At 69.2% G+C, this 42,019-nt stretch carries 34 protein-coding genes and 7 pseudogenes; 23 read left to right on the forward strand and 18 right to left on the reverse strand.

Features of this window, described 5'->3' with window-relative positions; all coding sequences use genetic code 11:
• Window positions 1–67: 67 nt before the first annotated feature.
• Window positions 68–796, reverse strand: a complete 729-nt coding sequence (locus tag ACFRIC_RS41575) for a LuxR C-terminal-related transcriptional regulator (protein WP_382797238.1) — start codon at window positions 794–796, stop codon at window positions 68–70.
• Window positions 797–1,145: 349 nt separating this feature from the next.
• Here ACFRIC_RS41575 and dhaL point away from each other — a divergent pair, with 349 nt between their 5' ends.
• Window positions 1,146–1,826, forward strand: a complete 681-nt coding sequence (dhaL, locus tag ACFRIC_RS41580) for a dihydroxyacetone kinase subunit DhaL (RefSeq protein ID WP_382797239.1) — start codon at window positions 1,146–1,148, stop codon at window positions 1,824–1,826.
• 189 nt (window positions 1,827–2,015) lie between these two features.
• On the opposite strand, the gene aroH is transcribed toward dhaL, so the two are convergent.
• Window positions 2,016–2,477 carry a chorismate mutase gene (aroH, locus tag ACFRIC_RS41585; RefSeq protein ID WP_382797240.1) on the reverse strand — a complete coding sequence of 154 codons (462 nt, stop codon included), beginning with the start codon at window positions 2,475–2,477 and terminating at the stop codon, window positions 2,016–2,018.
• A gap of 151 nt (window positions 2,478–2,628) precedes the next feature.
• On the opposite strand from aroH, the pseudogene ACFRIC_RS41590 reads away from it, so the two are divergent.
• The 5 genes and pseudogenes from ACFRIC_RS41590 to ACFRIC_RS41610 all read left to right on the forward strand — a co-directional run bounded on the left by ACFRIC_RS41590 (window position 2,629) and on the right by ACFRIC_RS41610 (window position 7,660).
• Window positions 2,629–3,868: pseudogene (locus tag ACFRIC_RS41590) on the forward strand (RNA-guided endonuclease InsQ/TnpB family protein).
• A gap of 148 nt (window positions 3,869–4,016) precedes the next feature.
• On the forward strand, window positions 4,017–5,420 hold the full coding sequence (gene leuC / locus ACFRIC_RS41595) for a 3-isopropylmalate dehydratase large subunit (RefSeq protein ID WP_382797241.1): 1,404 nt from the start codon (window positions 4,017–4,019) through the stop codon (window positions 5,418–5,420).
• Between the two features lie 14 nt (window positions 5,421–5,434).
• Entirely contained in the window at window positions 5,435–6,034 is a 600-nt protein-coding gene (gene leuD, locus ACFRIC_RS41600; protein WP_382797270.1) for a 3-isopropylmalate dehydratase small subunit, read from the forward strand.
• Entirely contained in the window at window positions 6,031–6,651 is a 621-nt protein-coding gene (locus ACFRIC_RS41605) for a cysteine hydrolase family protein (RefSeq protein WP_382797242.1), read from the forward strand. Before leuD ends, ACFRIC_RS41605 begins: the two co-directional genes overlap by 4 nt.
• A gap of 4 nt (window positions 6,652–6,655) precedes the next feature.
• Window positions 6,656–7,660 carry a TauD/TfdA family dioxygenase gene (locus ACFRIC_RS41610; protein ID WP_382797243.1) on the forward strand — a complete coding sequence of 335 codons (1,005 nt, stop codon included), beginning with the start codon at window positions 6,656–6,658 and terminating at the stop codon, window positions 7,658–7,660.
• 340 nt (window positions 7,661–8,000) lie between these two features.
• Here ACFRIC_RS41610 and ACFRIC_RS41615 read toward each other — a convergent pair.
• Window positions 8,001–9,237: pseudogene (locus ACFRIC_RS41615) on the reverse strand (IS701 family transposase).
• A gap of 181 nt (window positions 9,238–9,418) precedes the next feature.
• Here ACFRIC_RS41615 and ACFRIC_RS41620 point away from each other — a divergent pair.
• On the forward strand, window positions 9,419–9,643 hold the full coding sequence (locus tag ACFRIC_RS41620; RefSeq protein ID WP_382797244.1) for a hypothetical protein: 225 nt from the start codon (window positions 9,419–9,421) through the stop codon (window positions 9,641–9,643).
• A 216-nt stretch (window positions 9,644–9,859) separates the two neighbouring features.
• On the opposite strand, the gene ACFRIC_RS41625 is transcribed toward ACFRIC_RS41620, so the two are convergent.
• The 4 genes from ACFRIC_RS41625 to ACFRIC_RS41640 form a co-directional block, all read right to left on the reverse strand.
• Window positions 9,860–10,672, reverse strand: a complete 813-nt coding sequence (locus ACFRIC_RS41625) for a hypothetical protein (protein WP_382797245.1) — start codon at window positions 10,670–10,672, stop codon at window positions 9,860–9,862.
• A gap of 172 nt (window positions 10,673–10,844) precedes the next feature.
• Window positions 10,845–11,195 carry a hypothetical protein gene (locus ACFRIC_RS41630; protein ID WP_382797246.1) on the reverse strand — a complete coding sequence of 117 codons (351 nt, stop codon included), beginning with the start codon at window positions 11,193–11,195 and terminating at the stop codon, window positions 10,845–10,847.
• Window positions 11,196–11,410: 215 nt separating this feature from the next.
• Entirely contained in the window at window positions 11,411–12,190 is a 780-nt protein-coding gene (locus ACFRIC_RS41635) for an IclR family transcriptional regulator (protein ID WP_382797247.1), read from the reverse strand.
• 527 nt (window positions 12,191–12,717) lie between these two features.
• Window positions 12,718–14,184 carry an MFS transporter gene (locus ACFRIC_RS41640; protein WP_382797248.1) on the reverse strand — a complete coding sequence of 489 codons (1,467 nt, stop codon included), beginning with the start codon at window positions 14,182–14,184 and terminating at the stop codon, window positions 12,718–12,720.
• A 64-nt stretch (window positions 14,185–14,248) separates the two neighbouring features.
• Here ACFRIC_RS41640 and ACFRIC_RS41645 point away from each other — a divergent pair, with 64 nt between their 5' ends.
• The 5 genes and pseudogenes from ACFRIC_RS41645 to ACFRIC_RS41665 all read left to right on the forward strand — a co-directional run bounded on the left by ACFRIC_RS41645 (window position 14,249) and on the right by ACFRIC_RS41665 (window position 18,767).
• Complete coding sequence (locus tag ACFRIC_RS41645; RefSeq protein ID WP_382797249.1) at window positions 14,249–15,031, forward strand: ArsR/SmtB family transcription factor; 783 nt, start codon at window positions 14,249–14,251, stop codon at window positions 15,029–15,031.
• Window positions 15,032–15,339: 308 nt separating this feature from the next.
• Window positions 15,340–15,741, forward strand: a complete 402-nt coding sequence (locus ACFRIC_RS41650) for a cupin domain-containing protein (protein ID WP_382797250.1) — start codon at window positions 15,340–15,342, stop codon at window positions 15,739–15,741.
• Window positions 15,742–15,747: 6 nt separating this feature from the next.
• Window positions 15,748–17,085 (forward strand): class II 3-deoxy-7-phosphoheptulonate synthase, encoded by a 1,338-nt coding sequence (locus tag ACFRIC_RS41655; protein WP_382797251.1) that lies wholly within the window; start codon window positions 15,748–15,750, stop codon window positions 17,083–17,085.
• A pseudogene (gene aroC, locus ACFRIC_RS41660) lies at window positions 17,085–18,268 on the forward strand (chorismate synthase). The gene ACFRIC_RS41655 and the pseudogene aroC overlap by 1 nt, the downstream one beginning before the upstream one ends.
• 265 nt (window positions 18,269–18,533) lie before the next feature.
• Window positions 18,534–18,767, forward strand: coding sequence for a hypothetical protein (locus ACFRIC_RS41665; protein WP_382797252.1), 234 nt, complete (start codon window positions 18,534–18,536; stop codon window positions 18,765–18,767).
• A gap of 19 nt (window positions 18,768–18,786) precedes the next feature.
• Here ACFRIC_RS41665 and ACFRIC_RS41670 read toward each other — a convergent pair whose 3' ends face one another.
• Window positions 18,787–19,563: a polysaccharide deacetylase family protein gene (locus tag ACFRIC_RS41670; protein WP_382797253.1), complete on the reverse strand. Its 777-nt coding sequence runs from the start codon at window positions 19,561–19,563 to the stop codon at window positions 18,787–18,789.
• An 86-nt stretch (window positions 19,564–19,649) separates the two neighbouring features.
• Here ACFRIC_RS41670 and ACFRIC_RS41675 point away from each other — a divergent pair, with 86 nt between their 5' ends.
• Together ACFRIC_RS41675 and ACFRIC_RS41680 are read left to right on the forward strand one after the other, a co-directional pair.
• Window positions 19,650–20,213, forward strand: a complete 564-nt coding sequence (locus ACFRIC_RS41675; protein ID WP_382797254.1) for a hypothetical protein — start codon at window positions 19,650–19,652, stop codon at window positions 20,211–20,213.
• Window positions 20,214–20,245: 32 nt separating this feature from the next.
• Window positions 20,246–20,809, forward strand: coding sequence for an NUDIX hydrolase (locus tag ACFRIC_RS41680; protein ID WP_382797255.1), 564 nt, complete (start codon window positions 20,246–20,248; stop codon window positions 20,807–20,809).
• Between the two features lie 781 nt (window positions 20,810–21,590).
• Here the strand turns inward: ACFRIC_RS41680 and ACFRIC_RS41685 are convergent.
• The 3 genes and pseudogenes from ACFRIC_RS41685 to ACFRIC_RS41695 all read right to left on the reverse strand — a co-directional run.
• Window positions 21,591–21,804, reverse strand: a pseudogene (locus ACFRIC_RS41685) (transposase family protein); the annotation flags it as partial.
• A 73-nt stretch (window positions 21,805–21,877) separates the two neighbouring features.
• Entirely contained in the window at window positions 21,878–22,273 is a 396-nt protein-coding gene (locus tag ACFRIC_RS41690) for a DUF6234 family protein (RefSeq protein ID WP_382797256.1), read from the reverse strand.
• 243 nt (window positions 22,274–22,516) lie between these two features.
• The gene (locus ACFRIC_RS41695) at window positions 22,517–22,774 is read right to left on the reverse strand and encodes a hypothetical protein (RefSeq protein ID WP_382797257.1); all 258 of its coding nucleotides are present in this window, start codon (window positions 22,772–22,774) and stop codon (window positions 22,517–22,519) included.
• Between the two features lie 244 nt (window positions 22,775–23,018).
• Between ACFRIC_RS41695 and ACFRIC_RS41700 the strand changes: the two are divergent.
• A pseudogene (locus ACFRIC_RS41700) lies at window positions 23,019–23,428 on the forward strand (lamin tail domain-containing protein).
• 917 nt (window positions 23,429–24,345) lie between these two features.
• Here the strand turns inward: ACFRIC_RS41700 and ACFRIC_RS41705 are convergent.
• The 3 genes from ACFRIC_RS41705 to ACFRIC_RS41715 all read right to left on the reverse strand — a co-directional run bounded on the left by ACFRIC_RS41705 (window position 24,346) and on the right by ACFRIC_RS41715 (window position 25,897).
• Entirely contained in the window at window positions 24,346–24,834 is a 489-nt protein-coding gene (locus ACFRIC_RS41705) for an ANTAR domain-containing protein (RefSeq protein WP_382797258.1), read from the reverse strand.
• Window positions 24,835–24,845: 11 nt separating this feature from the next.
• Entirely contained in the window at window positions 24,846–25,283 is a 438-nt protein-coding gene (locus ACFRIC_RS41710) for a DUF2267 domain-containing protein (RefSeq protein ID WP_382797259.1), read from the reverse strand.
• Between the two features lie 185 nt (window positions 25,284–25,468).
• A complete protein-coding gene (locus tag ACFRIC_RS41715; protein WP_382797260.1) occupies window positions 25,469–25,897 on the reverse strand; it encodes an Hsp20/alpha crystallin family protein in 429 nt (142 codons plus the stop codon).
• Window positions 25,898–26,015: 118 nt separating this feature from the next.
• Between ACFRIC_RS41715 and ACFRIC_RS41720 the strand changes: the two genes are divergently transcribed.
• A complete protein-coding gene (locus tag ACFRIC_RS41720) occupies window positions 26,016–26,663 on the forward strand; it encodes a type III effector protein (RefSeq protein WP_382797271.1) in 648 nt (215 codons plus the stop codon).
• 1,719 nt (window positions 26,664–28,382) lie between these two features.
• Window positions 28,383–29,987 carry a phospholipase D family protein gene (locus tag ACFRIC_RS41725; RefSeq protein WP_382797261.1) on the forward strand — a complete coding sequence of 535 codons (1,605 nt, stop codon included), beginning with the start codon at window positions 28,383–28,385 and terminating at the stop codon, window positions 29,985–29,987.
• A gap of 121 nt (window positions 29,988–30,108) precedes the next feature.
• Here the strand turns inward: ACFRIC_RS41725 and ACFRIC_RS41730 are convergent.
• The 3 genes and pseudogenes from ACFRIC_RS41730 to ACFRIC_RS41740 all read right to left on the reverse strand — a co-directional run.
• A pseudogene (locus ACFRIC_RS41730) lies at window positions 30,109–30,327 on the reverse strand (hypothetical protein); the annotation flags it as partial.
• A gap of 138 nt (window positions 30,328–30,465) precedes the next feature.
• A pseudogene (locus ACFRIC_RS41735) lies at window positions 30,466–30,615 on the reverse strand (IS110 family transposase); the annotation flags it as partial.
• A 132-nt stretch (window positions 30,616–30,747) separates the two neighbouring features.
• Window positions 30,748–31,428 carry a TetR/AcrR family transcriptional regulator gene (locus tag ACFRIC_RS41740; protein ID WP_382797262.1) on the reverse strand — a complete coding sequence of 227 codons (681 nt, stop codon included), beginning with the start codon at window positions 31,426–31,428 and terminating at the stop codon, window positions 30,748–30,750.
• A gap of 156 nt (window positions 31,429–31,584) precedes the next feature.
• Between ACFRIC_RS41740 and ACFRIC_RS41745 the strand changes: the two genes are divergently transcribed.
• The 6 genes from ACFRIC_RS41745 to ACFRIC_RS41770 all read left to right on the forward strand — a co-directional run bounded on the left by ACFRIC_RS41745 (window position 31,585) and on the right by ACFRIC_RS41770 (window position 39,819).
• Window positions 31,585–32,538 carry a fumarylacetoacetate hydrolase family protein gene (locus ACFRIC_RS41745; protein ID WP_382797263.1) on the forward strand — a complete coding sequence of 318 codons (954 nt, stop codon included), beginning with the start codon at window positions 31,585–31,587 and terminating at the stop codon, window positions 32,536–32,538.
• 94 nt (window positions 32,539–32,632) lie between these two features.
• Entirely contained in the window at window positions 32,633–34,624 is a 1,992-nt protein-coding gene (locus ACFRIC_RS41750) for an acyl-CoA synthetase (RefSeq protein WP_382797264.1), read from the forward strand.
• Window positions 34,621–34,971 carry a DoxX family protein gene (locus ACFRIC_RS41755; protein ID WP_382797265.1) on the forward strand — a complete coding sequence of 117 codons (351 nt, stop codon included), beginning with the start codon at window positions 34,621–34,623 and terminating at the stop codon, window positions 34,969–34,971. The genes ACFRIC_RS41750 and ACFRIC_RS41755 overlap by 4 nt, the downstream gene beginning before the upstream one ends.
• A gap of 459 nt (window positions 34,972–35,430) precedes the next feature.
• Complete coding sequence (locus ACFRIC_RS41760; RefSeq protein WP_382797266.1) at window positions 35,431–36,579, forward strand: VOC family protein; 1,149 nt, start codon at window positions 35,431–35,433, stop codon at window positions 36,577–36,579.
• Window positions 36,576–38,243, forward strand: coding sequence for a bifunctional 3-(3-hydroxy-phenyl)propionate/3-hydroxycinnamic acid hydroxylase (locus tag ACFRIC_RS41765; protein ID WP_382797267.1), 1,668 nt, complete (start codon window positions 36,576–36,578; stop codon window positions 38,241–38,243). Before ACFRIC_RS41760 ends, ACFRIC_RS41765 begins: the two co-directional genes overlap by 4 nt.
• A 613-nt stretch (window positions 38,244–38,856) precedes the next feature.
• Window positions 38,857–39,819: a diacylglycerol/lipid kinase family protein gene (locus ACFRIC_RS41770; protein ID WP_382797268.1), complete on the forward strand. Its 963-nt coding sequence runs from the start codon at window positions 38,857–38,859 to the stop codon at window positions 39,817–39,819.
• 528 nt (window positions 39,820–40,347) lie between these two features.
• On the opposite strand, the gene ACFRIC_RS41775 is transcribed toward ACFRIC_RS41770, so the two are convergent.
• On the reverse strand, window positions 40,348–41,187 hold the full coding sequence (locus tag ACFRIC_RS41775) for an RNA polymerase sigma factor SigF (RefSeq protein WP_382797269.1): 840 nt from the start codon (window positions 41,185–41,187) through the stop codon (window positions 40,348–40,350).
• Window positions 41,188–42,019: the final 832 nt, after the last annotated feature.

The following is a 42,019-nucleotide window of genomic DNA, read 5'->3' on the forward strand; positions in this document are numbered from 1 at the left end:
CCCCGACCCGGGGCGGCCGGCCTCCCGGCGTTTCGTCTTTCGGCGTGGGCTTCGCCCGGGCCGTCTCTCAGGCCACCTCGGCCGGGTGACAGGGGGCGGCGGGCGCGGGGTCCCCCTCCACGTTCCAGGACCGCTGGAAGAGCAGCACGGCCTCCAGCCGGTTACGGGCCCCGAGCTTGGTCAGCGTGTGGGAGACATGGCTCTTGACGGTGGCCGGCGACACCCTGAGCCGCACCGCCGTCTCGGCCGTCGACATGCCCTCCGCGAGGTTGCGCATCACTTCCTGTTCCCGGGAGGTGAGCGTGTGCAGGAGGTTCCTGGAGCCGGCGGCGGGAGCGGGCGCGGCGGCCGTCTGACGGGCGTAGAGGGCGCGCAGCTCGGGGGAGAGCACCGTGTGGCCGGACGCCACCGCGCGGATGGCCGCGGCGACCTTGGCGACCTTGATGTTCTTCACCAGACAGCCCGTGGCGCCGGCCGCGAAGAACGCGTCGAGGCGCCGCCGGGTCCAGCCGGTGCCGACGACCAGCACCCGCACCTTGCGCAGGTCCAGTTGGCGGATCAGACCGGCGGCGTCCTCGCGCGGGGCGACCGCCAGGACGGCCACGTCCACGAGGTCGAGCGGCCACTGGCGCAGCGGCTGCTGCTGGTTCACGCCCCCCACCACCTCGAGGTGGGGCGAAGCGCCCAGGACGCGGGTCAGGACGTGGCGGGAGATGGGGTCGTGATCCGCGACCAGCACGCGGGCTGGGCCGTCCTCGGCGTGTTCCGCGCCGAAGAGATCACGTTCCAGAGACATGCGGTACGCCCTTCGTCAAATTGTTCGATCCCTGCATTCGAAGCCTATTTTCCTGAACGCTATTCATCAATGCTGAACATCGTTTTGGCGAGTTTTAGGCGCTCGCGAGCGGAAGCCGACCGCCGCGTGGAAGCGAAGCCCTCAGTTTCCAAGGCAGGAGCTTGATCCACCCTTGTTCTGATGTTTGTTGACGCTCGACAGAGTCCGCATCTACGGTCTAGCTCTTGCGGGGAAGCCCGGCCCTGTCGCCCGAACGCACAGAGGCTGGTCGGGGGTCTTCCCGTCGGAGGCCGCCCGACAGCGCCGTCGGGTGTCGGCCTCCGCGTGCCGCTGCAGCGGAGGGGAAAGCATGCAGGACAACGTGCTGGCCAGAGCATGGCTCCGGTCGTTCGCACGGGCGGTCGAGGAGGGCGAGGCCAGGCTCACCGCTCTCGATTCGGCCATCGGAGACGGAGACCACGGCGTCAACATGCGCCGGGGGACCTCTCACGTCTGTCGCATGCTGCTGCGGGACGAGACACCGGCCACCGTGGGCCAACTGCTCGGCGAGGCCGGGGTGTTGCTCCGTACCCATGTGGGCGGGGCTTCCGGGGTGCTGTACGGCAGCACCTTCCAGGCGATGGGCGCCGCGCTGCCGGCCCACCGGGAGGCGGCGGCCCACTTCGGCGAGGCGCTGGACGCGGGACTCGCGGCCATCGTCCGATTAGGGGCGGCGGCCCCGGGCGACAAGACCATGGTCGACGCCTTCGCGCCCGCCGTGACGGCCTTCCACGAGGCCTGCGCGCGGGGCGGAACCGCGCAAGCGGCGGTGACGGCCGCCGCCGAGGCCGCCGAAGCCGGTGCCCGCTCCACGATCCCGATGCAGGCGCGCAAGGGCCGCGCCTCGTATCTCGGTTATCGCAGCATCGGTCATCTGGACCCGGGGGCCGCCTCCACCGAGATGCTTTTCAGAGCACTCGCCCAGGAGATCACGGGCGGCCCGCAGCCGGCGGCGGCCTGCGCACGGCACGGGTGCCTGCCCGGCGTGTGAACCAGGCTCCCCCCACCCGCCCACCACGAGAGCGCCCACCATCGGCCGCCCATCACTGGCCGACCCGTCACCGGCCGACCACCGACCCATCACTGGCCGACCACCGACCCACCATCGGCGGCCCACCACCAGCCGCCCACCACCATCGGCCGACCCCGGCCGGCCGCCACCGCACCGCCCGCTGCCCGCTCAGAGCGCTTCGGACGTATCGGCGGGCGGCCCGGCCAGATCGGGGCGCAGCGCGGCCGCACCGTGCAAGTACACGTGCGCGGCCGCCTCCCGGGGCCGGGTGGAGTGGGTGTGGACCAGCACACGGACCGTGCGCGGACTGCCGCCCGGTACGTCGATCTCGCTCGCGCACATCAGCGCCACGTCCACGAACCCCAACTCCCGTGCGGCACGCGCCGGATAGGCGGCCGTCAGGTCGGGACTGGAGGTGAACCAGATGCTGATCAGGTCCGCCGCATCGAGCGCGTTGCGCACGACCAGCTCACGGAGCAGCTCGCCGGTCGCCTCCACGATCCGGTGCGGATCGTTCGAGGCCACCTGCGTGGCACCGCGCAGGGCCAGCACCCGGGACACGGGCGGGACCTGCGCCGGGCCGGACCGCCCGGGGGCGGGATACGCGTCTGCTTCACGGTGTCCGTTCATCAGGTCTCCTTAGTGGATGCCCCGGCCTTCAGGCCGGGGAGGAAACGAAGCTCCTGTGGAGCAGGGCAGGGCAGGGCAGGGCAGGGCAGGGAAGGCCGGTTCGCCCCTTGGGCGGAGCGGCGTTGTCAGTGGCGGCCGTTAGGTTGGGCCCGTGTATCTGCGGTATTCCTTCCGGCTTGAGCCGACGCCGGGTCAGCGCATCGCGCTGGCCCGTACGTTCGGCTGTGCCCGGGTGGTCTACAACGATGCGCTGGCTGCGAGGAAGGCCGCCTACCGGGCGGACAGGTCGCGGATCGCGACGGGTGCTCTGGCGAAGCGGGTGATCACCGAGGCGAAGAGGACGCCCGAGCGGGCTTGGCTCGCCGAGGTGTCGGTGGACGCCTTGCAGTCCTCTCTTCGTGATCTCGATACGGCGTACGCGAACTTCTTCGCGTCGGTGGCGGGGAAGCGGCCAGGGCGCCGTATGGGGCTTCCGGCCTTCAAGTCGAAGAAGGACAGCCGGCAGGCCGTCCGTTTCTCCAGGAACGGGTTCCGGCTGCGGGACAACAAGCGGCTGAACCTCGCGAAGATCGGGGACGTCCGGGTCCGCTGGTCCCGGGAGCTGCCGTCGGCTCCATCCTCGGTGACTGTGGTCAAGGATCCGTCGGCCCGGTACTTCGCGAGCTTCGTGGTGGACGTCGAGCCCGCAATGCTGCCGCCCGTGGATGCCGAGGCCGGTATCGACCTGGGGCTGATGCATTACGCCGTTCTGTCCGACGGGCGGGTGATCGACAATCCGCGCTTCCTGCGGCGTGCCGAGCGGAGGCTGAGGAAGGCGCAGCAGGCGTTGAGCCGCAAGGCGAAGGGGTCGAGGAACCGGGCCAAGGCCCGGCGTCGCCCGTGCTCACGCCCGGGTGGCCGATGCGCGCAGGGACTGGTGCCACCAGAGCGCTTCGAGGCTGGTCCGCGACAACCAAGCGGTCTACCTCGAAGACCTGGCGGTCTCCGGTCTCGCACGCACCCGCATGGCCAAGTCTGTGCACGATGCCGCGTGGGGCATGTTCCGCCGCGTGCTGGAGGAGAAGGCGGCCCGCTACGGCCGGCACGTCGGCATCGTCTCTCGCTGGCTGCCCTCCTCCCAGACGTGCTCGGTGTGCTGGGTCGTGGACGGGAGGAAGCCGCTGCACGTACGCATCTGGCGGTGCGAAGGCTGCGGTACCGAACATGATCGTGACCTCAATGCGTCGCGAGTGATCCTCGCCGCCGGACGGGCGGAGAGGCTAAACGCCCCTGGAGGGCCGGTCAGCCCTGGAGTGGAAACCCCACGCCAGGCACGGCCCGTTGAACGGGGAACCCACCCGAAGGCCCAGCCAGTCACCACCGGCAGCCAGGCGGGAATCACCGTCCTTTAGGGCGGGGAGGATGTCAACCACCGACGAAGGACGGGAGCGCGCCCGCCACGGCCCGGATGCGCTGAAGGAGGAGCGCCGTGCACCGGCGGAGGAGACCTCCACCATCGGCCGATGCCCCGGCCCGCCGCCTGCCACGAGTCTTGCGGCCATGGGTTCAACGCTTGCGCACAAGGTCTGGGCCGCCCACACGGTCCGCAGCGGCGAGGCAGGGGGCGACGACCTCCTCTACGTCGACCTGCACCTGCTCCACGAGGTGAACACGCCCGCGGCGTTCGACGGCCTGCGGGCCGCCGGACGCGCCGTGCGGCGCCCCGAACTGACGGTGGGCACCGAGGACCACAATGTGCCCACCACCTCCCCCCTCGACGGATTCGACGACCCCGCCGGGCGCCGGCAGGCCGCCCAACTCCGGGACAACTGCGCCGCCTTCGAGATCCCCGTGCACCGGCGCGGTGACCGCGGGCACGGCATCGTGCACGTCATCGGACCCGAACAGGGCCTGGTGCGGCCCGGGATGACGGTCGTGTGCTGCGACTCGCACACCACCACGCTGGGCGCGTTTGGCGCCATCGCCTTCGGTATCGGCACCAGTCAGGTGGAGCACGTCCTGGCCACGCAGACCCTGTGGACGCGCCGGCCCAAGGACATGGCGGTCGACGTCACGGGGACGCTCCCGGCGGACGCGACCGCCAAGGACCTGGTGATGGCGCTGATCGCGGTCATTGGCACCGGCGGCGGCCAGGGACACATCATCGAGTACCGGGGCCCGGCCGTCGAGGCGCTGTCGATGGAAGGCCGCATGACCCTGTGCAACATGTCGGTGGAGGCGGGCTCCAAGGCTGGACTCGTCGCCCCCGACGAAACGACCTTCGCCTATCTGCGCACCCGCCCCGGTATGCCCAAGGGCGCGGACTGGGACGCGGAGGAGGCCTACTGGACCTCGCTGCGCACCGACCCGGACGCGCGGTTCGACCGGCGGATCACCCTCGACGCCGCGACCGTCCGGCCCCACGTCTCCTGGGGAACCAACCCGGCCCAGAGCCTGCCGCTCGATGGCCGCGTGCCCAGCCCGGCCGACTTCGCCACCGCACCCGAACGCGCGGCGGCCGAACGTGCCCTGGCCTACATGGACTTGAAGCCCGGCAGCCGTCTGACGGACATCGGCATCGACACCGTGTTCGTGGGCTCGTGCACGAACGGCCGCATCGAGGACCTGCGTGCCGCGGCCGAGGTGCTGCGCGGCCGCCGGGTCGCCGACGGGGTGCGCATGCTCGTCGTCCCCGGCTCCGCCGCCGTGCACCGCCAGGCCCTCGACGAGGGACTCGACCGGGTCTTCACCGGCGCCGGCGCCGACTTCCGCCCGATCGCGGGCTGCTCCATGTGCTGCGGGCTCAACGAGGACCGGCTGCGGCCCGGCCGGCGCGCCGTGTCCACCAGCAACCGCAACTTCGAGGGCCGGCAGGGCAAGGGCTCGCGCACCCACATCGCCTCCCCGGCGGTGGCCGCCGCCAGCGCCGTCACCGGCCGGATCACCGCACCCACCGACCTGTGAGGCCACGCACCGCCATGGACCAGTTCACCGTGCACGTCGGCACCGCGCTGCCGCTCAGACGCAGCAACGTCGACACCGACCAGATCATCCCCGCCCGCTTCGTCCCCTACTTCAGCCCGGCCGGACACGGCAACGGCCTGTTCGGGGACTGGCGCGACGACCCGGCGTTCCCCGCGAACCTGCCCCAGTACCAGGGCGCGACCGTCCTCGTCGCGGGCAACGAGTTCGCCACCGGCTCCTCCCGCGAGTCCGCGGTCTGGGCGCTGCAGAAGTCCGGGTTCCGCGCCGTGATCGCCGCGAGCTTCGGCGACATCTTCCGCGAGAACGCCCTCATGCGCGGCCTACTGCCCGTCGCCCTGCCGGCCGACGCCGTGGAGCGGCTGTGGGAGCTGACCGAGAGCGACCCGACCACACCGCTCACCGTCGACCTGGAACGGCGCCAGGTCCGCTTCGCCGGCCGGACCGAGGAGTTCGAGATCAACGAGGGCGCCCGGGACCGGCTGCTGCGCGGCGCCGACACCATCGGCGACACCCTGCGCCACGAGGCGCAGATCAGCGCGTACGAGCGGCGCCGCCGGCCCCTCCTGCCCACGACGAACAGGAGCACGGTATGACCCGCCGCCCCGCCCTGCTGGTGCTCGACCTCATCAACGAGATCGCCCACCCCGAGGGAAAGTACAACGACGTCTGCCTCGCCCAGATCGAGAGCAGAGACGTCCTCGGCCACACCCGCCGCGCCATCGACCACGCCAGGGAACAGGGCATACCGGTGGTGTACGTGGTCGTCGGCTTCTCCCCGGGACTCACGGACTGGCCGCCGACGTCACCGCTGTTCGCCGAGGCGGCCGACGGCGACCGGCTGATCCTGGGGACCTGGGGCACCGAGGTCCACGACCTGCTCAAACCCCAGGCGCACGAGCCCGTCATCGCCAAGCGCCGGGTCAACCCGTTCCTGGGCACCCACCTCGAACTGGTCCTGCGCTCCCACGGCGTGAACACGCTGCTGCTGACCGGAGTGACCACCGACCTGGTCGTCCTGTCCACCGCCCGCGAGGCCCACGACCTGGACTTCCGTGTGGAGGTGCTGGAGGACGCCACCGCCACGTCGAGCCCCGAACTGCACGAGGCGGCGCTGACCCTGCTGCGCCGCACCGCCGAAGTCACCACGGTGGACGCGGCGTTGGGCGCGGCACCGGCCGCAGGGGAGAGCGAAACCGAAGGGAAAGAGTGAGCCGATGCAGCCGTTCCACCTCATGACCGACCAGGAGAAGGACGAACTGTGCGGGGTTCTCGAGACCGTCGAGACCAGCCCCTACGACGACTACCACGCCTTCTCCGCGGCCGTGCGACGGGCGACGGAGGGCAACGTCCCCCCGTCGCTGGTCCAGGCCGCCGAACGGATCCGGGCACAACGCGCCGAGGGCGTCTCCGACACGCACGTGCTGCGCAACTGCCCGGTGGACAAGGACCTTCCCGAGCTCGGGCACGACGACCCGCAGGCGGACAAGTACGCCCGCAAGCGGACCTTCGTCGGCGAGGGGTTCCTGGAACTCGTGGCGCAGCTGACGCGCACCCCCGTGATGGCGTACGCGACCCGGTTCAACGGGGACTTCTTCACCGACGTGTACTCCATCAGCAAGTACCACGGCAAGCAGACCGGTTACAGCGACGGTGAGCTCGTCTACCACAACGACCGCACCGCCCATCCCGTACGGGCCGACTACATCAGCCTGCTGGGCATGCGCTGCCCGCTGCAGGAGTACACCTGCACGAGCCTGGTCGAGGCCCGTGCCCTGCGGGCCGCGCTGTCCGAGGACACCCTGCGCGTCCTGGGCCAGGCGCACTTCGTCACCCCCTTCGACGTGGTCTCCCGGGACAACAACAGCAGCCTGACCCTCTCGGAGAAGCACGCGGTCTTCCAGGGCGACTACGGCATCCGCTACCTGGACACGCACACCACCGTCGCGCCGGACGCCCCGGGCGAGGCCAAGGACGCCCTGATCGAGCTGAAGAACGCGCTCACCCGGGCGGAGAAGAAGCGGCACCGCATCCTGGAGGGCGACCTGCTGATCTTCGCCAACCAGAACGGGCTGCACAGCCGCGAGCTGATCGAGGTCAACGACCCCGAGCGGTCCCGCTCGCGCTGGCTGCTGAAGACGTACACCCTGCGCAGCCAGGCCGTCGCGGACGGCTTCGCGGACCGCTGGGTGGAGGGCGTGGCCGGCCGGGTCGGCGACTGACCGAGCCGACGGATCCCCGGACACCGAGGGGGAGGTCGCGGGACACGCTCCCGCGCACCTCCCCCTCGCGCGCTGTGCCCTTGCACTGCCTGGCCCCGGCCACTGGCAGATCTCGTCTATGCCATCGCCAGCGAAACCGACCTGGAGGGTCCTCGAGCTTCTGCGCGGGCACCTTCTGCGGGCGCACCACGCCACCAGGCTGCTCGACGACGAGGCCGACGCCATTCCTGCTCACCGGCCCGCGTCCTAAATCTCCTAGATCTTTCCATCCTGGTCGGCACCTCTGGCTGCGGCACCAGAAGTCCAGTGCCGCGCCTAGTACGGCAGTTGTAGATCGTGATCACGGTTGAGCTGCTGCTTGCCGCAGGTAGTGGCTGTTACGGGCTCGGGCCTGGTGGCGTCGTCGCCAGCGGGACCAGCGGAGACGGTGTACTGCAGTGTGGGCAGGCTGTACGTCCACAGAGTTGAACAGGTGCGCGATCTCGTTACTGGTCAACGGGATCAGTCCGTCCGAGGCGGGCCTGTGAGTGCGTTCGTCTGCAGTGGCGACGGCGAGGAAAGCGTGCGCGAGCATCGCGAGGGTGACCTGCGGTGCCAGGACGTCCACCGTCGAACCTGGTGCTGGTCCAGCCCGGTCAGCCCCTTCCCGGACTGGAAGGTCTCCTCGACCGTCCACCTGCGCCCGGCCACCCGCACGAGTGTGGACAGCGGCACGGCCGGGGTGAATAGCAGCGGTAGAAGGCGAGTTCGCCTGTGCGCCGGTTGCGGCGGATCAGGAGCTGATGGTGTCTGGGGCGGTCGTCGGCGATCTGGACCACTGCCCAGTCATAGAAGCGGTGACCCTTCGTACCGTCTCCGGCCGACAGCGTCTGCCAGGCCCGCTTGGGCATCTTCTCGACCAGGACATCCGCCCGCACCTTCCCCGCCTTCGTGGCGATCTGATGGTCGCAGGCGACCGCGAGTATGTAGCTGAACTCGCGCTGTTCCAGCACGGTCCGAAGAGTCGGGTTCCCGCCGTAGACTTCGGCGCCGGCCACCCATCGCGCCGGGACGCCGGAGTCCAGGGCTCGGATGATCATCCGAGCCGCCAGAGCGGGCTTGGTGGCGAAGCCGACATGATCGGGGATGCCCGCCGCCGCGCACCTCCGCCGGTCCTCGGTCCAAGCACGCGGGACGTACAACTCCCGGTCGATGGCGGCGTGTCCGGCCTGCGCAGAGTAGACCAGGTAGACCGCGACCTGGGCGTTCTCGATCCTGCCCGCAGTGCCGGTGTACTGGCGCTGCACCCCGACCGTTGCGGTGCCCTTCTTCAAATCTCCGGTCTCGTCCACGACGAAGACCGCCTCCTCGTCGCTCAGATGGTCCACCACGAAGGCGCGAGTGTCATCGCGAAGCGCGTCGGCGTCCCACTTGGCACGGCTCAGCAGGTGCTGCATCCCGTGCGGGGTCGCGTCCCCGGCGTGCTCAGCGATGGTCCAGCAGTTCTTGCGCGGCAAGTCCGACAGCAGACCCAGTACCAGCGCGCGGGCCCGACGGCGAGGTTCCACCCGAGCAAACCGCCCCGCGACACGGCCCATCAGGCCTTTGAACGTCGCTTGCCAGCGTCCGACGTCTACGCTGTGACCTGCGGCCACCGCTTGATCCTTCGTTGTCTTCACAAACCACGATGATCTTCGGTGGCCGCATCTGTGCCCAGGCGAGCAGATCAGGACTCCCGGTCCTTGATCGCCTGCCCTCGCGCGAGGATGGAGAGCCCTCATGAGCCGCTATGAGCTGAACGAACGCGAAGCCTTCCTGGCCATGTCGCGATTCCTGTGGCAGTTCGCGAACCGCGCCGGGGACGACCGGCTCACGCTCCTGGGGGACATCGGCATCGAGGCAGACGGCCAGACGACGGACCCCGCTGCCTGGGAGGACTGGATGAAGTGTGTGCGTTCGGTCGTCGCCGACGCAGAGGACCCGGCAGGTGGATCGGCCGGATAGGGGCCCGCCGAGTAGATCTCGGCATCGCAACGGCGAGCACACCTCGGGCACAGACAAGATCACGATCTACAACTGCCGTACTAGTGGTTAGCCTGCGGGCTTGATTCCGGGCGACGAAAAGCGAGTTCCGTGTGCATCCGCCAGGAATCTCGGCTCCAACAAGCAGACTGACTCGCTGATGAGGTTGATTTGATCTCACCGTTTTAGCGCGCCCGCCTATCCCCTGGGGGAAATAATCCTAACATCCACTCGACCTGGAAGCGTCTTCAGCTCCTGTAGATCATCTCGCCCCAGTCGGCATTCGATGAGCCGAACTTCTCGCAAGCGGGGAAGCTCCCTCAGGGCGTCAACGTCCTGAAGCACGGGCGCGTTAGAAATCCAAACTTTCGCAAGGTCTGAGCTTGCGATATCGGAAAATCTGATGATTCCGTGTGGGGCGGCGGGAGATGCGGCAAGCAATTTTACTTCCCGGAGCCTATCGAGAGGGCGCAATGGCGAAGAATCAGCGATTGAGTAGTTGACCGACATGATCTCCTCAACGGCAGGGCACGTCTCGATGCCTGCCAGAGTTCCCGCCTGCCTTCGCCCCTCAAGATAGAGAGACTTAAGGCATCCTCCTCCTCGGACCATCTCAAGGTCCGAGCCCTTCCATGTCCCGATTTGAAAGTGTTCAAGTTGCGGAAATTGATTCGCCATCTCGATTCCCGGCCTGTCGGTAAGACACAGGGACCTTAGTTGCGGCAGAACAACGTTCGGGATTTTGCGGCGGGAGCCAGTGAGCAGGGACAGATCTTCGAGTGTATTGATTTGGAATACATCCAGGTCTTGTGAAATCTTGACCCTGAGATTGAGGTAGCGCAAGCCGAGAAGTTCAGAGATGAACCCGATACTTTCAGGCTTCCATTCAGGAGTCGACGTCAAGCTGAGACCGTCAAATCCACCGCTGCGGTACTGTACGGCCGCAGGCGCCCCCCACGGACCGTCAAAGTCCGCATTCCATCGCATGATCTTAAAGGTGTCGCTGCTCACTGACTCCGCCTCAAATTACTTCGCTCCGGGTGAGTTGATTCTGTTGGCTAGGTTACCAATCCCTCCTTCGTATTCAATCCACCCGTCCTCCATCTTGAAAAGCCCGGTGTCCGTAGCGTCTGGCATTTCTATCCAGTTCAGGTCGCGCACATCCCGAGCCTGATACCCCAAGTCATGAAGCGCCCCCTTCTTCCTGAAGGCGCGACAGCTGCGTCGAAGGCGCATCCCCGTCGTCCACGGGGGCGACCTCGACAACGTTCGCGACCTCAGTGGCGTCGCTGCCCGCGGAGGCCGACGGGCTCGCGGTCACTGTGCCCGGATCGCCGGGCGCCGCCCGCGACAGGTCAACCGTCGCCTCCGCGGCCTGGGGCCACTTCGGCGCCGCCAGTGCCTTGCCCGCTTCCTCTGCCTGCTGCCTCTGCGCCGACCCCAGTGGCTGCGACGGCACGACCGGTGTCGCATCCTCTGCCGCAGCCGCCTCGCCCGGCGACACCACCGACATCGTCGACAGCAAGGCGGCCATCAACGCGCCGGCTATCCCAACTGACAGGTATCTCGCGCGCTTTACAGCCACCCGAACCCCCCTTGCATGTGCCACTTGCAGCACGTGCAAGGGCAGCCCAACGAAACAACCGCCGCCTCAGGGCATGCCGAAGAAGCCCACCAGAGCTGGCGCTATCGTCGATGTGGACTGCCCATACGAGGGGCCTGGCTCTCAGGGCCAGTCGGTGCCCGCGCTCAGCCGGTGACGCGCCAGGCGGTGCCGCGGCCCGCCCCGAGCTCGCGGGAGAGCAGGGTCGCCACGTCCCGTACGGCCACGGCGTGCTTCTGCCGGTTCTCCTCTGACAGGAGCCGCTCCACGGGCCCGATGACGCCGATCGCGCCCACCGGATCGCCGGAGCGGTCGAAGACGGGCGAGGCGATGCCTGCCTCGCCCAGCGTGCTCTCCTGGTCCTCCAGGGCGTACCCGGTCTGCAGGGTCTGCGCCAACTGGTCCGCCAGGACGGCGGGATCCACCACGCTCTTCCCGGTCAGCCGGGCCAGCTCGCCCTCCAGCAGCTCCTTCTGCCGCTGCTGGGGCAGGAACGACACGAGCGACTTGCCGAGCGCGCAGGTGTTCCACGGAATGCTGGCGCCGAGCTCCAGGATCTGTATCCCGCTGCCGTGCCGGAAGGCGTGGTGCACGACGAGCATGTGCTGGTCGCCGTCGAGCACCGCGACCCACACGGCCTCACCGGTGCGCTCGGCCAGGGTGTCCGCCCACGCGATCGAACGGGAGCGCAACTCCTGCGTCTCCAGGTAGGAGTTGCCGAGGCGAAGCAGTGCCGGTCCCAGGAGGTACCGGCTTGTCGCCTTCTCCTGGCGCACCAGGCCCTCGGCCTCCAGGGTGCGCAGCAGCGCGTGCACGGTCGGCTTGGAGACGCCGATCCGCGCGGCGAGCTCGGTGACACCCAGGTGAGGGCCCGACGTCGACAGTTCCTTCAGGATGCGCACTGCACGCTGAACGGACTGCACCATGTTCTACTCGCATTCACTATTGCGGAACGCCGTTGAGAGTAGCATTGCCCGCCAAGAATGCGCTTACGGGGCGAATGGGTAAGTCCGCCGAATCTTTGCGATCCGGACGAAATGAGATCGCGAATGATATCGAACGGCTCGTGCCGTCCTGCGGTCCTCCCGTGACCGGTGTGTGCCGGTGTGGTGTGCCGGGGCGGTGCCGGATCGACGGGCGCAGCGTACCCCCCGTGGCGCGGAGGACGTAAGTCCCCACCGGGAAAGGGCTCGTCGCCGGAGCCGCCCGCGGCGAAGGCGGCGGGTACGGGACCGGGCGGCGGGCCCGCTCCGGCCGGCCGTGCCGGACGCGTCGGGGGCCCGCCGCCCGGGGCGGGGAGAACACACGCCGATCGGACGCCCTCGGGGCGGCTCGCGGGTCGCGCGGGAAATTCCGTGTTTTATCGGCAGAGCGGAATTTCCCGCGGCGTGAGTTCCCTGCCGGAAAAGCCGCGGGGAACGCGCGCCCGGTCCCCGGGGAGGATCCGGCGGCCTCAGCGGGCCCGGGCGGCATCGGCCCGGCGCCCGGTGACCGCGGCCAGCACCGACGCCAGCAGGAACGCCACCGAGGCGATGACCGCCGCCGTGTGCAGCCCGCCGATCATGCCGCCGGACGCGCCGAGCAGGGTGCCGAAGAGGGCCACACCCATCGCGCTGCCCACCTGCCGGGACACGTTGAACACCGCCGACGCCACACCGGCCTTGTCCGCCGGGCTCGCCTCCATGACGGCCACGGTGGCCGCCACGACGGTGACCGGCGTCGCCAGACCCGTCGCCATGAGCGCGAAGAGGAGCACCGGGTAGGAGGTGTCGGGGCCGGCCGCCAGCCAGCCCAGGAAACCGGCGCTGCCGAGCACCAGCGCGCCGGCCATGGGCAGATACGGGCCGCTGCGGGCGGTCAGACGGCTCGACAGCGGCGCCGCCAGGAAGCCCATGCAGACCGACGGCAGCAAAGCGAACCCGGTGCCAAGCGGGCTGAGCTGACGTTCCTGCTGGAAGTAGAGCGTGGCCACGAAGAGCATCCCGTAGTAGCCGAAGCTGAGCAGCAGGCCGATCAGGTTCGTCGCGGTGAGCCGGATCTCGCGGAACAGCGACAGCGGCAGCAGCGGCCGCCTGCCCTGCGGCCGCAGGACCACGCCCCGCTCCAGACACAGTTCGACGGCGACGAACACGGCCAGGGACACCACGCCCCCCGCGAACAGCGTCAGCACCTCGGGCGACGACCACCCCGCGCTCCCCGCCTCGTTGAGCGCGCCGGCCACCCCGAGCAGCCCGACCACGCCGAGCACCAGACCGGCCGGGTCCATCCGGCCCGGCCGCGCCCGCCGGCCGGGAGCCGGCACATGACGCAGGGTCAGCAGCACCGCCACCGCGGCCACCGGCAGGTTCACCCAGAACACCGAACGCCAGTCGAAGCCCGAGACCAGCAGCCCGCCGACCGCCGGTCCGGCACCGAAGGCGACGGCCGAGACGAGCCCCCAGTAGCCGACCGCCCGGGCCCGCTGGGCCCGGTCGGGGTAGGCGGCCTGCAGCAGCGCGAACGACGCGGGCACCAGCAGCGCGGCCCCGGCACCCTGAGCCAGCCGGGCCGCGATCAGGACCGGCGCCGAGGACGCCACCCCGCAGCCCACCGAGGCGGCCGCGAAGACCCCCAGACCCGTCAGGAACAGCGTGCGGTGCCCGAAACGGTCCCCGAGCCCCCCGCCGAGCAGCAGCAGCCCGGCGAAGAAGGCGCTGTAGCCGTCGACGATCCACTGCATGTCCGACGCGCCGGCGTGCAGCGAGTCCTGGATGGAGGGCACCGCCACGTTCACGACCGTGACGTCGAGCATCACCAGGAAGTAGCCCAGGCTCAGCGCGATGAGCGGCGGCAGCGGCAGCGACGGCCGCCCCGGCGGCGCCGCCCCGGCGGGGGCGGCGGGGGCGTGCGAGGGGGAGGGAGAGGGATCCGTGGAGGTCATGTGATCAGTCTCGGGCCGCAATACTTCGTCATCCGTCGAAGTGTTCCCGTACTACGCTGGCCGCATGACCAGGACGACGACCGGCCGGCACCAGGACCAGATACACCACCAGCCCGACATCGCCCGAGCGGCCGCCCTGATCGCCGACCCCTCCCGCGCCCGGATGCTGAAAGCACTCAGCGACGGCCGCGCCCTGCCCGCCGGCCTGCTCGCCGCCGAAGCCGGCGTGAGCGCCGCGACGGCGAGCGCCCACCTGGCCAAACTCGTCGAGGCACGCCTGGTCACCATGGAGAGCGCGGGCCGCTGCCGCTACTACCACCTGGCCAACCCCGACATCTGCCTCGCCCTGGAGGCCCTGGCCGTCATCGCACCACCCCTCCCGGTCACCTCACTGCGCGACAGCAGCACCGCCGGCGCCCTGCGCCGCTCCCGCACCTGCTACGACCATCTCGCCGGCCAACTGGGCGTGGGCCTGCTGGAATCCCTGCTCAAGGCCGGCCTGCTCGCCGGACACGACGGCACCCACCGGCCCGACGAAGCCGTCCGCGACGGCGCGACCGGATACGGACACGACGTCGACTACCAGCTCACCGAGACCGGCCAGGAAACCCTGGACCGGTTCGGCGTCGACCTGACCCGCCTGCCCGCCCGCCGCCCCCTGATCCGCTACTGCGTGGACTGGAGCGAACAGCGCCACCACCTCGCCGGCGCCGTGGGCGCGGCGCTGACCGCCCGCCTCTTCGCCCTGCGCTGGCTGCGCTACGGCTCCAGCCCCCGCGTCGTCCACGTCACCGAGGACGGCACCGACGGCCTCGCCGCCACCTTCGGCCTGCGCCTGACGGACTGACCCCACCCCGGAGGGCCTCCACACGCGGCGTCTTGCCCCGGAGGACGCCTCCACCCCGGCCCGGGGACAGACCCCGCCCCCGAAGACCTCCACCCCGGCCGGCGGACCCGGCGGACCGACCCCACCCCGGGCGAGCCTCCACCTCGGCCGATCGGCGTACTCCGTACGGAGGAACAGCCCCCGGCGATTCCTCCGACGAGCGATGACACACCGCTCCCGCGCACCCAACCTGGGTCGGGCCGGGCAGCCACCGCACCACGCCGGCCCCCCGAACACTCCCACCGGCACAGGCAGAGGAGAACACCGACGTGCCCACCACGCCGAACCCCGCCGGCACCCGCACCGACCGCCAGGTCACCGTGCTGCGCGACCTGCTGTCCCCCCAAGCACTGGACACCCTGCAGTGGAAGCGCTGGATCGAGCCCGGCCGCACCGGCACGGCGATCCACACCCTCTACGAGACCGACGACGACCGGCCGGCCACGGCCCAGCTCATCCGCTTCGACCCCGGATCCCACGGAGACCTGCACGAACACCTGGGCCACGAGCTGATGTTCGTCCTCCAGGGAGAGCTCCTCAACGACAACGGCGACCGCTACCGGACCGGCGACCTGGTCGTCGAACAGCCCGGAAGCGTCCACCGCATCAGCACGGAGACGGGCTGCACCCTGCTCGGCATCCGTGAGGCCCCGGTCGTACCGAAGAACTGAGCGACGGTGAACCCCGACAGCCCCACCAAGCCCTGGCAGTCACTGCCCGCGGCGCAGCAGCCCCAGTACCCCGATGCCGGGGCTCTGCGCGATGTGATCGCGGACCTCGAGTCGTATCCGCCGCTCGTCTTCGCGGGCGAGTGCGACCAGCTGCGCGCCCGGATGGCGTCCGTCGCCAGGGGAGAGGCGTTCCTTCTCCAGGGCGGCGACTGCGCCGAGGCCTTCGACGCCGTGTCGGCCGACCACATCCGCAACAAGCTCAAGACGCTGCTCCAGATGGGCGCCGTCCTCACCTATGCCGCCTCGGTGCCGGTGGTGAAGGTCGGCCGGATCGCCGGCCAGTACTCCAAGCCCCGCTCCAAGGCCACCGAGACCCGCGACGGCATCACCCTGCCCACCTACCGCGGCGACTCCGTCAACGGCCGGGCCTTCACCCACAAGGCCCGCACCCCGGACCCGCAGCGACTGAAACGGATGTACCACGCCTCCGCCTCCACCCTGAACCTGGTACGCGCCTTCACCACCGGCGGCTACGCCGACCTGCACCAAGTACACGCCTGGAACCAGGACTTCGTGAAAACGTCCCCCTCCGGCCGACGCTACGAACAACTCGCCCGCGAGATCGACAACGCGATGAACTTCATGCGGGCCTGCGGCACCGACCCCGAGGAGTTCAAGACCGTCGAGTTCTACGCCTCCCACGAGGCCCTGCTCCTCGACTACGAGTCCGCCCTCACACGGGTGGACTCACGCACCGGACGGCTCTACGACGTATCGGCCCACATGGTCTGGATCGGCGAACGCACCCGCCAACCGGACGGCGCACACATCGAGTTCGCCTCCCACATCCGCAACCCGATCGGCGTCAAACTCGGCCCCACGACGACCGCGGACGACGTACTGCCCCTGATCGAGCGCCTCGACCCCGACCACGAACCGGGCCGGCTCACCTTCATCACCCGCATGGGCGCGGACAAGGTCCGCGACCAACTCCCCGAACTGGTCGAGAAGGTCACCGCCTCCGGCGCCACCGTGGCCTGGGTCTGCGACCCGATGCACGGCAACACCTTCGAGGCGGCCTCCGGCCACAAGACCCGCCGCTTCGACGACGTGCTCGACGAAGTGAAAGGCTTCTTCGAGGTCCACAAGACCCTCGGCACACACCCCGGCGGCATCCACGTCGAACTCACCGGCGACGACGTCACCGAATGCGTCGGCGGCGGCGACGAGATCCTCCTCGACGACCTCCACCAGCGCTACGAGACGGCCTGCGACCCCCGCCTGAACCGCAGCCAGTCCCTCGACCTGGCCTTCCTCGTCGCCGAAATGTACCGGGACCAGTGATGGGCACCCTGCGCTGGCTCACCGCGGGGGAGTCCCACGGCCCCGCACTCGTCGCCACACTGGAGGGCCTGCCCGCCGGCATACCCGTCACCACCAAGACGATCGCCGACCACCTCGCCCGGCGACGGCTCGGCCACGGACGCGGCACACGCATGAACTTCGAACGCGACGAGGTCACCCTCCTCGGCGGCGTCCGCCACGGCCTCACCCTCGGCTCCCCGGTCGCCGTCATGGTCGCCAACACCGAATGGCCCAAATGGGACCAGGTCATGGCCGCCGACCCCGTCGACCCGCACATCCTCCAAGGCCTCGCCCGCAACGCACCCCTGACCCGCCCGCGCCCCGGCCACGCCGACCTCGCCGGCATGCAGAAATACGGCTTCGACGAAGCCCGCCCCATCCTGGAACGCGCCTCCGCCCGCGAGACCGCCGCCCGCGTCGCCCTCGGCGCCATAGCCCGCTCCTACCTGAAGGAGACGGCCGGCATCGAGATCGTCTCCCACGTCGTCGAACTCTGCTCCGTGAAAGCCCCACGGCACATGCACCCCACCCCGGCCGACACCGACAACTCGACGCCGACCCCGTGCGCTGCCTGGACCTGAACACCTCGAAGGCGATGGTCGCCGAGATCGACCAGGCCCACAAGGACGGCGACACCCTCGGCGGCGTCGTCGAAGTCCTCGCCTACGGCCTTCCGCCCGGCCTCGGCTCACACGTCCACGGCGACCGACGACTCGACGCCCGCCTCGCCGGAGCCCTCATGAGCATCCAGGCGATCAAGGGCGTCGAGATCGGCGACGGCTTCGAACTCGCCCGCACACCCGGCTCCCGGGCCCACGACGAGATCATCCCCACCCCCGAGGGCATCAAGCGGACGTCGGGCCGCGCCGGCGGCACCGAAGGCGGCCTGAGCACCGGCGAACCGCTGCGCGTACGCGCAGCGATGAAACCGATCGCCACCGTGCCCCGCGCCCTGCACACGGTGAACCTGACCACCGGCGAACCGGCACGGGCCCACCACCAACGCTCCGACGTGTGCGCCGTACCGGCCGCAGGCATCGTCGCCGAAGCGATGACAGCCCTCGTCCTGGCAGACGCACTGACGGAGAAATTCGCCGGCGACAGCGCCCCCGAAACCCGCCGCAACATACACGCCTACCTCAACGCCCTGCCGATCCGCTGACCACCACACCCGCCTCCCGGCGGCCCCCCACCCCCTGGAGCTCGGCACGCCGTCCTGCTACGATTGATCTTGAGCTGAACGGCGGAAGTCGCGCTGGTCGGTGTTGCGTTGGTGGTCCAAGGAAAGACGCCCCGCTTCCTGCGGGGAAATGCAGGTGCAAGGCCTGCCCGGCGCTCTGCGAAGACCCCGTCCCGGTTGCCCGGGACGGGGTCTTTTTTCGCTGGCATCGGAAGGTGGTGGTGAAGCCGTGCTTCAAGGAGACGAAGTGGTGCGGGCACTTCTGGCGGCAGTGGCAACCCTGGAAGACCTCGTCAAGACCGGACGCGACGCGCAGATGGCTTTGAACGCCCTGGAAGAGATCGCTTTCGAGCTCGGCAAGATGGACTCAGCGGAAGGCCGGCGGTTCATCGAGGTACTGGAGCACGTCGCCGCCACGGATCCGGACCGCGCCGCCTGGATCCAGGACGTTCCAAGCGCACTGGGCCTTGAACACATGTGACCAGGCAGCCGCCGGCCGGTCACTTGTAGATCCTGCCGGGCTCGGCCTGTGCCGGAGCGAGCAGTTGGGAGACCGTCACGAAGGTGTAGCCCTCCTCGCTGAGCGACTTCAGGATGGAAGGCATGGCCGGCACGGTGCCCTTGTGCAACGGGTGGAGCAGGATGATCCCGTCACGACCGGCGCCCGCGAGCACGCGCTTGCCGATCAGCGCGGAGTCGTCCGTTTCGTAGTCCTTCGCGGTCACCGTCCACAGCACCTGCGCCATGCCCAGTTCCTTCGAGACCCTGGAGACGCGGTCGTCGGTGCGGCCCTGGGGCGGGCGCATCAGCGTCGGCTCACTGCCGGTGACACGGAAGATGGCCCGTGCAGTGCGGCGCAGCTCGTCGCGGATCTGCGCGTCGGAGACATCGGTCAGCACCGCATGCGTCCAGGTGTGGTCCCCGACCTCGTGGCCTTCCCTGGCGATCCGCCGCACCACGTCCGGGAACTCATGGATGCGCCGCCCCTCGAGGAAGAACGTCGCCGACGCCTTGTACTCCTTCAGGAGGTCCATCACCCGGTCGGTGGGCTCTCCCGGATTGCCGTCGAAGGTGAGCGCGATGCACTTGACCTTCCGGCAGTCCACCTGCCCCGACGCTACGACCGCTCCCGACGCGGCACGATCACGCTCCTCACCCGGGGAGAGCGTCTCCATCCTGTTCGCCCGGACGACCACGACGGCGATCACCGCCACGGCAGCCACCACCGCCAGGGCCAGGAGTATCAGTAAGCGAGGCCGCCTCTTAAGGATCTTCATCTCAAGGAGAAGATGCCGACGCCGCAAGCGTTGCCCGGCGGCCTCAACAGTGAGGCAGGACACGTGCGCGCAGCACGTCAGGAGGCATGTTGATCTACGAGTATCTGCCGTACGAATTCGCCCGGCTGGGAGTGGTCTCGAAAGCGGCCGGGCTCGATCCCCGTGCGGTGGCCGCACACGTGCGTCTGGCCCAGGAGCGTGCCGGGAGCGCACGGCTGGCCCCTGGCGAACCTCACAACCTGAGCGAGCTGCTCATCGCAGAACTGCGACGCCTCCAGTGGGAGCGGATCGCAAGTCTCATGAACAGGGAAGCAATGGCCACCTACGCACCCGCTCACGACGCACGCGCCCGCCGATACGAACCGCAGCGGCTGCAGCGGCTCGCGAACGACGTGGCGCAGGCCGAGCAGTCAGGGACCGGCACGGTGCAGATCGAGCGGCACCGGGTCTACCGGATCGATGCCCGCCCCCCTGCCGGCTCGCCAACGCACGTACCGGTCCTCACACTTCACCTGATGGCGGCAACACCTGACCGCGCGGCCGAGAAAGCCTGGACCCTCCACGGACGAGAAGGCGGCCTCTACCAGCGCGGCGGATACCGGATCACCTCAGCCGAACAAGCCCTCCCCGAACCCGGCGAACTCTTCTGATCCGACAGAACCCGTTGACGCCCATCCCCGAGATGCATGTCCAGCGCAGCGCCCGCTGCGCGTTGTCAGTGGGCTCTGCCAGGGTGTGTGCCGTGGACGAACGGGTGGAACGTGTCGACGATCAAGACCGTTTGCTGGGGATGGTGGTCAGCCGACGGCAGGCCATCCAGGAGGGCTGGCTGCACCGGATCGCCGTGACGGTATGCCGTGATGAGCGTGGCCGGATCCTCGTCCACCGACGGTCTGGGCACCTTTCGCGCTTCCCCGGGCTCCACGAGGTCATGGTCGGTGGCGCCGTGAATGTCGGCGAATCCTATGAACAGGCCGCCGCGCGGGAGCTGACCGAAGAGCTGGGCATCCGTGCGCTGCCACGCCTGCTGTTCACATTCGTCAACCGCAACGGCTTGAGCCCTCACTGGCTCGGCGTGCATGAAGCCGTGGTGCCTGACATCGTGACCGCCGACCCCGATGAGATCGCCTGGCACGACTGGCTGACCGAGCCGGATCTGGGATCGGCGCTCCTGGAATGGCCCTTCACCCCCGACAGCCCCGAAGCCTTCAGCCGGTACCTCGCGTCCCGGACCACCCGGTCCTGACCTTGCCCGCTTCTTGACTTGGTGACGTCCCAATCGTGTACACCTGAGCCGGCGTTTCCTGCGGAGGCACAGGCCGTTCAGCGATTGCTTCGGCCCGCGGCCCCTTGCCCACGCCCTACTTCCCAGCGCTGGCAGGACTGCACAGATGTGTACGACTTCCCCAAAGAGATCCGGTTCGGGCCCGGCATGTGGCTCCCTGGGGGATCTCTCTCGCACCTGCTGTCCTTGCTGGTCGGTTACCGGGTGGAGCTCGCCGTGCACGGCATTGACGAACCCTTCGCCTTCTGGCCCGAGGGCGACTTCAACCGTTGGCTCCAGGAGCAATGCGGCACTGCCAACTCCCTCAGATGGGCAGCCGAGATTGAACGCCCGACTTCACCCAACGGGAGTCAGCATGAAGTAGACCGCCACCAACCCGGCGAGGCGTCCGACCTCGATGCCGTCCGCGCCCTGCGCCCCGCCGGCGACGGCACCGACGGCTGGACTGCGTCCGAAGATGGCCGGGCAGTCCTGCGGGAGGTCCTGCGACGTACCGAGGAGCCGCGGGCACGGCCGGTTCCGGGAGGCGCCAGCATCTGTTCATAGTGGGTGCGGTCACGGCCGTCTTCCTCGCGGGCGCCACCACGGCTGCCGCAGCCATGTTCGGGCCATGGAGCGAGGACAGGCGCAATGTCGTGTGCGCTCGCTCGCTGTCGCCTGAGGCGGACCTGAGCCAGCTGCCGCTCAAGCCATGAAGGATTTCGATCCGCAGGATGCGGCGCGCTCCTGCACGGTGTTCTGGGACGGGCTCGGCGCGGCCCCGGACCTGTTTATGGGAGGCGTTGTATGTCCTTCTGACAGTCGGCCAACTCTTCGCCTTTACAGCGGCGGTGAGGCATCACCAGGCTTGTGCCGGGATAGTCGTCGTCCGCGATGGTCACCGTCTTGCCGACGGCGTCTTTCGCTCCGGATTCTTCCCACGCTTTGCAGTCGTTGCGGTTGCCGGGCAGCGGTCGGTCCTCTTTGCGCGGACCGTCGCGGCGCGTGATGCCACGTTCCGGAACAGCTCATGGCATGGGTGAAGAGGCGTCAACAGGACGAGCCTGCGAGACAGGCAGACCGGTAGGAAGACTCGTAAATACGTTCACCAGCGGTCTTCGCACTGGTCAGGGCCCCGCAAATGACGAGAACCATCACGAGTTGGGTAACGGCAACTACAGGTATCCGACGGACTCCGGCCACAACCGCTGCAATCAGGGCGGCCGCCGCCACGAATATAGCCTTCTGCAGGTAGGGACCCGGCGGAGCGCCGTGGTCCTGCGCCCCAAACGCAGACCAGTAGGACGAGATCCAGGACAACCAGATCAGGGCAAGGGCTAACAGCTCGAAAACAGCCAAGGCCACGGACACGGCCACGGCCCGACCAGTACCTTCGGGGTCTGTGCTCACCCAGCTATAGTCACCCCGGGATGCACGCGGTGTCATGAGTACCCGTACTCAAACTTTGTCCATGACGCCCAGACGTCGCGGTCAACGTTCCGCAGCGAGCGGTCAGTGGCGCAGGAGAGTGAGCGCCACAATTTCCCGATGTCCCGCAGCACCAGACCTTGACCGCTCATACGCAGACCCTGAGTCATCCGGTATGACGGCCGGGGCCTGAGTCCGCATCCTCAGGTCCCCGGCCTGGGAGAAGGGCCCGGAACTCGGTTCCTCCCGGCCCCTACTTCCCTACGGCAGATACTGCTGCAGCACGTCGACGTACAGGCGGACTCCCGCGATTTTCGGGTGGAACGATGCCATGGCGGGGTTGGGTGATTCAGCGTCCGCCTGGGAGCGTCCGTTTTCCACGATGCCGTTCACATCCTCCGGATTCCCGCATACCGCCTTGTTGAGGAACGCGTTGCGCGGGTCGGCGAACACGGCGTTGATCCCGTTCTGGGACTTGTCGAGCACGCCGGTCGCCACCGAACTCGCTTCCGTGACCACGCCAACCTCTCACGGCCCCGGGTTTCGCGAGCATTTGGTTAGCTTGTCGGGTATCTCATGGCGATTCCCTGAGATCAGGATCGAGTGTCACCTCAAAGCGCTCGTCCGGAAAGACGGCTTCCGTTGTGGTAACGAACCTGTTGTGCGCCGGTTTCCGTCCGAGAAGCTCTGTCTCATTCAGAAAACTCCCGGTTCATGCGCTGATGAGAACGCCCTGACCGCCGCCGCGCTGACCGCTGCCGCCATCACCGCCGCGATCGCGGTCCCGGCATCGGCCGCCGATCCCCGACCGCACCGCCAGGCGGTGGAGATCAGTGACGTGCAGTACGACTCCCCGGGCCGTGACGACCGCTCCAACCGCTCCCTGAACCAGGAATGGCTGGAGATCACCAACAACACCCGTCGCAGTGTCAACCTGGACGGTTGGACCCTCTCCGGCGGGAGGGCCACACCTACACCTTCGACCACTACCGCCTGGCGGGCCGTGCAACGGTCCGCGTCCACACCGGCATCGGCCGCGACAGTCGCACCGACCTCTTCCAGGACCGCCGCGCTTACGTGTGGAACAACGACCGCGACACCGCGACCCTGCGCAACGACCACGGCCGCTTCATCGACGACGCCTCCTGGGGCCGCCGCCACTTCCACCACTGATTCGACCTGATCCACCACCGCCCGCCTGGGACTGCTCCTCGCCGGGCGTGCGGTGGTAATGCCGGCGCGGGCCGGGCCGATCACCTGCGGCCCGGCCCGCTGTTCGGTTGCCCGCTTCCACGGCGGTGACCGCGTGGTGAAGGCGACGTGGAGGGCTTGAAACGCCCGCTCAACGCGCGTAGCGCAACCGCGGACTGTGCGCTTACCTCAAGAACAGGCATCTCCAACCCCCCCATCCTTTTGAGAGTTCATGTTCCGCCGCACCATGTTCGGCCTGCCCACGGCCTCCCTGATCATCCTCGGCCTGACTGCCGGCCCGGCCCTGGCCGAGCGCCCACACCCCCGTCGACCGCGACCGTACGCAGCGAACTTGCCGCGCTGAGCGTTGCCGCCCCGCACTCCATGGACGGTTACGCCCGCGACAAGTTCGACATCTGGTCCACCCAGCCCGACGGCTGCACCACCCGTCAGGACGTCCTCGCCCGCGACGGCAAGAACATCCAAGACCAGCCGAACAGTTGTCAGCCCACCGGCGGGTCCTGGTACTCCGCCTACGACGGCACCACCGTCACCGTCGTGGCCCAGGCGACCATCGACCACATGGTCCCGCTTGCCGAAGCTTGGCGCTCCGGCGCCGACACCTGGACCGCCGATGAGCGCAAAGCCTTCGGCAACGACCTCAAAGACCCCCAGCTCCTCATCGCCTCAGAGTCCTCCAACTCCTCCAAGTCCGACAGCGGCCCCGCCGACTGGAGACCCACCAACCACGAGTTCTGGTGCACCCTGCAGGCTCAGCCGCTGCTCTGGGGGCCTCGTCGTGCACGCCCGCGTCCGATACCACCGGCAGAGCGGCTGACGCCGCTGCCGCCTGACTGGCGACCCGATGTGGTTCGCATCGCCGGGCCCCTCTCGTGTGTTCATCGGTCGTTCTGTGCGGCGAACCGGGTGTTTCGGGAGGTTGTGCGGCGGGTCGCCGCGGCGTTCTGCAGGGCTGTGCTCAGAGCTTGCCGGATGTTTTGGTCTAGTTCCTCGTCACGCACCCAGGTGACGATCTGTTCCGCGATCTCCCGCAGTTTGACGTTGGTGTGCTGAGAGACGGTCCTCAGGATGTCGAAGCCTTGGTCTGGTGGGATGCCGCCGAGGGAGATGACCACACCGATGGCCTGGTCGACGACGGCGTGCGAGTCGATGGCGCTATGGAGCTGGCTGATCTCTTCCTGCAGTTGGCTGATCCGGTGGGCGGCGTTTTCCCGGTTGGGCGGTGAGTCAGAATCGGTGCGGGGCTGGCCGGGCAGCGATCTGGTGCCCGTGCAGGGTCGGCTTTTGGGCGCGACTTCGGGGAGGGGTGCGTTCCATCTGTTGCCGTCGTGTGCCGACGACAGATGGAGCCGTCGGGTCTTGATCATGTCAATGCCTGCTAGGAGGGTCGGGCGAGTTGGGCTCGCCCGAACAGCAGGGCGTAGCCGTCGGGGAGCTGGGCGGTAATCCGGGCCATCAGGTCGTCTCCGGCGAGCCGGGCGACGACGGTGAGGACGGCGCCCGTGTCCCAGCGCGTCGTTGCGGGCGTTGCCCCTGACCGTTCGGCGAGCTCCTTCACGAAGCCCCAGCCGGTCAGGGGCGTGGCGGTGGGAATCTGCGAGGTGAGGAAGGCGGCTGCTTCGCGGGGCAGGAGTGCGGCAAGTTCCACGCGCTCTTCGCCGCTCAGCTGGCGGCCGAGAGCCTCAAGCACCCGCTGTACGACGTCCTGTGCCTGCCGCCGGGTGGAGTACGCGCCTTCGTAGCGCACCGTCTCCACCAACTGCTCATAGGTGGGCGCCGCCGTCGGGGAAGGCTTGGGGGGCGAGAGAAGGGTCATGGCGCGATGGCTTTCCGTGCGTGGACCGAACTTTCTGAAGGGGAGGGAAGTCCGCACAGCCGGACGAACCGTGTTCTGAGCGCGAACTGTTCCTGTCCGGCAGGACGAGGCGATGCGGCCCGGGTCCAGAGCAAGACCTGGCGGACCCGTCTGGACCCGGCAGCCGGCGATGTGCCGTCGGTGGATCAGCTGACGAGTTGGGGGTGCTCGCCGTTGTGCACGCTGACCTTGCGGGGTTTGGCTCGCTCGGCGATCGGGATGCGCAGGGTCAGGACGCCCGCCTGGTAGTCCGCGCGGATGTTCTCGGTGTCGAGGGTGTCGGCCAGGACGATCTGACGGGAGAAGGCACCGAGTGGGCGTTCGGACAGTTCGATCTGGGCGTTCTCGGACCGTGGCAGGGGACGTCGCTCCGCCTTCACGGTGAGCATGTTCCGCTCGACGTCGATCTCGAGTGCGTCGGGGGCGATGCCCGGCAGGTCGAAGGCGATGACGTACTGGTCGCCCTCGCGGTAGGCGTCCATCGGCATCGCGGAGGGGCGGGACCACGTTCCCGGGCCCATCAAATGCTGTGCCAGGCGGTCGAGTTCACGGAACGGGTCGGTGCGCATCAACACGGTAGACACCTCCAGATGAGTTCAGGCAGTTGCTGCCAATGCGCTTCACCTGATCTCGTTGTAACATGTCATCCATACGACGACAAGTTGCATGTCATCGAGGTGACGACAGGTGGCAGTGAGTGACGGCGGGACCCCGGCACCGACCTCCTTCGAGGCGACAGCTCTCGCACTCGAAGCCATCGCGCAGGCCATGCGGACCGCGCGGAGCGCCGAGAACGCCTCCACCGACGACCCCGAGAAGGCCATAGCCGCACTCCTGCTCCTGCGCGAGGTACGCGAACAACTGATTCTCTGGGAACCCGCACTGATCGAGACGGCCCGGCAGGCCGGCGCCAGCTGGGCCGACCTGGCCCACCCCCTCGGCGTCTCCAGCCGCCAAGCCGCCGAGCGCCGCTACCTGCGCGTACGCCCCGGCATGAACGGCACCACCAAAGAACAGCGCGTGCAGGCCACCCGCGACCAGCGCGCCGCCGACCGCTCCGTCACAACCTGGGCCCACGACCAGGCCGCCGCGCTACGCCAGCTCGCCGGAACCATCACAGCCCTGCCGGACCTTCCTCCCGCGGCCGCCGGCGCGCTCACCACCCTCCAAGCAGCGCTCGGCAGCAGTGATCCAACCCAGCTCCTGGGCCCACTTTCCGATGCGGCTGCGCACCTACGCCCCGCCCACCCCGAACTCGCCGACCGGGTCAACGACATCGGCCGCCAGGCCGAGGGCATGCGTGAGAACGAGCACCGCCAGCGCTCCTCCAATAGACGGTGACACGGTGACAGTTGTTGGCCCTGCCGTCCCTACCGGCGGCCCGCGTGCTTGTCCTGACGTCGCATCTACCACCCGCAGAGAAGCGGGCGAATCCTAGAAGCACTGGGATGCCCACTTCCGCCTGCCGAACCTCTCGCTGCGCAGCCGCCTCTGCGCAGCGTCCATAGGATTGCCGACGATCAAATGCCTTCATCTGAGGGCCGTTGACTTGGCACGACGAGAATGAAGGGCACTGTCGGCCGGTGCCCGCCTGTTGCGCAAGAGCTTCCGCGCCCGGGACCACAGTGAACGCCCGCACGATTACCGCCCACCGCCGCACGCCCTGAGGGGTTCTTTTCGGCAGTGTGGGTGCCGGCTCTGGCGGGACGGGCGAGATTGGAACCCACGACCGTGTCGCCAGCCTTCCCGGCAGGCGGGCCGATCTCCTCGGAGCAGACTGCGGCCGCGTTGGCCCACGCCTTGCAGCTGTCCAGCGGGAACTACCAGCGCTGCAGCGGGAGGCGGCCAGGGGCGGCGTTGACAAACGATCCGGGCCAGGAAACCTCTTGAAGTTCTTTGTCTTCGACTACGAGGCGGCGGTTGATTGCAGAGTGGGAACCGCAAGAAGCACACCTCACTCGCTATCACGCACCAGCTCGTTAGCGGCGAAACCCTGGGCAGCTTGGGCCGAGGGGGCAATGGCCCAGGATAGGTGGGCAGGGCTAGCAAGGCCCAGTCGTGGGCTCTGTGGGCACCGAGCCGGTACGCGTACCCGTTCGGTTCACACGGATTTCGGGCTGTGTCTCGTTGCTCACGGCATGAGGATTCAGGACGTATCGAGCATGCCCGGCGGCGCCGGGCGAGACCTACCCGCAGGATCTCCGTCGCCTTACAACAACGATCAAGCCCGCCTCGCGCTGCGGGGTCTGCTCGACGATGCCTTCGCCCGCTTGCTGTTCCTGTACCCCCTTACCCAGCCAGGCCGAACATCCCAGATTCCCAATGCCCCGTACACAACAGGGACAGCTGCTGGCCGGGAAGGGGTGAGGCGGCCCGGCATCGGAGGGTGAGTCGGCGCCGGGCCGCAACGCCAGCCTGCATCAGCGAGAACGCCGGCGCCACGCGGATGCGGCACAGGGGAGGGGATCCTCAGGGCTTCGGGCCCTCGATCGGCGCACAGTTTCAAGAACGTTGATACCCCGCGCGCCGATCCGTTCAATTACGCGACATCAGGTACGACACGATGCACCGGCCTTCCCGCAGGCAGACGAGTGAGTTTCGCCGGTGGCCGCTGTCTACGGGGCGAGTCGCTGCCCCGGCGGCAGACGGCTGAGGGACGATTCAGGCGTCACGTCGCCTCTCGCTTTCAGATCTGGCGAGGGTGGCTCTCTGCCGCTGTGGTCAGCGACGGCAGGACCAGGCGGTCGCCTCTCCACGTCATGGCGACCGCCTGCACGTCGTCCAGTCACGCTGTGGTCTGTCGTCCGTGGCTGTCATCGTGCCTCCATCGGTGTTCCCGAGGCCATCGGGCAAAACCTGAGCCAGAGCCCGAAGTGGTGAACATTGAGCCTGAGAACGATAGGCGTCGTATTTACACGACAGCTGTCCGTGGCGGCCCTGCTCCGCTGGTTGGTGGGTCTTCGCAGGGCTGGCGGAGCAGGAATCGCGTGGTCACGCGCTCATGGGGTAACGGATCTATCAGGAGATGCCGAAAGGGCCGTCGACTGGAAGGGCTGTCACGTGGAACGCGCCGACTGGCTGCTCACCTCCGCTCAGCGAGGGAATCCGGCGTCGCGGGTGGACCGCCGTCATGCCGACGGCGCGGCGTGGTCCACGGGCAACGATGTCCGCCCCTTGGTACACGGGGCGGTGTACTTCGCCGAGCTGCTCGCGGCCGTGCGGGCGCAGCGGGCCGGCGACATGTTGATGTTCACGGACTGGCGGGGTGACCCTGACGAGCTGCTGGAGGGTCCGGACAGCGCCATCGGCGATGTGTTGTGCGACGCCGCACGCCGCGGTGTCGTCGTCAAGGGGCTGGTGTGGCGCTCGCACCTGGATCGGTTCCAGTTCAGCGAACAGGAGAACTACCACCTGGGGGAGGAGATCGAGGAGGCGGGAGGCGAGTGCCTGCTCGACATGCGGGTGCGGCCGGGAGGCTCGCACCATCAAAAGTTCGTGGTGCTGCGCCACCCGGGTCGGCCCGAGCGGGACGTCGCCTTCGTCGGAGGGATCGATCTGTGCCACAGCCGGCGGGACGACGCCGCTCATCAGGGTGACCCGCTGGCGCAACCCATCGCCGACGCCTACGGTTCCCGTCCGCCCTGGCACGACGTTCAGCTGGCGGTGCGCGGGCCCGCCGTCGGCGATGTCGAGGCCACGTTCCGTGAGCGGTGGACGGACCCGGCTCCGCTCAGTCGCAGCCCCCGCAGCCGGCTGCGGGCGGCACTCCGGGATGAGGACACGCGGGCGGATCCCCTCCCGGTGCAGCAACCCGACCCGGGCCCGCGCGGTTCCCACACGGTCCAGATCCTGCGCACCTACCCGAACCGCCTCAGGGGCTATCCGTTCGCTCCCGACGGCGAACGCAGCATCGCCCGCGCCTACACGAAGTCCCTGCGGCGGGCACGCCGGCTGATCTACCTAGAGGACCAGTACTTGTGGTCGGAGAGTGCCGTCCAGCCCTTCGCCCAGGCTCTCGCGGATCATCCGGGACTGCGGATGATCGCCGTCCTGCCGCCACTGCCGGACCAGGAAGGGCGGATCAGCACACCGATGAACCTGCTGGGCCGGATCCGCGCCCTGGAAATCCTGCGACGGGCCGGCGGCGACCGGGTGGCCGTCTACAGCCTGGAGAATCACGCCGGGACACCCGTGTACGTCCATGCCAAGGTCTGCGTCATCGACGATGTCTGGGCCGCGGTCGGTTCCGACAACGTCAACCGGCGCTCCTGGACCCACGATTCGGAACTCAGCTGCGCCGTCCTCGACGAGACCCGTGACTCCCGTGAACCGGTGGACCCCGGCGGCCTGGGTGACGGCGCCCGCGTCTTCGCGCGCGAGCTGCGGTTGACGTTGAATCTCGAACACCTTGACCGCGACGGGGACAGGGAAGCAGCCGCACTCTGCGACCCGGGCCGCGCCTTTGCGGCCTACGCCGACTCGGCCGCCGCTCTGGACGCCTGGCACGACGACGGCCGCCACGGGCCGCGACCGTCGGGACGGCTGCGCACCTACCACCCGCCGCGCCTGTCCCGCATCACGCGGGCCCTGACCGACCCGCTCTACCGGGTCATCGCCGATCCCGACGGCCGCCCGCGCTCCCTGCGTCGGCACAATGCCTACTGACGGCGTCCCGGACGGGGTGAGGTGACCCCAATGCCGCGAGGGCAAGCCCACGCTCTTGCTGGTACTGCCGTTCGAACTCGGCAGGCGAAAGGTAGTTGAGAGGGCGTTTTCCCCTGTTTTTTCACCCCGGATTGCCTCGTTGGGGTTGGTTCAGGTGCCGCCAGCTCGGGGTGGATTCCGCGGTCAGACGGCGTGTCATAAGGTTGATCATCGCGAGGTGGACCATGGCTTCGGAACGATGTGGTTTGGCCTCGTAGTCACGTGCCAGTCGGCGGTGGTTCATCAGCCAGCCCCGGGTGCGTTCGACCGTCCAGCGGCGGGGTAGGACGGTGAAACCCCTGGCCTGCCACGGTGCAGCGCCTGTTGGGAGGCAGGGCCGGACGGCAGGCCGCCGACCGGGCCGGCGGAATCGACCCCCGTCCCGTCACCCCGCGCGCCCTGCCCGCCACCCTTGCGGATCTGGGCGGGGGAGAACGAACTGAGCGAGGGGCCTGAGCACGGCCGGGTGCTGCACTCGCGGGCCCAGGACGAGTTCCAGCGACGGATGGATCTCCGTCAGCAGGCCGCGCAGGCGGTTGCTGACGTGGGTGGCTTCGCCGGCCAGGTCGTCGTCGAAGCCGACGATCATCGTCTCGGTGACGCCGGCCTTGAGGCCGAGCGCTGCCGCCACCTCCGGTTCGGTCGGCTCAGCACTGCTGGGCGCGGCGCGGGCGCCGGAACTGGCCGGGCCGGACAGGGCCTACCGGCATCCGCGTTTCGCTCATGTCAGGTCGCGGGCGGAGATGGCAGGCAGGGGCCGAGTGGCGATCTCCTGTGCTTCGGCGCGCGTCATGCCGAACATGCGCAGGAGACGGACGGCCAGTTGATCGGTGACGCGTTCGGCGTCGAGGTCGGGGCGGGCCTCCAGGAGGTGGAGCACGCCGAGCAGGGCGCCGCCGGCCATGGCGACCGCGGTGCGCGCGTCGTCGATGTCCAGCCGTCCGTTGTCGGCCGCCGCCTGCAGGTCCCGCATCGCGAGCGGGGCCAGGCCGCTGTCGGAGGTCAGGTAGGGCATGCCGGTGCGCACGAGGATTCTGGCGATTTGCGGGTGGGTGCGCTGCAGGCGGCCGGTCAGACGGACGCTGGCGGCGAAGATCTCCGCCGGGTCCTTCAGGTCTCCCACGGCGGAGTCCAGAAGTGTGCCGTGTTGCTCCAGAGTGCGGGCGACGGCGGCTTCGAACAGTTCGTCCTTGCTGGTGAAGTGGTTGTAGAAGGAGCCGAAGCCGACGTCCGCCGCCTCGGTGATCTCCTGGATGCTCACGTCGGCCCGCCCCTGCTCGGCGAGAATCAGCTGCGCGGCGGCGACTAGCGCGGCTCGCGTGCGCGCCTTGCGCCGGTCCAGGCGATTTGGCGCGGGTTTGGGCGTCCGGCTGTTGGCCCCGCCCTGTCGGTCGGTACTCATCGCTCCATCTTACTCAGTACATCAGTACTGACTATTGCATCAGTACTGATGACTATTGACGAGGATGCCATCTGGATTGATTCTTTCATCACTAGTGACCGGAGTTTGCTCGCGGGAGCAGTCCGGTCGACGCCTGTCCAGGACTCAGGAGAGCCGATGAGTATCCAGGTCGTCCGCACCACAGACGGCTGGTGGGTGGAGAGCGGCACAGGACGGCTGCACCGCGTGGACACCGATGCGACCACCACCGGCGGCCTGCTCGCCGACCGCTTGGCCGTGCAGGAGGCGGCCGGCCGCGCTGCGACCGACCCCGACGCGGGGCTTTCCGCTGGAGAAGCCGAGCTACGGTCGCCCGTCACCACCCCCTGCCGGGTGGTGGCGCAGATGGTCAACTACCGTTCCCACGCGGTGGACTCCGGGTTCGACCCGGACACGGTCCCCCCTGCCTTCTTCCGCAAGGCCTCCGGGTCCGTCAGCGGGCCCTACGAGGACATCGTGCGTCCACAGCACGTGCGTTTCCTGGACTACGAGGTGGAGCTCGGGCTGGTGATGGGCGCGCACCTGCCGGTCGGCACCGAGGTCACCGACTCCACCCTGGCGGAGTATGTCGCCGCGCTGGTCGTCGCCGACGACGTCAGTGCCCGCGACGTGCAGCTGCCAAAGACGCAGTTCTACGAGTCCAAGTCGTACCCGACCTTCACCCCGCTGGGCCCCCGGCTGCTCCTCGTCGACGCCGACGACCTGGCCCGCCTGCCGGACCTGCGGCTCACGCTGAAGGTCAACGGGGACACCCGGCAGGACCGCACCACCACGGACATGATCGTCCGGCCCGCGAAGGCGCTCACCCTGCTGGCCCGCTTCCAGACCCTGCAGCCTGGTGACGTCCTGCTCACCGGAACGCCTGGCGGCACCGCGTTGAAGTCACCGGGGAAACTACTGGCCACGCTCGCCGCCCTGCTGCCCCCGCACAAGCGCTGGCAGAAGTTCTTCGCCCGCCAGCAGGCGAACCCCGACTATCTCAAGGACGGCGACGTCGTCACGGCACGCATTGCGACGGACGACGGCGTACTCGACCTCGGCGAGCAGCGCACGGTGGTACGCGCCCGCTGACGACTCCCGGGGCCCCCGCCCGGGACCGGCCGGCCCGGCATCCCGTACCGGGCCGGCCACTTCACCCCCTTCCTCACCCTGCAAAGGCGCACCGGTGACATTCACACACACCGACCTGCTGTGGCCCGACCGCGACAGACCTGCGGACCTGACCGCCATCGAGGCCGTCCCGCTGCATGAACGCGGTCTGCCCGCCACCACCTACGATGCCCTGCTCCGCGCCGCCCGCCTGTGGCCCGACCGTCCGGCCATGACGGTGCTCCCGGATGCTGCGCGCTTCCTGCGCTCCGCCTCCGTGACCTTCGCGCAACTGCACGACCATGTGCATCGCACCGCCAACCTGCTGCGCTCGCTCGGCGTCACCCGCCGCGGCGCCGTGGGTCTGCTCGCGCCGAACACAGCGGAGCTGCCGGCCGCTCTGCTGGCTGCGCAGGCCGCGGGCATCGCCGCCCCGGTGAACCCGGGCCTGGCATCCGAGCACGTCGAGCAACTGTTGCGGCGCGGCGGCGTGCGCGTGCTCGTGGCCGCCGGTCCGCAGTTGGACGCGCAGGTGTGGGCCACGGCCCGGCAGGTCGCCGCCTCGCTGCGCCTGGACGCGCTGCTGGCCCTGGCCCCCACCATGGCCGACGGCCCCGCTCCCGCTCTGGAACCCGTCGAGGGCACACGCGTGGGCTACCTCGCGGAGCTGGCCGCCTCCTATCCCGCCGACAAGCTGGTGGACATCGAGGCCCCGGCCGCCGACGACCTGGCCGCCTACTTCCACACCGGCGGCACCACCGGGACTCCCAAGCTGGCCGCGCACACGCACGCCAACGAGGTTGTCGACGCCTGGTCGGTGGCCGCCGCCATCCCTCTGGACGAGGACTCGGTGATGTTCGCGGCGCTGCCGTTGTTCCACGTCAACGCCCTGATCGTCACCCTGCTCGGCCCGTTGCTGCGTGGTCAGCAGGTGGTGTGGGCCGGGCCGCTGGGTTACCGCGATCCCGAGCTGTACGGAGTGTTCTGGAAGCTGGTGGAGCACTACCGCATCGCCGCCATGTCCGGTGTCCCCACCGTGTACTCCGTCCTCGCCGGCGTCCCCGTCGACACGGACATCTCCAGCATGCGGTTCGCCGCTGTCGGCGCCTCCCCGCTGCCGGCCGCCGTACGGGCGTCCTTCGAGGCGCACACCAGCGTCCCGCTGTGCGAGGGCTACGGGCTGACCGAGGCGACCTGTGCCTCCGCCCTCGGCCTGCCCGGTCACACCCGGCCCGGCACCGTCGGCCGACGACTGCCCTACCAGCAGGTCAAGACCGTGCGGATCGACCCGGACACCGGCGAGTGGCACGACCTGCCGCCAGGCGCCAGAGGGGTCCTCGCCGTCAGCGGCCCCGTGGTCTTTGCCGGCTACGTCGCCGAGCACACCGCCGATGGGCCGCGCCTGGAGACCGCCGGGAAGATCCGCGACGGCTGGCTGGACACGGGCGATCTGGGCCGCATCGACGCCGACGGCTTCATCCATCTCGTCGGCCGCGCCAAGGACCTGATCATCCGCGGGGGCCACAACATCGACCCCGCCACGATCGAGGACGTCCTCCTGGCCCACCCCGAGATCACCGCCGCCGCGGCGGTGGGCCGCCCCGACCCGCACGCCGGCGAGGTGCCCGTCGCCTACGTCACCCTCACCCCCGGCGCCCGCGTGGACCCGGCCGAACTGCTCACCTGGGCCACCGAAAGGGTCCCCGAGCGCGCCGCCGCCCCGCGCGAGGTGACCGTGATCGATGCCATCCCGCTCACCGCCGTCGGCAAGCCCTACAAGCTCGGCCTTCGCCTGGACGCCACCCGCCGCGCGGTCCTGGCCGAACTGGCCTCCCAGGGAGGGGACTGCGACCCGGCACAGATCGTGTGCCGGCCGCACGAGGGCGGTGTCCGCGTCACGGTGCCCGCACCTGCCGACGAGGCGGAACGGCGCAAGGTCACCGCAGCCCTCGACCAGTACGTCCTCGACTGGCAGTACGCCCCCGGCCCGTCATCTGACCCGGGCTGCAGCGGCCCACTTCCGGGTGGCCCCGAGCCGTCCCCTTCCGCACGGAGAGCACCTCAATGAGTACCCCCACCATCGTCATGGCCGTCGTCCTCGCAGCGATCTTCCTCTTGCTGGGAGCGGCCAAGCTCGCGGCAGTGCCCGCGATGCGCCAGGCCGCAGCCCATGTCGGCATGACCACCACCCACTACCGCCTGCTGGGCGCTCTGGAGGTGGCGGCCGGGGCCGGGCTGCTGGCCGGCCTGCGGATTACCGCGCTGGGTGCCGCCGCCGCTGTGGGTCTGATCCTGCTCATGGCCGGAGCCGTCGTCGTACACCTGCGCAGCGGCGACCCCGTTGCTCGCTGCCTGCCGGCCGCCGCCGTGGGCGCTCTGGCCGCAGCCCATCTCGTCCTGCTGGCCAGCGGCTAGCAGGACGAGATACCCGTGGCCGCGCCGTCAGCACGCGTGGCCGTGACCGCCCGGCCGTCGAGACCGGCTGGGCACCGGGAGGAGCACCACCATGAGACGCATCGATGTCCACCAGCACGTGCTGCCCCCGACCTACACGTGCTCGCTGAAGCCGAAGGGCATCCACGCTCCTGACCGCCGCGAATTGCCACAGCGGAGCCCCGAGCACGCCATCGCCCTGATGGGTCCCGACGCCGTCGAAACCGCAGTGCTGTCCCTGTCCTTCTGGCACCTGACTGGGGGACAGGCTGCCATGGCCGGCAGGCCAACGAGCGCGGCGCAGAACTCGTCGAGGACCGCCCCGCCCGGTTCGGGTATGTCCTCACTTCCCGCACCCGGGCTGCCGAGCGCCGCCCCAACCGGCGGGCCGGGTCCCACTCGCACCCCCACAGGTCGTGGAGTCACTGGAAGGGAATCCCCATGAACGACCCGACATCCGTCCCGGTCCCCGCCGCCGACGCCCACCAGGGCCTGCACAGCGAACAGGGTTCCCTGCGCGGGGAGCACCCCGGCCGCGCAGCCCAGCCCGTCATCAAGGTGGTCGACCTGGCCTGGCTGGAGTTCACCAAGCCCGACCTGGGCCGCGCCGAGACCTTCGCCCGCGACTTCGGGTTCACCACCGCCGCCCGTACAGATGACGCCCTGTATCTGCGCGGCGCCATGGCCGGTCCCCACTGCCTGGTGATCCGCCGCGGGCCCGCCTCCCGGTTCATCGGCCCTGTCTTCCAGGCCGCCGACACCGCCGACCTCGACCGGCTGGCCCGTGCCACCGGCCACAAGGTCCGGCCCCTCACCGAGTACGGCGGAGGCCGCGCCGTGGACCTGCTCGACCCCTCCGGCATCCCGGTCCGCGTCGTACACGGCGTCACCGAGGAGCCCGCACAGCCGCTGCAACGACCCCTCGTCCTCAACACGGGCACCACCGCCGCCGCCCGCATCAACGCCACCCAGCGCCCGACCCGCAAGCCCTCCCAGGTGCAGCGCCTGGGGCACCTCGTGCTCTCCACCCGGGTCTTCCGGCGCGCCCTCGACTGGTACCTGGAGCACCTGGGCCTGATCGTCAGCGACTTCCTCTACCTGGACGGGCAGCGGGACCGCGGGCCCACCATGGCCTTCATCCGCTGTGACCGCGGCAGCGAACCCGCCGATCACCACACCCTGGCCATGCATCTGGGCCCCGACACGGACTATGTCCACTCCGCCTATCAGGTCGCCGACCTCGACGTGCTGGCCGCCGGCGGCGCGTACCTGCGCGAGCGCGGCTACCACCACTCCTGGGGCATCGGCCGCCACGTCCAGGGCAGCCAGATCTTCGACTACTGGCGTGACCCCGACCGCTTCATGCTGGAGCACTTCGCCGACGGCGACCTCTTCGACAACACCCTGGAACCCGGCTGGGCCCCCATGTCCGCCTCCGGTCTGGCCCAGTGGGGGCCGCCGGCCACCCGGGACTTCCTCGGTACCACCCCCTCGCCGAGGGTGCTGGTGCAGGTGATCTCCGCGCTGCGTGAGGACAACGAGATCGACCGCGCCCGTCTGCTCGGTCTGATGAAAGCCCTGAGCAAATGACTGCCACCACCCCTGAGCGCGTGCCCGTCGCGGTGATCGGTGCCGGGCCCACCGGGCTGAGCGCCGCCACCCTCCTCGCCCGCCACGGCGTGCCCGTCCTGGTCCTGGAACGTCACCGTGCGGCGTATCCGCTGCCGCGCGCCGTCCACCTGGACGACGAGGTGCACCGCATCCTCCAGGCCGCGGGCATCCATGAGCCGTTCAGCGCGATCACCCGTCCCGCTCGCGGTATGCGCCTGCTGGACGGCTCCCACCGGGTGCTGGCCGAGTTCCTGCGCGACAACCCGTACGGATGGCACGGCTTTCCCCAGGCCAACATGTTCGACCAGCCCGAACTCGAACAGCTACTCAGGGACAACCTCGAGAAACACCCCCTGGTCACGCTGCGCGGAGGCGTCGAGGTCACCGCCGTGACCCCGCCCCCGCACGGCGGCACTCCGGTGGAGGTCTCCTTCCGGGACGAGGACACCGGCGTCGCCGGTACGCTCCTGGCCGACGCCGTCCTGGGGTGCGACGGCGCCAACAGTCTGGTCCGCGCCTCCATCGGCTCCCGGATGCAGGACCTTGCCACCGCCCAGCAGTGGCTGGTCGTCGACGTCCGCTGCCGCCTCCCGCTGCCCGCGTGGGACGGCGTTCACCAGATCTGCGATCCGCAACGGGCGGCCACCTACATGCGCGTCGGCGAGGACCGCTACCGCTGGGAGTTCCGACTGCGCACCGGTGAGCAGCCGGAGCAGCTCACCGACCGGGAGCGTCTGCTCGCGCTGATCGCACCCTGGACGTCGGGCATCCCCGAGGACGAACTGCACGTCCTGCGCACCGCCCGCTACACCTTCCGCGCCCAGGTCGCCGACCTCTGGCGCAAGGACCGCGTCTTCCTGCTCGGCGACGCCGCCCACCTCACCCCGCCCTTCATCGGGCAAGGAATGGGCGCGGGCATCCGCGACGCCCACAACCTCGCCTGGAAGCTCGCCCGCGTCCTCACCGGCCGCGCGAGCGAGGCCCTTCTCGACAGCTACCAGGCCGAACGCCACCGCCACGCACAGCAGTTGATCCGCACCGCCGTGGCCATCGGCGCTGTCATGACCGGAGGCGGAACGGGCACCGCGCTCGCCCGCAAGGCCGTCCTGCCCGGCCTCTCCCGGCTGCCGGGGGCCTCCCATCTCGTACTGTCCGCCGTCAGCCCGCCGCTGAGACCGGGCCCCCTGGTCGGCTCTCGCCGCCTCGGCCACCCGCGTCCCGGAACGCTGTGCCCCCAGCCCCTGGTCCCCGACTCAGATGGCATTCCCCGCCTGCTGGACGACCTGCTCGGTGAGGACTTCGCGCTCCTGGCCACCGCGCCCCTCGGTCCTGCCCTGCACGCGCTGGTGCGAGTGCTGGACGCCCGCGTCATCCACCTGCACGACCCCCGGCGACAACAACCCGGTACGGGCGGCGCTGCGCACCGCGGCGATCCGGGCACCGGTGCCCTGGTGCGTTGGATGGACAGCGCGGGTGCTGTCCTGCTCCGCCCCGACCGTGTCGTCCTCGGCACCGCGGCTCGGCCGCGCCCCGGCAGTACATGCGGAGACGACCTGGCGGCCGCCGCGGCCGCCTGGGCGCCCATGCTGTGCAGCGGCCGTGCGGTCCCGAGGCGCCGCGACGGTGGCAACGGAATCGCGTGACGGTGGCTGAGTCCGCATCGCGGAGGATGCCGAGCGCTATGCGTCGTTCGCGATCGACTACGCCGCCTCTGCGATCCTGGAGGCGGAATCCGCTGCATTGGAAACGTTGCTGCCCCGTGCGGAGGCCGAAGCCCTGGCCAGCAGATAGCCAAGATTTGTGGGCACCGGCATGCTGCGTGACCCTCCCGGAGCCGCCCTCCCCGCAGGTGGTGCGTGACCTGCACGCGGATAGGGCTGGGGTGCCCGGCTCGGAGCGTTCCACGTGGTGGAGATCCGCCCTGGCCTGGACGCCGAGCATGTCACCGACCAGCTGGCCGCCCGCCTTCTGCGGCTGTTCGGCCTCCCCGCGCGGAAGTACAGGAGAACGCCACCCGGCCTCTGCCCGCCGTCGTCCTCGGCGGCGGCGCCGGAGCCCTCCACCCCGCACGCACCGGCGTGAAGGGATGACAGGGGAGAGGCGGCCGAGTGGCTTCGGGATCAGCCTCGCGCGGTCCCGGACCCGGCACGAGCGGTCGTCCCGACCAGCGGAAGGAACCTGTGTCTGCCAGCCTGGTGGTATGGGGTCCAATCGGTCGGTAGGCGGCCGACCTGGGAGGCAAAAGCGGGTGCGGTGATGGCAGGAGCTGAGGCGCACACCCGGGTAGTGGTCGTGGCCAATCCACGCTCGGGGGGAGGCGAGACTGCCCGTTTCGACCTGATCAAACAGGCCAAGGGTATGGGCGCCCAGGTCTGGTCGACCAGTGCCGAGCACGACGCGACGTCCCTCGCCAGGCTCGCGGTCCAGGAAGGGGCTGAGGTACTGGGAGTCGCGGGGGGAGACGGAACGGTCTCGGCAGTGGCCGCAGTGGCCGCCGCCACGGATCGACCGTTGCTGGTGGTGCCGGCAGGCACGCGGAACCACTTCGCCCGGGATCTCGGCCTCGACATCCGCAACCCGGTGTCCTCACTCAGCGCCCTGTTCGACGGCATACCCACCCGTGTGGATCTCGGCGTGGTAGGCCCGCACGTCTTCGTCAACAACGTTTCCTTCGGCCTCTACGCCGACGCCCTGCTGGAGCCCGGGTATCGAGAGGACAAGGCGCGTACCCTCGCTTCGGTCGCACCCGATTACTTCACAGGAAGGCAATGGGTCGAGGCCGACGTGGACACCCCGCGGGGAACCATTTCGCTCCCGCAAGTCGTGTTGGTCTCCAACAACCCGTACCACATCGCCACTCCGCGCTACCTGGGGCGCCGCTTCACGCTCACCTCAGGGCTGCTCGCCGGCATCGTGCTCAAGCGCCCGACCGACACGCCACCGGACCTCCTCCGGCACCTTCGCGGTGAGCTGCTGCGGCGGCAGCCCCATCCAGGTGCTCCGGATGATGCAGCCATCACCTGGACGGCGGCCAGCATCACGTTGCAAGGCCGGGGGCGGCAACTGCATGCAGGGATCGACGGCGAACCCGTGACGCTTCCTCTTCCCGTCACGTGCGAGGCCCGGCCAGGTGGACTGCAAGTGCTGCTGCCGAGAGACCGACCAGGAATCCCGCGGGAACCGGTGCCCACGTTCCCAAGAGCACCCCGTGACCACTGAGAACATCGAGTTCCCACACCTGTCCCATGACCAGGCGCCGTCGCCACGCACCCTCGACGCCCGGGTAATGCCCTGCTGGGCGGCCGTGTGGAAGCGCCGTCCGCCCCCCCTTGGGAGTAGTGACGCGAACGACCACGATCCGCCCGCGCCTTAATCGGCGGCAAGAGGCCGCACGCGGCCTCCTGATCACCCGTGTGCCGTGTCCGCCTGGCAGCACTCGGGGCACGTTGGGGGAGGCCCGGCACCGACTCCACCCTCAAGGACCGGGCCGCCCGTACAGTTCACGCGGCGCCGCGCCCTGCGGAGGTTGTACATGTCCGGCCTCAGGCGGCAGGGAGCCGGCTGGGGTGCCCGCCGGGCGAGGACAATGCGGGCCGGATCGTGTGTTCGCTCCTGATCGGTGCCCTCGTGGAGTCCGACGATTTTCCTGACCTCAAGACAGAGGCCTCGGAGCACTTTTGCTCCGAGGCCTCGAACTCACCGCCTGGCACGTGCTGCACGGAAACCGCAGCAGTTTTGCGGACGTGCTCAGTCGGTGGTGAGCATGCCTTCGCGGAGCTTGGCGAGGGTGCGGTTGAGGAGTCGGGAGACGTGCATCTGGGAGACGCCGAGGTGTTCGCCGATCTGGGCCTGGGTGAGTTCGTCGACGAACCGCATGTGGATGATGCGGCGTTCACGTTCGTCGAGCTGGGCGATCATGGGGGCGAGGGCGTGGAAGTCCTCGACGAGTTCGAGGGCCGTGTCGTCGACGCCGATGAAATCCGCGAGAGCGGTCTCACCGTCTTCGCTGGAGGTGATGGCGGCGTCGAGAGACGTCGAGGTATAGCCGTTCGCGGCCTTTCGAGCCTCGATGACGTCCCTCTCCGACAGGGACATCAGCTCCGACAGCTCCCGCGTCGTGGGCATGCGGCCAAGCCGGCTACGGAGCTCCTCGGTGGCCTTGGCGAGCGCCACGCGTGCCTCCTGCAGACGGCGCGGGACGTGCACGGCCCACGTGGTGTCGCGGAAGAAGCGCTTGATCTCGCCGACGATGTAGGGGACGGCGAAGGAGGTGAACTCGACCTCACGGGTGAGCTCGAACCGGTCGATGGCCTTGATCAGTCCGATGGTGCCGACCTGGACGATGTCCTCCATCTCGTCCTGACCCCGGCTGCGGAAACGCGAGGCCGCGAACTGGACGAGGGTGATGTTCATTTCGATGAGGGTGTTGCGCGCGTACTGATACTCGGGGGTGCCCTCTTCCAGGACCGCGAGCTGGTCGAAGAACAGCCTCGACAACTCGCGCGCATCCTTCGGAGCAACCTGCGACGGGTCACTGATCTCCGGCAGCACGACGGTCCGGGTCCCGGTCGTCTCGGTCACTGTCATGCTCGTCCCCTCCTGCGTGATCCAGGCTCACATGCCGTCTGCTCCTGAACGGCAAGAGACGGCTTACCCCCGCTTGAGGCATGCATGCCAGGCACTTCCACGGTGGTTCGGCCACTCCGTCATCTCGCCTCAGGAATGAAGGCGGAAGGGAGGTTAACCCATCGGACACACGTGCTCTGACGTGGGCCTCGCCGCTCGCCGGGATGCCGCGCCGGCAAAGCCACTGGAGCCGGGGGCGTCAGGCAACGTGAGGTCAGGATTTGCATCGTCCGCGATCGGGACCGGACGCTCTCGCGTGCGGGGGCGATGCATACCGCGGACTGGTTCGGTGCGGCCTCGCCGCTCATCGTGTCCATCAGGGTCCCGAGCCCGCAGTCCGACGTCCGCTGCGGGCGCCGTGCCCATGCCCTCGGCCCCAGCCCGCCAACCCTCTGCCAGCGCGCTCCGTCGTCGTTGCTCGATGCCGACTTCTTCATCGCAGAGAACACGAAAATCTATGGTGGCTGGAGTAGACATTGGTTGATCGTCTGGCTATGGTTTCTCTCGTAGTCGAGATCAGCAAGGCCCGGCAGACACGAACTGCCGGGCAGTGGTACCGGTAGTTGCAGTTGGTGGGACGGTGCGGTGGTGGAGCTCCGAAGCCAGGGTTGTCGCAGGTCGGCGACGGGGCTGACGACCGGACCGGGTGGCCCGCAGTGATCAGGGGCCGCCGTGAGCAGGACCGCAGTTGAAGTACCGGCAGGTGCAGTTCGCAGGACCCAGCAGTGAAGGTGTGTGAGTGGTACCTCGGTGAAGGCGTCGGCTGCGGGCGCGCGCACCGGGAGGTTCGGCA

It is taken from the genome of Streptomyces sp. NPDC056738 (assembly GCF_042790435.1).
In the GTDB taxonomy this organism is placed as follows: domain Bacteria; phylum Actinomycetota; class Actinomycetes; order Streptomycetales; family Streptomycetaceae; genus Streptomyces.

Coding starts and splice junctions, on each gene's coding strand:
- ACFRIC_RS41690 (WP_382797256.1), bottom strand. CDS start 22,273: ATGACACCGCGTGCATCCCGGGGTGACTATAGCTGGGTGAGCACAGAC.
- aroH (WP_382797240.1), bottom strand. CDS start 2,477: ATGAACGGACACCGTGAAGCAGACGCGTATCCCGCCCCCGGGCGGTCC.
- ACFRIC_RS41770 (WP_382797268.1), top strand. CDS start 38,857: ATGGCAGGAGCTGAGGCGCACACCCGGGTAGTGGTCGTGGCCAATCCA.
- ACFRIC_RS41670 (WP_382797253.1), bottom strand. CDS start 19,563: ATGAAGATCCTTAAGAGGCGGCCTCGCTTACTGATACTCCTGGCCCTG.
- ACFRIC_RS41680 (WP_382797255.1), top strand. CDS start 20,246: ATGCATGTCCAGCGCAGCGCCCGCTGCGCGTTGTCAGTGGGCTCTGCC.
- ACFRIC_RS41645 (WP_382797249.1), top strand. CDS start 14,249: ATGACCAGGACGACGACCGGCCGGCACCAGGACCAGATACACCACCAG.
- leuC (WP_382797241.1), top strand. CDS start 4,017: ATGGGTTCAACGCTTGCGCACAAGGTCTGGGCCGCCCACACGGTCCGC.
- ACFRIC_RS41630 (WP_382797246.1), bottom strand. CDS start 11,195: ATGGCCGCCTTGCTGTCGACGATGTCGGTGGTGTCGCCGGGCGAGGCG.
- ACFRIC_RS41635 (WP_382797247.1), bottom strand. CDS start 12,190: ATGGTGCAGTCCGTTCAGCGTGCAGTGCGCATCCTGAAGGAACTGTCG.
- ACFRIC_RS41740 (WP_382797262.1), bottom strand. CDS start 31,428: ATGAGTACCGACCGACAGGGCGGGGCCAACAGCCGGACGCCCAAACCC.
- ACFRIC_RS41620 (WP_382797244.1), top strand. CDS start 9,419: ATGAGCCGCTATGAGCTGAACGAACGCGAAGCCTTCCTGGCCATGTCG.
- ACFRIC_RS41605 (WP_382797242.1), top strand. CDS start 6,031: ATGACCCGCCGCCCCGCCCTGCTGGTGCTCGACCTCATCAACGAGATC.
- ACFRIC_RS41745 (WP_382797263.1), top strand. CDS start 31,585: ATGAGTATCCAGGTCGTCCGCACCACAGACGGCTGGTGGGTGGAGAGC.
- ACFRIC_RS41755 (WP_382797265.1), top strand. CDS start 34,621: ATGAGTACCCCCACCATCGTCATGGCCGTCGTCCTCGCAGCGATCTTC.
- ACFRIC_RS41640 (WP_382797248.1), bottom strand. CDS start 14,184: ATGACCTCCACGGATCCCTCTCCCTCCCCCTCGCACGCCCCCGCCGCC.
- ACFRIC_RS41775 (WP_382797269.1), bottom strand. CDS start 41,187: ATGACAGTGACCGAGACGACCGGGACCCGGACCGTCGTGCTGCCGGAG.
- ACFRIC_RS41760 (WP_382797266.1), top strand. CDS start 35,431: ATGAACGACCCGACATCCGTCCCGGTCCCCGCCGCCGACGCCCACCAG.
- ACFRIC_RS41675 (WP_382797254.1), top strand. CDS start 19,650: ATGTTGATCTACGAGTATCTGCCGTACGAATTCGCCCGGCTGGGAGTG.
- ACFRIC_RS41575 (WP_382797238.1), bottom strand. CDS start 796: ATGTCTCTGGAACGTGATCTCTTCGGCGCGGAACACGCCGAGGACGGC.
- ACFRIC_RS41705 (WP_382797258.1), bottom strand. CDS start 24,834: ATGATCAAGACCCGACGGCTCCATCTGTCGTCGGCACACGACGGCAAC.
- ACFRIC_RS41710 (WP_382797259.1), bottom strand. CDS start 25,283: ATGACCCTTCTCTCGCCCCCCAAGCCTTCCCCGACGGCGGCGCCCACC.
- ACFRIC_RS41765 (WP_382797267.1), top strand. CDS start 36,576: ATGACTGCCACCACCCCTGAGCGCGTGCCCGTCGCGGTGATCGGTGCC.
- ACFRIC_RS41610 (WP_382797243.1), top strand. CDS start 6,656: ATGCAGCCGTTCCACCTCATGACCGACCAGGAGAAGGACGAACTGTGC.
- dhaL (WP_382797239.1), top strand. CDS start 1,146: ATGCAGGACAACGTGCTGGCCAGAGCATGGCTCCGGTCGTTCGCACGG.
- leuD (WP_382797270.1), top strand. CDS start 5,435: ATGGACCAGTTCACCGTGCACGTCGGCACCGCGCTGCCGCTCAGACGC.